The sequence below is a fragment of the Nitrosococcus wardiae genome, assembly GCF_004421105.1.
GTDB classification, from domain to species: Bacteria; Pseudomonadota; Gammaproteobacteria; order Nitrosococcales; family Nitrosococcaceae; genus Nitrosococcus; species Nitrosococcus wardiae.
In genome coordinates this window covers 742,622-799,496 of the sequence record NZ_CP038033.1, presented here as the reverse complement: position 1 = coordinate 799,496, position 56,875 = coordinate 742,622, and the positions used below count along the sequence as shown (strand labels likewise).

General features: G+C 50.4%; 58 protein-coding genes, 1 tRNA gene and 2 pseudogenes (1 of these 61 only partly in view). 29 read left to right on the top strand and 32 right to left on the bottom strand.

Features of this window, described 5'->3' with window-relative positions:
• Positions 1-4: 4 nt before the first annotated feature.
• Positions 5-1,261, top strand: a complete 1,257-nt coding sequence (locus E3U44_RS03905) for a cation:proton antiporter (RefSeq protein WP_134356761.1) — start codon at positions 5-7, stop codon at positions 1,259-1,261.
• A 62-nt stretch (positions 1,262-1,323) separates the two neighbouring features.
• On the opposite strand, the gene E3U44_RS19830 is transcribed toward E3U44_RS03905, so the two are convergent.
• The 6 genes from E3U44_RS19830 to E3U44_RS03880 form a co-directional block, all read right to left on the bottom strand.
• Entirely contained in the window at positions 1,324-1,680 is a 357-nt protein-coding gene (locus E3U44_RS19830) for a site-specific integrase (RefSeq protein WP_240761725.1), read from the bottom strand.
• Positions 1,658-1,987: a tyrosine-type recombinase/integrase gene (locus tag E3U44_RS19825; protein ID WP_240761724.1), complete on the bottom strand. Its 330-nt coding sequence runs from the start codon at positions 1,985-1,987 to the stop codon at positions 1,658-1,660. Before E3U44_RS19825 ends, E3U44_RS19830 begins: the two co-directional genes overlap by 23 nt.
• Before the next feature lie 446 nt (positions 1,988-2,433).
• Complete coding sequence (locus tag E3U44_RS03895) at positions 2,434-4,131, bottom strand: cation:proton antiporter domain-containing protein (protein ID WP_134356760.1); 1,698 nt, start codon at positions 4,129-4,131, stop codon at positions 2,434-2,436.
• Positions 4,132-4,565: 434 nt separating this feature from the next.
• Positions 4,566-5,972 carry an amino acid permease gene (locus tag E3U44_RS03890; protein WP_134356759.1) on the bottom strand — a complete coding sequence of 469 codons (1,407 nt, stop codon included), beginning with the start codon at positions 5,970-5,972 and terminating at the stop codon, positions 4,566-4,568.
• Positions 5,973-6,041: 69 nt separating this feature from the next.
• Positions 6,042-6,350, bottom strand: a complete 309-nt coding sequence (locus E3U44_RS03885; RefSeq protein WP_206054880.1) for a hypothetical protein — start codon at positions 6,348-6,350, stop codon at positions 6,042-6,044.
• Positions 6,351-7,186: 836 nt separating this feature from the next.
• Entirely contained in the window at positions 7,187-7,399 is a 213-nt protein-coding gene (locus tag E3U44_RS03880) for an acetyltransferase (RefSeq protein WP_134356758.1), read from the bottom strand.
• Positions 7,400-7,581: 182 nt separating this feature from the next.
• On the opposite strand from E3U44_RS03880, the gene E3U44_RS03875 reads away from it, so the two are divergent.
• Complete coding sequence (locus E3U44_RS03875) at positions 7,582-7,929, top strand: pentapeptide repeat-containing protein (RefSeq protein ID WP_134356757.1); 348 nt, start codon at positions 7,582-7,584, stop codon at positions 7,927-7,929.
• On the opposite strand, the gene tatC is transcribed toward E3U44_RS03875, so the two are convergent.
• The 11 genes from tatC to E3U44_RS03820 all read right to left on the bottom strand — a co-directional run bounded on the left by tatC (position 7,926) and on the right by E3U44_RS03820 (position 13,611).
• The gene (gene tatC / locus E3U44_RS03870; protein WP_134356756.1) at positions 7,926-8,678 is read right to left on the bottom strand and encodes a twin-arginine translocase subunit TatC; all 753 of its coding nucleotides are present in this window, start codon (positions 8,676-8,678) and stop codon (positions 7,926-7,928) included. The two genes, E3U44_RS03875 and tatC, sit on opposite strands and share 4 nt — an antisense overlap.
• The gene (gene tatB / locus E3U44_RS03865) at positions 8,665-8,937 is read right to left on the bottom strand and encodes a Sec-independent protein translocase protein TatB (protein WP_240761722.1); all 273 of its coding nucleotides are present in this window, start codon (positions 8,935-8,937) and stop codon (positions 8,665-8,667) included. Before tatB ends, tatC begins: the two co-directional genes overlap by 14 nt.
• A 60-nt stretch (positions 8,938-8,997) precedes the next feature.
• The gene (gene tatA, locus E3U44_RS03860; protein ID WP_134356754.1) at positions 8,998-9,273 is read right to left on the bottom strand and encodes a twin-arginine translocase TatA/TatE family subunit; all 276 of its coding nucleotides are present in this window, start codon (positions 9,271-9,273) and stop codon (positions 8,998-9,000) included.
• Between the two features lie 81 nt (positions 9,274-9,354).
• Complete coding sequence (locus E3U44_RS03855; protein WP_240761721.1) at positions 9,355-9,696, bottom strand: histidine triad nucleotide-binding protein; 342 nt, start codon at positions 9,694-9,696, stop codon at positions 9,355-9,357.
• Complete coding sequence (locus tag E3U44_RS03850) at positions 9,689-10,021, bottom strand: phosphoribosyl-ATP diphosphatase (protein ID WP_134356752.1); 333 nt, start codon at positions 10,019-10,021, stop codon at positions 9,689-9,691. Before E3U44_RS03850 ends, E3U44_RS03855 begins: the two co-directional genes overlap by 8 nt.
• Positions 10,018-10,410, bottom strand: coding sequence for a phosphoribosyl-AMP cyclohydrolase (gene hisI / locus E3U44_RS03845; RefSeq protein WP_134356751.1), 393 nt, complete (start codon positions 10,408-10,410; stop codon positions 10,018-10,020). The genes E3U44_RS03850 and hisI overlap by 4 nt, the downstream gene beginning before the upstream one ends.
• A gap of 2 nt (positions 10,411-10,412) precedes the next feature.
• Positions 10,413-11,186, bottom strand: a complete 774-nt coding sequence (gene hisF / locus E3U44_RS03840; RefSeq protein WP_134356750.1) for an imidazole glycerol phosphate synthase subunit HisF — start codon at positions 11,184-11,186, stop codon at positions 10,413-10,415.
• Between the two features lie 9 nt (positions 11,187-11,195).
• The gene (gene hisA, locus E3U44_RS03835; protein ID WP_134356749.1) at positions 11,196-11,936 is read right to left on the bottom strand and encodes a 1-(5-phosphoribosyl)-5-[(5-phosphoribosylamino)methylideneamino]imidazole-4-carboxamide isomerase; all 741 of its coding nucleotides are present in this window, start codon (positions 11,934-11,936) and stop codon (positions 11,196-11,198) included.
• 55 nt (positions 11,937-11,991) lie between these two features.
• Entirely contained in the window at positions 11,992-12,621 is a 630-nt protein-coding gene (gene hisH, locus E3U44_RS03830) for an imidazole glycerol phosphate synthase subunit HisH (RefSeq protein ID WP_134356748.1), read from the bottom strand.
• Positions 12,622-12,642: 21 nt separating this feature from the next.
• Complete coding sequence (hisB, locus tag E3U44_RS03825) at positions 12,643-13,236, bottom strand: imidazoleglycerol-phosphate dehydratase HisB (RefSeq protein WP_134356747.1); 594 nt, start codon at positions 13,234-13,236, stop codon at positions 12,643-12,645.
• A gap of 162 nt (positions 13,237-13,398) precedes the next feature.
• On the bottom strand, positions 13,399-13,611 hold the full coding sequence (locus tag E3U44_RS03820; protein ID WP_134356746.1) for a DUF2970 domain-containing protein: 213 nt from the start codon (positions 13,609-13,611) through the stop codon (positions 13,399-13,401).
• Between the two features lie 295 nt (positions 13,612-13,906).
• Between E3U44_RS03820 and E3U44_RS03815 the strand changes: the two genes are divergently transcribed.
• From E3U44_RS03815 to E3U44_RS03785, 7 genes are all read left to right on the top strand, one after another.
• Positions 13,907-14,227: a c-type cytochrome gene (locus E3U44_RS03815; RefSeq protein ID WP_134356745.1), complete on the top strand. Its 321-nt coding sequence runs from the start codon at positions 13,907-13,909 to the stop codon at positions 14,225-14,227.
• 56 nt (positions 14,228-14,283) lie between these two features.
• A complete protein-coding gene (locus E3U44_RS03810) occupies positions 14,284-14,622 on the top strand; it encodes a c-type cytochrome (protein ID WP_134356744.1) in 339 nt (112 codons plus the stop codon).
• A 194-nt stretch (positions 14,623-14,816) separates the two neighbouring features.
• Complete coding sequence (locus E3U44_RS03805; RefSeq protein ID WP_134356743.1) at positions 14,817-15,293, top strand: DUF2244 domain-containing protein; 477 nt, start codon at positions 14,817-14,819, stop codon at positions 15,291-15,293.
• 752 nt (positions 15,294-16,045) lie between these two features.
• Positions 16,046-16,879 (top strand): cytochrome c oxidase subunit II, encoded by an 834-nt coding sequence (gene coxB, locus E3U44_RS03800; RefSeq protein WP_134356742.1) that lies wholly within the window; start codon positions 16,046-16,048, stop codon positions 16,877-16,879.
• 162 nt (positions 16,880-17,041) lie between these two features.
• Positions 17,042-18,631 carry a cytochrome c oxidase subunit I gene (ctaD, locus tag E3U44_RS03795; RefSeq protein WP_134356741.1) on the top strand — a complete coding sequence of 530 codons (1,590 nt, stop codon included), beginning with the start codon at positions 17,042-17,044 and terminating at the stop codon, positions 18,629-18,631.
• Positions 18,632-18,729: 98 nt separating this feature from the next.
• Positions 18,730-19,359 carry a cytochrome c oxidase assembly protein gene (locus E3U44_RS03790; RefSeq protein WP_134356740.1) on the top strand — a complete coding sequence of 210 codons (630 nt, stop codon included), beginning with the start codon at positions 18,730-18,732 and terminating at the stop codon, positions 19,357-19,359.
• 82 nt (positions 19,360-19,441) lie between these two features.
• Positions 19,442-20,308 carry a cytochrome c oxidase subunit 3 gene (locus E3U44_RS03785; protein ID WP_134356739.1) on the top strand — a complete coding sequence of 289 codons (867 nt, stop codon included), beginning with the start codon at positions 19,442-19,444 and terminating at the stop codon, positions 20,306-20,308.
• Positions 20,309-20,405: 97 nt separating this feature from the next.
• Here E3U44_RS03785 and E3U44_RS03780 read toward each other — a convergent pair whose 3' ends face one another.
• Entirely contained in the window at positions 20,406-20,654 is a 249-nt protein-coding gene (locus E3U44_RS03780; protein ID WP_134356738.1) for a twin transmembrane helix small protein, read from the bottom strand.
• Between the two features lie 257 nt (positions 20,655-20,911).
• Between E3U44_RS03780 and E3U44_RS03775 the strand changes: the two genes are divergently transcribed.
• Genes E3U44_RS03775 through cyoE form a run of 4 tightly spaced genes read left to right on the top strand, consistent with a single transcriptional unit; the run spans position 20,912 to position 24,194 of the window.
• Entirely contained in the window at positions 20,912-21,619 is a 708-nt protein-coding gene (locus E3U44_RS03775) for an SURF1 family protein (protein WP_134356737.1), read from the top strand.
• Between the two features lie 17 nt (positions 21,620-21,636).
• Entirely contained in the window at positions 21,637-22,260 is a 624-nt protein-coding gene (locus E3U44_RS03770; protein ID WP_134356736.1) for an SCO family protein, read from the top strand.
• Positions 22,261-22,269: 9 nt separating this feature from the next.
• A complete protein-coding gene (locus E3U44_RS03765; protein ID WP_134356735.1) occupies positions 22,270-23,298 on the top strand; it encodes a COX15/CtaA family protein in 1,029 nt (342 codons plus the stop codon).
• The gene (gene cyoE, locus E3U44_RS03760; protein WP_134356734.1) at positions 23,295-24,194 is read left to right on the top strand and encodes a heme o synthase; all 900 of its coding nucleotides are present in this window, start codon (positions 23,295-23,297) and stop codon (positions 24,192-24,194) included. The genes E3U44_RS03765 and cyoE overlap by 4 nt, the downstream gene beginning before the upstream one ends.
• Before the next feature lie 152 nt (positions 24,195-24,346).
• Here cyoE and murJ read toward each other — a convergent pair whose 3' ends face one another.
• Positions 24,347-25,882, bottom strand: a complete 1,536-nt coding sequence (gene murJ / locus E3U44_RS03755; RefSeq protein ID WP_206054878.1) for a murein biosynthesis integral membrane protein MurJ — start codon at positions 25,880-25,882, stop codon at positions 24,347-24,349.
• Between the two features lie 137 nt (positions 25,883-26,019).
• Here murJ and rpsT point away from each other — a divergent pair, with 137 nt between their 5' ends.
• A complete protein-coding gene (rpsT, locus tag E3U44_RS03750; protein ID WP_134356732.1) occupies positions 26,020-26,283 on the top strand; it encodes a 30S ribosomal protein S20 in 264 nt (87 codons plus the stop codon).
• A 343-nt stretch (positions 26,284-26,626) separates the two neighbouring features.
• On the opposite strand, the pseudogene E3U44_RS03740 reads toward rpsT, so the two are convergent.
• From E3U44_RS03740 to rplU, 5 genes and pseudogenes are all read right to left on the bottom strand, one after another.
• Positions 26,627-26,725: pseudogene (locus E3U44_RS03740) on the bottom strand (helix-turn-helix domain-containing protein); the annotation flags it as partial.
• A gap of 272 nt (positions 26,726-26,997) precedes the next feature.
• Positions 26,998-28,125, bottom strand: coding sequence for a glutamate 5-kinase (gene proB / locus E3U44_RS03730; RefSeq protein WP_134356729.1), 1,128 nt, complete (start codon positions 28,123-28,125; stop codon positions 26,998-27,000).
• Positions 28,126-28,142: 17 nt separating this feature from the next.
• Positions 28,143-29,168, bottom strand: a complete 1,026-nt coding sequence (gene cgtA, locus E3U44_RS03725) for an Obg family GTPase CgtA (protein WP_134356728.1) — start codon at positions 29,166-29,168, stop codon at positions 28,143-28,145.
• 109 nt (positions 29,169-29,277) lie between these two features.
• Entirely contained in the window at positions 29,278-29,535 is a 258-nt protein-coding gene (gene rpmA / locus E3U44_RS03720) for a 50S ribosomal protein L27 (protein WP_134356727.1), read from the bottom strand.
• Between the two features lie 19 nt (positions 29,536-29,554).
• On the bottom strand, positions 29,555-29,869 hold the full coding sequence (rplU, locus tag E3U44_RS03715) for a 50S ribosomal protein L21 (protein WP_134356726.1): 315 nt from the start codon (positions 29,867-29,869) through the stop codon (positions 29,555-29,557).
• 264 nt (positions 29,870-30,133) lie between these two features.
• On the opposite strand from rplU, the gene ispB reads away from it, so the two are divergent.
• The 7 genes from ispB (at position 30,134) to E3U44_RS03680 (ending at position 36,284) form a co-directional block, all read left to right on the top strand.
• Positions 30,134-31,102: an octaprenyl diphosphate synthase gene (ispB, locus tag E3U44_RS03710; protein WP_134356725.1), complete on the top strand. Its 969-nt coding sequence runs from the start codon at positions 30,134-30,136 to the stop codon at positions 31,100-31,102.
• A gap of 5 nt (positions 31,103-31,107) precedes the next feature.
• Positions 31,108-31,184 (top strand) — tRNA-Pro (locus E3U44_RS03705).
• Between the two features lie 331 nt (positions 31,185-31,515).
• Positions 31,516-31,941, top strand: coding sequence for an EVE domain-containing protein (locus tag E3U44_RS03700; protein WP_134356724.1), 426 nt, complete (start codon positions 31,516-31,518; stop codon positions 31,939-31,941).
• A gap of 394 nt (positions 31,942-32,335) precedes the next feature.
• A complete protein-coding gene (locus tag E3U44_RS03695; protein WP_134356723.1) occupies positions 32,336-33,442 on the top strand; it encodes a DUF2235 domain-containing protein in 1,107 nt (368 codons plus the stop codon).
• Between the two features lie 934 nt (positions 33,443-34,376).
• On the top strand, positions 34,377-34,775 hold the full coding sequence (locus E3U44_RS03690) for an HIT family protein (RefSeq protein ID WP_240761718.1): 399 nt from the start codon (positions 34,377-34,379) through the stop codon (positions 34,773-34,775).
• The gene (locus E3U44_RS03685) at positions 34,772-35,866 is read left to right on the top strand and encodes an HNH endonuclease domain-containing protein (protein WP_134356722.1); all 1,095 of its coding nucleotides are present in this window, start codon (positions 34,772-34,774) and stop codon (positions 35,864-35,866) included. Before E3U44_RS03690 ends, E3U44_RS03685 begins: the two co-directional genes overlap by 4 nt.
• Before the next feature lie 58 nt (positions 35,867-35,924).
• The gene (locus E3U44_RS03680; RefSeq protein ID WP_206054877.1) at positions 35,925-36,284 is read left to right on the top strand and encodes a hypothetical protein; all 360 of its coding nucleotides are present in this window, start codon (positions 35,925-35,927) and stop codon (positions 36,282-36,284) included.
• A gap of 179 nt (positions 36,285-36,463) precedes the next feature.
• Here E3U44_RS03680 and E3U44_RS03675 read toward each other — a convergent pair whose 3' ends face one another.
• Positions 36,464-37,360, bottom strand: a complete 897-nt coding sequence (locus E3U44_RS03675) for a hypothetical protein (protein ID WP_134356721.1) — start codon at positions 37,358-37,360, stop codon at positions 36,464-36,466.
• Between the two features lie 389 nt (positions 37,361-37,749).
• Between E3U44_RS03675 and E3U44_RS03670 the strand changes: the two genes are divergently transcribed.
• From E3U44_RS03670 to E3U44_RS03655, 4 genes are all read left to right on the top strand, one after another.
• Complete coding sequence (locus tag E3U44_RS03670; RefSeq protein ID WP_134356720.1) at positions 37,750-38,394, top strand: TetR/AcrR family transcriptional regulator; 645 nt, start codon at positions 37,750-37,752, stop codon at positions 38,392-38,394.
• Positions 38,395-38,472: 78 nt separating this feature from the next.
• Positions 38,473-39,570, top strand: a complete 1,098-nt coding sequence (locus E3U44_RS03665; RefSeq protein ID WP_134356719.1) for an efflux RND transporter periplasmic adaptor subunit — start codon at positions 38,473-38,475, stop codon at positions 39,568-39,570.
• Positions 39,571-39,641: 71 nt separating this feature from the next.
• Positions 39,642-42,746: an efflux RND transporter permease subunit gene (locus E3U44_RS03660; RefSeq protein ID WP_134356718.1), complete on the top strand. Its 3,105-nt coding sequence runs from the start codon at positions 39,642-39,644 to the stop codon at positions 42,744-42,746.
• 111 nt (positions 42,747-42,857) lie between these two features.
• Positions 42,858-44,330, top strand: a complete 1,473-nt coding sequence (locus E3U44_RS03655) for a glycosyl hydrolase family 57 (protein ID WP_134356717.1) — start codon at positions 42,858-42,860, stop codon at positions 44,328-44,330.
• Positions 44,331-44,552: 222 nt separating this feature from the next.
• On the opposite strand, the gene E3U44_RS03650 is transcribed toward E3U44_RS03655, so the two are convergent.
• From E3U44_RS03650 to E3U44_RS03640, 4 genes and pseudogenes are all read right to left on the bottom strand, one after another.
• A complete protein-coding gene (locus tag E3U44_RS03650) occupies positions 44,553-46,016 on the bottom strand; it encodes a glycogen synthase (protein ID WP_134356716.1) in 1,464 nt (487 codons plus the stop codon).
• On the bottom strand, positions 46,001-46,456 hold the full coding sequence (locus E3U44_RS19820) for a 1,4-alpha-glucan branching protein domain-containing protein (protein ID WP_276321979.1): 456 nt from the start codon (positions 46,454-46,456) through the stop codon (positions 46,001-46,003). The genes E3U44_RS03650 and E3U44_RS19820 overlap by 16 nt, the downstream gene beginning before the upstream one ends.
• Before the next feature lie 12 nt (positions 46,457-46,468).
• A pseudogene (locus tag E3U44_RS03645) lies at positions 46,469-47,635 on the bottom strand (glycoside hydrolase family 57 protein); the annotation flags it as partial.
• A 5-nt stretch (positions 47,636-47,640) separates the two neighbouring features.
• A complete protein-coding gene (locus E3U44_RS03640; RefSeq protein WP_134356715.1) occupies positions 47,641-48,303 on the bottom strand; it encodes a DUF4912 domain-containing protein in 663 nt (220 codons plus the stop codon).
• Positions 48,304-48,721: 418 nt separating this feature from the next.
• Here E3U44_RS03640 and E3U44_RS03635 point away from each other — a divergent pair, with 418 nt between their 5' ends.
• The 3 genes from E3U44_RS03635 to lpdA are packed head-to-tail and all read left to right on the top strand — an operon-like array spanning position 48,722 to position 54,331.
• Entirely contained in the window at positions 48,722-51,553 is a 2,832-nt protein-coding gene (locus tag E3U44_RS03635; protein WP_134356714.1) for a 2-oxoglutarate dehydrogenase E1 component, read from the top strand.
• 15 nt (positions 51,554-51,568) lie between these two features.
• Positions 51,569-52,864: a 2-oxoglutarate dehydrogenase complex dihydrolipoyllysine-residue succinyltransferase gene (gene odhB, locus E3U44_RS03630; RefSeq protein ID WP_134356713.1), complete on the top strand. Its 1,296-nt coding sequence runs from the start codon at positions 51,569-51,571 to the stop codon at positions 52,862-52,864.
• A 21-nt stretch (positions 52,865-52,885) separates the two neighbouring features.
• Positions 52,886-54,331 carry a dihydrolipoyl dehydrogenase gene (gene lpdA, locus E3U44_RS03625; protein ID WP_134356712.1) on the top strand — a complete coding sequence of 482 codons (1,446 nt, stop codon included), beginning with the start codon at positions 52,886-52,888 and terminating at the stop codon, positions 54,329-54,331.
• 1 nt (position 54,332) lies between these two features.
• Here lpdA and E3U44_RS03620 read toward each other — a convergent pair whose 3' ends face one another.
• Entirely contained in the window at positions 54,333-54,938 is a 606-nt protein-coding gene (locus tag E3U44_RS03620; protein ID WP_134356711.1) for a pyridoxamine 5'-phosphate oxidase family protein, read from the bottom strand.
• Positions 54,939-55,012: 74 nt separating this feature from the next.
• Here E3U44_RS03620 and E3U44_RS20260 point away from each other — a divergent pair, with 74 nt between their 5' ends.
• Complete coding sequence (locus E3U44_RS20260; RefSeq protein ID WP_276321955.1) at positions 55,013-55,138, top strand: hypothetical protein; 126 nt, start codon at positions 55,013-55,015, stop codon at positions 55,136-55,138.
• Between the two features lie 17 nt (positions 55,139-55,155).
• Here E3U44_RS20260 and E3U44_RS03615 read toward each other — a convergent pair whose 3' ends face one another.
• Positions 55,156-56,475, bottom strand: a complete 1,320-nt coding sequence (locus tag E3U44_RS03615) for a hemolysin family protein (protein WP_134356710.1) — start codon at positions 56,473-56,475, stop codon at positions 55,156-55,158.
• Between the two features lie 3 nt (positions 56,476-56,478).
• On the bottom strand, positions 56,479-56,875 hold the 3' portion of the coding sequence (locus E3U44_RS03610; RefSeq protein WP_134356709.1) for a hemolysin family protein. It continues 932 nt past the right edge of the window; the window shows 397 of its 1,329 coding nt (coding positions 933-1,329); its start codon lies off the right edge, out of view; the stop codon is at positions 56,479-56,481.

The following is a 56,875-nucleotide window of genomic DNA, read 5'->3' as shown; positions in this document are numbered from 1 at the left end:
TATAATGGAAGAGAAAACCCTCTTCGAGTTCTCCCCCTATCACGTGCTGATGGCCGCCGCGGGCGCGGCTATCTTTTTGGCGCACTGGCTGCCACGGCTATTATCGCTGCGTGCTGCCTCGTCGTCTGCGCTCCTCATGGTGCTCGGGCTCGCCGCCTACCTTGTGGTGCCGGGCATGCCGGCGGCCTTCGATCCAACGGCGTCGCCGCGGCTCTGGGAGGTGACGAGCGAGATCGTGCTGATCGTGGTGCTCTTCTCCACCGGGCTCCGGATCGATAACGTCCGCGACTATCGACTCTGGCGGCCGACGATCCGCCTGCTCGCCATCGCCTTGCCCGCGACCATCTTTGTGATCGCGGTGATGGGCTGGAGTCTGGCGGGCATGACGATCGCGGGCGCGGTACTCCTCGGCGCGGCGCTCGCTCCGACTGACCCGGTGCTCGCGGGCGATGTGCAGGTGGGCCCGCCGCTTGAAGGGCGCGAGCACCCGCTCCGCTTCGCACTCACATCCGAGGCGGGACTCAACGACGGGCTCGCGTTCCCCTTTGTGTATCTGGGGCTGTGGTTCGCCTCCGAAGGCACGCAGCCCAGCGACTGGCTCTCGATCTGGCTGCTTCGCGACGTGCTCTACCGCATCGCAGTAGGCGTCGTCATGGGAGCGGCCGTCGGATGGCTCCTCGGCAAGAGCCTGTTTCACGCCCCGGGAGCGACGGGCCTCGCCCAGACCGGCCCGGGTGTGGTGGCGCTGGCCGCGGTGCTGCTCTGCTACGGCGTGGTCGAGCTGGCGGAGGGGTATGGTTTTATCGGATCGTTCGTCGCCGGCGTCATCTGCCGGCGCGTCGAGGAGAAGCACGAATTCCACCGCCGCCTGCATGCGTTCAGCGAGCCGATCGAGCACGCGGTGACGGCCATCTTGCTGGTCCTCCTCGGCAGCACGCTCCCCGATCTCTGGCCCGCGCTCAACTGGCGGCACGCGTTGATCGGCCTGGGCCTGCTCCTGGTAGTCCGCCCGCTGCTGGGCTGGCTCTCGCTCGCGCGTACCGAGCTCACGTCGCGCGAGCGCTGGCTCGTGGGCCTCTTCGGTGTGCGCGGTGTCGGCTCGATCTACTACTTGGCCTACGCCTCGAGCCACATTGAGTTCATCAACGAGAAGGAGCTCTGGGCGCTCGTCGTTTTCACGATCTTCGCCTCGGCGGTGATCCACGGCGCGACGGGGTTCCTGGTGGAGCGGGCGGCCGATAGGGTGAACTGCCAAAAGTGACATAAACCCCTTTTGTCAATTTTGGCAGTGACCCGTTATAGGTATTTATAAAAAAAAACTGCCTAGCCACTAACTGCCCCCAGTTCCACCACCTTAGCTCCCTCACGCACGCCGCCAGCTTTCAGCATGAAGTCAGTGATCTTCTGCATCGGTCCCCGTAGCCGCTCCACATCCACCACGATATAACCGGCGGTCACGTCATTGCCGTTTTTGTGGTTCAGTAGGGCCTTGACGGCATAGCCCGGAATGTCCAGGGCATCGGCCACAGTAGCGAAAGTGCGCCTTAAGTCATGGATACAAAACGACACCCCCGATTTACTTTCCACTTCTGCGATAGCGTAGCGCAGGTTCGATAAACGCCCCCTGGGGGTTTCAAACACATAGGAGCCAATCGTTTCAGTCCTGCGCCTGGAGAGCATATCCGCCAGGTAATCGGAGAGGGGGGAGGGTATGGGCTTGGCGATTCTTGGTGTCGTGGACCGTGAGAGTCTGCCACTTCAAGTCCACATCCTGCCAGCGTAACTCTAGGGCCTCAGTACGTCTAAGCCCCGTCAATAGCACCAGCATCAAATAGTCACGGGCAGCGGTGTTCTCAAGCTTTTGGACTGTCTGCATCCAGGGATTAAGTTCATGGGGCTTGATGACCGTGCGCCGCCGCTCTACCCAGTACCAGGTTCTCGCCTCGGATAGACGGTTGACAGGGTTATCCGTAAGGCCGGGTCCCAATAAAAAGCTTGCTAGCCACTCTTTGGCTTGGGTAGCCGGTCAATGACCGTCTTGGTGGGTTTTATATTCAGCCCCTTTTTAACCCTGTAAGTGCTCTGTAAGCACTCTATACAAAACTAAATAAAACTCAGTAAGGCTGAATATAAACTATAAGCAGCTGATAGTGAAAGGTATTAAAAGAGGATAAAACAAGGTGAGAACAGGTGGAAAGGTTTGTTTTAGGACTCATAATACGGGGGTCGTAGGTTCGAGTCCTACTGGGCCCACCAAAAAGAATTAGCGGCTTATGCAAAAAGCCGCGGCCGGCGCGATGGCGCCTGATACCGGGTTTTTCATCGTGAACGTATCGTTAGCCCGGCCTCTTCGGCTGCCAGTACCGAATCTGTGGCCATCGTGCCTGCCTCATTTGCCCTCACCTGACTTTCCTAATGTTGCCGCCATTCCTTTTAAAGTTTGCCTTTTCCTAGTCGCTCCAGCACATGCCGGGCCATGCCCGTGGCCAGTTCATTCTCTCCAAGAAAGATTTTCCCAGCATCCTCTTGCTTTAGCAGCCTGGCTTCTTCTTCGCTATGAGTGCGGACAACTGTCTCAATACCCGGATTGAGTGTACGCGCTATCTTAATCATTTGCCGTACATTCAGAGTGTCAGGAGTGGCTACCACCAACATCCTGGCTCGTGCAATATGGGCTTGAATGAGTACGGCTGGATCCGAGGCGTCTCCCGAAACGGCGGGTAACCCCTGTTCCCGTAATGCCTCGACTAGCTCACGGTTCTGTTCTGCAACTACATAGGGGATCCCTTTTTTAGTTAGCATATCCCCAATCCGTCGACCTACTCGACCATAACCCACCAAGACCACCTGCTTGGAGAGATACTTCTGCTCGGTCGACAGGGGGAGTTCGGCTAAGGGATCATCGGGCCGCTCAAGTATCCGGGCTAGGGCCGATCGGGATCGAATCCATCTCTGCAATGGCTCAATCGCCTTGAATACCATTGGGTTGAGAGCAATTGAGATTAAGGCACCGGCCAAAATTAAGCTTTGAGCTTCAACGGAGAGCAGCCCCAAACTTACGCCAAACCCAGCTAAAATGAAAGAAAATTCACCGATTTGAGCAAGACTAGCCGAGACGGTGAGTGCGGTATTCAAAGGGTAACGGAAGGTGAGAACTAGGGCTGCCGCCGCCAGTGATTTTCCCACAATAATGATGATCACGACGGCAAGTACTTGCAGTGGTTGTTCCATAAGAACAGCCGGGTTGAAAAGCATGCCTACCGAGACAAAGAACAGCACGGCAAAGGCATCCCGCAGCGGTAGAGATTCGGCAGCAGCCCGATGGCTGAGCTCAGATTCTCTCAACACCATGCCGGCGAAAAACGCACCTAGGGCAAAGGATACCCCAAATAGGGCCGTAGCCCCGTAAGCGATACTCACGGCTGCTGCCACCACGCATAGGGTGAAGAGCTCGCGCGAGCCTGTATCTGCTATTTGCCACAAAAGCCAAGGGAAAAAGCGGCGTCCCACGATGAGCATCAGCGCAACGAATGCTGTTACCTTCCCTAGAGTGACCACCAGTGTCCACCATAGTCCCGTGTCTCCAGCATAGGGTGTATTCCCTCCAAGCCATCCTGCTAGTGGCGGAAGAAGGACTAGCACGAGCACCATGGCAATATCCTCCACCACCAGCCAGCCGACAGTGATTCGCCCATTGACGGATTCCAAAACACCATGGGTCTCAAGCGCCTTCAACAGGACCACAGTACTTGCTACCGATAATGCCAAGCCGAAAACCACAGCCCCTCCCAGCTCCCATCCCCATGCGGTCGCTACGCCCATGCCCAGCCCAGTGGCCACAGCCATCTGTAATATGGCTCCAGGCAGGGCAATCTTGCGAACTGCTAACAGTTCCTCCAAAGACAAGTGCAGTCCTACGCCGAACATCAGCAACATCACGCCAATCTCAGCCAATTGCGCCGCGATTTCCACATTAGCTACAAAACCAGGAGTAAAAGGGCCGATGAGAATGCCGGCCAATAGATATCCTACCAATGCTGGCAGTTTGATTCGTTCAGTGAGAAAACCCAGTGCGAGAGCGAGACCAAGCGCTACAGCGAGGGTCGTAATCAAGGGAACGCTATGGGGCACCGGCTTTTTTCTCCTAATTTCCAAGGGTGGGAGTACGGCGGAATTATCAGTGTTTTATTTCGTCTGAGGTGCAGGGGCTGCTGATATAAGTGTCCCTATGAATAAAATATGAGGTGTTTTAGGAGCGAGCTGGTGGTGTTCCGCAAACCCGTTTTTCTTCCTTGAAAAAAGGTTTGATGCGCGCCCTGAGGGGCCTCCTGCGGATGTCCCGATTCGCTCCCGGCGAAGCGGTGTGGGGACTTCCCTGTCCCCTGGCTCCACGCCACCGGCTCGCTCCAGAAATACTTCAAAACTTTCACTGAGCCACTTAGCCATTCCCGTTTAAATTCAACCCAAGACGCTTAGGTCATGCCTCCCCAATCCCATCGGGTTGCAAACAGTGTTTAAGAGACTAAAAAGGTCAAATTCTGGTATGGGTAATGAAGACAAAATTCTTATTCAAGTGGGGCATGGGCGGGCTCGCTTTTCTCCGGGGCAGCGAGTTTGCTATGGCGGTAGGAATAAGTGAAATAAATGATTAGCCCTGCGGTTAGCCAGAGCGAGAATCGGGTCCAGGTCTCCGCGCCCAAGTTGGTCATCAAGTATACGCAGAAGGCAATGCCCAGCACCGGGACGAAGGGGCTAAAAGGGGTTCGGAATGGTCGATGTAAATCGGGTTTAGTATAGCGCAACACGGTGACGCCAGCGCAAACCACGACAAAGGCACCCAGTGTGCCGATATTGGTAAGCTCAACAATATCATTGAGGGGCGCTAAGCCTGCAATGGTTGCCATTGCCACTCCAGCCAATAGGATCACTCGCACTGGGCTACCGGTCTTCTCGTTGATATAGGAGAAAAAGGGAGGTAGCAGGCCGTCCCTCGAGATAGCAAAGAGAATCCGGGTCAGACCGAAATAGAGCACCAACATGACGGTGGTGAGGCCGGCAATGGCACCAATGGCGATCATGCCAGAGGCCCATTTTTCGCCTACCTGGAGCAGAGCATCGGAGACGGGTGAAGGGACGTCCAGGGAGGGATAGGGGACAATACCTGTCAGCAGTGCGGCAACCAGCATATAAAGCAGGGTGCAGATGGCAAGGGAGCCGAGAATGCCGATAGGGAGGTCTTTTTGCGGATTTCGGGTTTCTTCGGCTGCTGTGGACACCGCATCAAAACCGATATAGGCAAAAAAAATGCTGGCTGCGCCTGTCATGACCCCTTCCCAGCCAAAGGGCATGAACGGAGTCCAGTGGTTGATATCCACATGGAAGAAGGCAACCCCGATAAATAACAATATGGTGGCCACCTTCACGAAGACCATAATAGCGTTGAATTGGGCACTGACCTTGGCGCCGGTTGCTAGGAGGGTACCTAGAGCAAGGATAATGAGCATTGCCGGCAGGTTGACCCAGCCACCCTGGGAAGGTGTTTTGGTGAGTATCTCGGGAAGGTGGATCTCCATCGCCGCTAGCACGTTGTCCACATAACCTGCCCAGCCGGCCGATACGGCCGAAATGGCAACAGAATATTCCAGGATTAGCATCCAGCCAATGACCCAGGCAATGAATTCCCCCAGGCCTGCGTAGCCATATCCGTAGGCACTGCCAGCACCGCCGATGGAAGCGGCAAGCTCTGCATAAGATAAGGCGGCGAAAGTTACTGCCATTCCGGCTACCACGAAGGACAGCACGACTGCGGGCCCTGCGTGATTGGCTGCAGCGATACCTGTCAGTACGAAAATACCCGCGCCGATAATCGCACCCATGCCAAGCAAGACCAAATCAAATGCACTCAGTACTTTTTTGAGGCCGGTATCTTTGGCAAGGTCCGTTTCGATAGGTTTGGTTCGAAACAGTTTCATAACTTTTTACTAATTTAATTTTCTAAAAACTTAAGGTTGACTTTAGATGGAGCCAACATCCCCTTTCTCCTAGGAGGGAGGCCTAATGGGAGTTTTTCCCACAGGGTTCAAGATGGGCGACTTCAGGGTAATAGATCCCGTCTCCGCCAAGGCCCGTTCAGCCAGGCGTTCGCCGGCTTCATTGAAAGGGTGGAAGATCAAATTAACCCCATTTTCGTAAATTTTGGCGTCTTCTTCCGGATAAAAATTCATCGCTGCCAGCATGCCTTGAAAACCATTTTGGCGCAAGTCCTTGGAAAGGCGTAGCTTGGCTTCGAGATCGGGTATTCCTAAGATAGGCCCTACCAGTTGTTTGTGGTTGAGGCCTTGGGAGCGCAAACAGGTTGAAAAAGAGTTAATTCAGTTTGCTTCCCTTAAGAATTGCAATACCTAAATAACTTTGGGTCGATCTTGCCCAAATCCTTAGAAAAAAACTATTTAATAACCTAGATCAAAAATAATTTTTATATGAATGGGTTGACAGAAGCGGCAAACGAATGCTTACTAGTAGGCTCAGGCGCTCATAACATTCTATATTAGAAAGCCGCATTCATAGCTTTGGAGCTTTCTAGGCCTGCATCGTCGCATATCAAGGGGTATGATGACAGGCACCAGTGGCAATCAACAATAATTAAAAATATATAAATATAAGAAAAAACTAAAAAGAAAAAAGAGAACTAAAGGAATACCACTGGTTTTTTTACCGTTATGAGCGCCTGATTATTGAAAGTTTTATACCTGAAGTTAGACCTTCGGTTGGCATATTTAGTTTCTTTAATATCTAAATAAAGTTACGCAAAATACACCTTTTTGACCCTAATATGCGGTCAGCTTTACCCGTGAGGGCGAGGAAGGGCAGCGGTGCTTCTGCTGCTAGTTGGATAATCTCGATAGGTGTACCGCCACAGCTATCGGCGAGGTAAGAAGACAACCACAGCGTTTTACCCCATAGCCCTTGGCGGATTATGGGGTTAGAGTTAGAGATGCCCGCTTAGTCTGGGAAGCCGTAGTAGTGAGGTCATGTGTTGCTAGCAGCAGGAACTCACCGAAGCAGCTTAGGGGAAGCTAAATGCCACCCCTAAGTGTCTTGGGAATCCCCCAATTTTAGGTAGGGGGAGATGTTAATTTTGCTATGGATAGAAAATTCCGTCCAATTTGTTAAGTTGGCTACAGCATTACACTTTTTGTTTATAGTCTGGGTCAATCCAGCATTGGGGAAGTGCTTCTCCCGAGGGAAAGATAAGATTTGCCTTCTGGAAAGAGGCGGGCTCTTGCATTTCTTCCCCCACATGAAAACGGCCGGTAATGTTTTCCCTACACGGATCCACTAATTCCTTGATATCAAGAATTTCTACTAAGTCAGAAGAAGGCTTATGTTTTAGATACATTTTTGGGCTCCTAAGTTAAGACTTGCCTCTTTTCATTAGCGAGGCAAGCTATTGAATGTTTTATGTTATCTTTTAAGCATAACCTGGCTTAGGCATTCGGTAAACGTCAGCCGCGATTAGGTAGATGAATTTCTGCTTGAAGTCGATGACCTTGCTCACTAATAAATGCTGGAGATTAAACAATGACTGAGCCCCAAATTAAGTCTGATCCCTTATATTTATTACTTAGAAATGGTGAGATTGAGGAGTTCAACCGCCGGGTGGCAAGTGGGGAAACTTGTGATCTTACCTATTGCGATTTCCGCAGAGTAGATCTGCGCGGATTGGTGGCGGATGGCCTAGATTTCAGTGGTGGTTATTTCCGCCAAGCGGACCTAAGAGGTATTGATTTTTCTAGGAGTCGGCTTGAAGGAGTGAGTATACATGGTGCTCATATTGCAGGGGTTTATTTTCCTTCGGAGTTGAAACCTGAAGAGATAAGTTTATCCTTGCTGTATGGAACTCGGATGCGTTATTTAAAGACGGATTAGCTTTCCTCTACAGAATTTTTTGGCAGGAACAGCCGAGAGAACCACAATCCTGCTTCGAATAAAAGCCACATGGGGAGGGCTAGCAAGGTTTGTGAGATGATATCGGGGGGCGTCAGTAGCATACCTAAAACGAAGGCCGCAACAATGATATAAGGGCGCTTTTCCCGGAGGCGTTCCACATCGGTAACCCCGGTCCATACCAGTAATACAGTGGCTACAGGCACTTCAAAGGCAATCCCAAAAGCAAAAAACATTGTTAGCACAAAATCTAAATATTTGCTGATGTCAGTCATGACAGCAATATCTTCAGGTGCTGCCTGAGTGAAAAAGCCAAACATTAAAGGGAAAGCCACAAAGTAAGCAAAAGCGACTCCTAGGAAAAACAGGACAGTACTAGAGGCTAATAGGGGTAAAATAATCCGGCGCTCATTTTTGTAGAGGCCGGGGGCAACAAAAGCCCAGATTTGGTATAAAAGCATAGGGACAGAGAGCATAATCGCTGTCACTAAGGTCAGTTTAAAAGGGGTGAGGAAAGGCGCTGCTACCTCAGTAGCAATCATTGAATTGGTCTCGGGTAAATGAGCCATGAGAGGGCGCGCCAGTAAACGGTAGAGGTCATTGGCAAAGGGCATGAGCACGACAGCAAGGACCAATACGGCGGCAATACCGCGAAGTAAACGATTCCGCAGCTCGAGCAAGTGCGAGACTAGGGGTTGTTCTTCGTTGCCGGAAGATTCAGGCGTCGTCATTGGACGCCTTGGGGGAGGAGTGTTTGTCCTGGTCCACGGGCGGACTCGGTTTTCGAGGAGGGGCTTCGCCCATAGTTTTTTTCAGATCGAGAAAATCGCTCTTTTCTTTAAGCGATTGGCGAAATTCTTCGGCCCTTAACTCTTCTTCCACTTCTTGCTTGATTTGGGAGACGAAGCGGCGTCCTTTCCGTATCCATAGTGCCGTAGTACGAGCAACAGTGGGCAACCGCTCTGGACCCACTACGACCAGTAGTATCACCAGAATTACTAGGATTTCCCAGAAGCCAATGTCAAACACGGGGTTTAGGAGTATAAAAAATTACTTGAGGTCGTTATCGGGCTTTGCTTTGAAGTCAGCATCACGCTGAATTTTCTGAGAAAAATCTTCCGTTTTCTTGGCTTGTCCTTGTTTATCCTCTATAGTTTGAACCTCTTCGGTGTCAGGAGATTCTTCATCGCGCAAAGAATTACGAAAACCCTTTACCGCGCTGCCCAGATCAGTGCCGATGGAGCGTAACTTTTTGGTACCAAATAGCAGCAATATAATCGCTAATATAATAAGAAGCTGCCAAATACTAATTCCACTTGCTCCCATAATTTTATTCCGCGTCCTTAAATATTAGGGGTTATCTATTCGATATAGCTTGGCGAGAGTTGATTAACCTCTAGGCGCTAACTAGAAACCTGGCAGTCGGTTACCACCTAATAGATGGATATGAAGATGATCCACTTCCTGGCCACCTCCCGGCCCCGTATTAATTATAGTCCGAAAACCTGTCGGGAGGCCCTGGCGATGGGCTAGGTGGGGCAGTAGCAGTAGCATATGACTAATCAGCCCTTCATGTTTGACTTCTAGTTCATTTAAGCTGGGGATATGAGTACGAGGTACCAGGAGCAGATGCACCTCCGCTTTGGGGCGAATATCTTTAAAAGCAATCACTTGGTCGTCTTCATAAACTCGCGTAGCTGGAATTTTACCGTCCACAATTTTACAAAAGATGCAATCTGTATTATCCATCGTCATTGTCCTTACTCCGATTAGCTTTCTCTTCTAACCCGGATAAACCAAAACGCCGGTCTAGTTCCTTAAGTACCTGTTCGGGTCGAAGCCCACAGTCGGCTAGCATCACTAAGCTATGGAACCATAAATCAGCAGTTTCATGGATAATCGCATCCTGTTGCTTGCTTTTAGCAGCGAGGATTGTTTCTATCGCCTCTTCCCCTAGCTTCTTTAGGATTTTGTCTTGTCCTGCTTGATAAAGATTAGCCACGTAAGAGTGTTCCGGGTCTGCATTTTTGCGCTCCTCGAATACTGTAGCGAGGCGTTCAAAGATATCATTCATCCGGATTTCCCGTAGATGCTGTTAGGATGTTTCAATACGGGTTCAACGCTGGTCCAGTTGCCCTTCTCCAGACGCTTGAAAAAGCAACGGTGACGGCCGGTATGGCAAGCAATATCGCCCTTTTGTTCAACTAATAAAAGCACTGCGTCGTGGTCACAGTCAAGGTGAATGGCTTTCACAACTTGTTCATGGCCCGATTGCTCGCCCTTATGCCACAAACGCTGCCTGGATCGAGACCAATAAACTGCATGGCCAGATTGTAGAGTCGTTTCCAGGGCTTCTCGATTCATCCAAGCAAGCATAAGCACTTGGCCCGTATGAACTTCCTGGGCTATTGCGGGAACTAATCCTTCTTCGTTCCAAGCAACTTCTTCTAACCAGGCGGACATTGTTACAGCCTCACCTCAATGCCGTGGGCCAATAAATGCCGTTTGGCTTCCTCTATGGTATGCTCACCGAAGTGGAAGATGCTAGCAGCCAGTACTGCGTCCGCTTTTCCTTCCAATATCCCTGCAGCTAGATGATCGAGGGTCCCTACCCCACCAGAGGCAATCACGGGTACTGGAACGGCCTCGCTAATGGTGCGAGTAAGCAAGAGGTCAAAGCCTTCTCGAGTTCCGTCCCGGTCCATGCTGGTCAGCAAGATTTCTCCGGCGCCAAGTTCCACCATCCGACGAGCCCAGGCTACGGCGTCGAGCCCGGTTTCGTTGCGGCCACCATGGGTAAAGACTTCCCACCGTGGCGGCTCATCAGTGCGGGAAACCTGCTTAGCATCCATGGCAACCACAATACACTGAGAGCCAAAGCGTTCAGCCGCTTCGCGAACAAACTCAGGGCGTTGTACCGCAGCAGTATTAATGCCCACTTTATCGGCACCGGCGATTAACATGCGCCGGATATCTTCAAGGTTCCGGATGCCCCCCCCCACGGTCAGGGGAATGAATACCTGAGCGGCAATTGCCTCAACGACGTGCACCATCGTGTTCCGATTATCGCTGCTGGCGGTAATATCCAGAAAGGTAATTTCATCCGCGCCCTGCTCCTCATAGCGGTGGGCAATTTCTACCGGGTCACCCGCATCGCGAATATCGACAAAGCGGACCCCTTTCACCACCCGGCCATTATCCACGTCAAGACAAGGAATGATGCGTTTGGCTAAGCCCATTCGCTCTGCTCATTCTGAGAATAAACGCTTTACCAAAGCTAAGGCTTCAGTAAATTTGATTTGGCCCTCGTAGAGGGCCCGGCCGATGATAGCGCCCGCAATGCCCTCTTGCTCATGCCGGCATAAAGCCTCTATATCTGCCAATGAAGAGACCCCACCTGAGGCAATGACAGGAATATTAACCGCTTCGGCCAGTTCGCTAGTCGCCTCGATATTGACTCCCTTCATCATGCCGTCACGCTGAATATCAGTATAAATGATGGCTTCAACCCCGTCCTTTTCAAAATGCTGAGCAATATCGACCACATTATGACGGGAAAGTTTAGACCAGCCGTTAATTGCAATTTTACCTTCTCGCGCATCAAGGCCCAGGATGACGTGGCCAGGAAATTCTAAGCAGGCATCGGCGACAAAATGGGGAGTGTTGATGGCCTTAGTGCCAATGATGACATAACGAACTCCCGCATCTAAATAGGTCTGGATGGTATCCCCGTCACGAATTCCCCCCCCTACCTGAATATCCATATCAGGTAGGGCTTGGGCAATGTTATAAATAATATCGGCATTGACGGGCTGCCCTGCAAATGCCCCGTCTAGGTCAACTAAGTGAAGTCGCTCTGCACCAGCTTCGGCCCAATGTAGGGCCATAGCTACTGGATCATCAGAGAATACCGTATCGTCTTCCATGCGCCCCTGACGCAGGCGAACACATTTCCCCCCCTTGAGATCAATGGCAGGTATTAATAACATGGTAGTTTCCTTCCGGTTTGCAAGCAATTTGGCTCGAATTGCAGTGGATAATGTTTTAACTTACCCCATTCCATGTCAGAAAGTTGGCAAGTAATTGCAGTCCATATTTTTGGCTCTTTTCTGGGTGAAATTGGACTGCGAAAATATTGTCTTGGGCTAGCGCCGAGGCAAAGGAAGTGGAATAGTCTGTGCAACCAGCGATCAAGGATGGTTCACCCGGTACCGTATAGTAGCTGTGGACAAAATAGAAACGGCAGTCCTGGGGAATATCGCGCCACAGGGGGTGGGTATGAGTCTGATGAACTTGATTCCATCCCATGTGGGGAACTTTTAAATGTTTCTCGGCCACATCAAAATGTCTTACTTGACCAGGCAATACGCCAAGGCAGGAAGTTCCCTGGTTTTCCTCACTAAGATCGAGTAAGGCCTGCATGCCAAGACAGATACCTAGAAATGGCCGATCAGCAGCACATTGCGTGACGATGGTATCCAAATTTAGGTGCCGTAGTTCATTCATACAGTCCCGGATAGCGCCTACACCGGGAAAAACTACCCGGTCAGCTGCGCGGATCCGCTGGGGAGCACTGGTGACTTCTACGCGAACCTTGTCGGCAACCTGTTCTAATGCTTTAGAGACTGAGCGCAAGTTGCCCATCCCATAATCAATCACCGCTATGCTGGACATGAGTTTAAGCCTAAATTATAACTATAATGCCCCTTTGGTGGAGGCGAGTTGTCCTTTCCGGCGTGAGTCTTGTTCTACGGCAACCCGCAGGGCGCGACCAAAAGCTTTGAATATGGTTTCAGCAATATGATGGGCATTTCGCCCTTGCAGGTTATCAATATGCAAGGTCATCGCAGCGTGATTGACGAGTCCTTGAAAAAACTCCTGGAAAAGATCCACATCGAAATTACCAATACGGGCCCGCGGGTAATTCACTCGGTAGTGTAAACTCGGCCTCCCGGAAAGATCTAGCACCACCCTAGAAAGAGCCTCATCCAAGGGCACATAGGCATGACCATAGCGCTGAATTCCTGTTTTATCGCCAAGCGCTTGTTTCAAAGCCTGTCCCAGGGTAATGCCAATATCTTCCACGGTGTGGTGAGCATCGATGTGCAAATCGCCAGAGGCTTTTACCGTAAGATCGAATAATCCATGTCGAGCCACTTGGTCCATCATGTGCTCAAGAAAAGGCACTCCTGTTTCGGCGGTAAAATGTCCTTCTCCGGCCAAGTTGAGGGCAACTTCGACGCGGGTTTCTAACGTCTCACGGTAGACGGTCGCTGTATGGCTCGACATGGTTTTCTCCGATACAAGGCTTGCAAGAGCGTTGTGCTTTCTCGAGAAAGGCGAATATTACCTGAATTCGCTCGTCACTGCCTGATCTACAAGCACTTGATCGTAGCTATCTCTGCTGTCAATTAGGTTAGTTTGCTGTAATTTTTGTCTTAACTAGGTGTATTAATTGCCGGTTAAATGCAGAATTAATTGCACTACCCCCACTAAAGTTAAGACAAAGAGAGTAACCGCGATAATACCAGCAAAAATAAAGGGTGTTGGCCGACCATGATTGAAATCGCGCTCATGATTACGGCGGCTCTGTACTCCTATCATTGCGGAAAAAACGCTTTTAAATACTTGCACTAAGCTTGGGTGAGTATCTTTGCCTTGCATTATAAATCGTTGCCTGTTAATCGGGTTACGTGTATGGTTGCACCCCAATAATATACCGTGCTATCCAGCCCGGCACCAAGAAGAAAAACCCATCGAGGTCAAGCGGCCTATTGCGCTGCGACTGTTAAGAGATATATAAAATATAGGTTACTGAAGAAATTTGTGGTTGTTAATATCCATCCATGCTTAAGCGCCCCTCTGCAAAGAGATCTGCTGAGTACGGAGATAAAGGCACTGACATTAATTTTAAAATCAAAGGCTTAGATGAATTATCCACTAAAGGGGAGTAATTAATATGGGTAAGAAAAACCTTTTTATTCTCTTGAGCGCCGGTGTAGCGTTACTGGGCAGTTTAACTGTTCAGGCTGCGGGTGATCCTGAGGCAGGTCGCCAAAAATCAGAACTTTGCGCAGGCTGCCACGGTATTCCTAACTACCGCAATGCTTATCCCTCCTACCGAGTGCCAAAATTGGGGGGACAGCATGCAGAGTATCTCGTTGCTGCGCTTAAAGCCTATAAATCTGGCGATCGGAACCATCCGCCAATGCAGGGTTCGGCCGCTAGTTTGACTGAGCAGGATATGCTTGACATCGCCGCTTTCCTTTCCGGTCAATAAGAAAATAGCAAATCTAACAGTTAAAGCAAGAATAGTATGATTAAGGAGAATTTTCGATGCTGAGACGGTGGTTACTCTTATTTGTTTCGGTGCTTGCGGTGCTAATGTCTGGTTCTCTTTTAGCGGCCGGCGATCCAGAGGCAGGAAAACAAAAATCTCAGGCTTGCGCGGCTTGTCATGGGCCGGATGGAAATAGCCCCGCGCCACAATTTCCTAAACTAGCTGGGCAGTATCCTGATTATCTGGTGCATGCCTTGACTGCCTATCAGAATGGAGAGCGGAAGAATCCGATGATGCAGCAAATGGCAGCTCCGCTATCCGAGCAGGATAAAGAAGATTTGGCTGCCTATTATTCGAGCCAGAAGGGTCTTAGTCTGCGCTGGAATCTGAAATAAGGGATACCCATAGGTCTGAGGGGGTAGGGTTAGCCTCCTTCCAAGACAGCTGCCCTGCCCACAGTCCTTCTTTCTTTGAGGTACAATTTGGTTAAGGAAGGATATTCTTGCCTGTAGTCCTTAGCTCAAAATTTTGATCTGAATCGTCTTAACACGTACAATTCCGCAGGGCTTACGCGGGCCCAGGGTGTAATGTGATTTCCAAGCGGATCGAGCCCCATAAAAATACGCTTCAATTTATCCTTCAGCCTAACAGTTCCCTGAGTTGGCAAAAAATGAAGCTGGTTTTTTATGCTGTGGCAGGAGTTCTGGGGATCATTTCAGGAGCATTTAGCCTTTTGGGATTATGGCTAATTTTCCCTTTTGCGGGATTGGAGTTAGTCGTTCTGGGATCTGCGTTTTATATTTGTGCTCGCCGTGCTCAGCGCTGCGAAGTGATCACCATCGACCAGAACGGAGTTGAGGTATTCCGCGGTCGTAAAGCTAATGGTAAAACATGGAGATTTCACCGCCACTGGGTGCGTGTCCGGATTGAGGCCGCGCCCCATGCCTGGTACATGAGTCATCTCATGATAGGTTCACATGGGCATGAGGTGGAGATCGGGATTTTCCTCACTGAGGAAGAACGACTCTACTTGGCGAAGGAGTTACGGAAGATTTGTAACTCATAGTGGTTTCATTTTCATTATGAGTATATAAATATTGGCATCTATAAAACATGTATGGTATATATAGGTTTGGTACCACCGTTTGGATCGCCCATAGGATCTATGAGCTTCGCAAGACCCAACCTTAAAATGGAACCAGAACTGGCAGCGGGAAGTCGGAGCCAAAATCGTAAGGCGCTGTGGTACCAATCCCTCCAGCAGCTTAGCGGTTTAGACTTGAGCAATGGATGGAAGCCTAGGATACCGCCGATTAGCTCCTGCTCATTGAGCACACCCCATGGGCTTCGTGGTGTCTGTCGTTACCGGCAAACTCGAGGTTATTGGTGAATGCTTATACTACTACACCAGTCCTCCGAATTATCTTGGACTGGGTCAGTAAAAGTGACATTGCGCGAAGAGGATGCATGGTGCCAAAGGTGTTAGCAAATTTTTCGGTGGCTCCACACTACACTACCCGGACGTCCTTAATTTTGGTCAAAGACAGAGACTGCATTTCATTTGGACCTAAATCATTGTGAAGGGCAATGAGTATTCAGTTTCAAAGGTGCAGACGCTTGCGGGCGAGTTAGCTACTAACCAAATAATGGTTTACCAATTACATTGTTTGTTTTTTGTACCTTGTTTAAACCAGCGATTGGCTAGGTGCAGACCTTGCGCACAAAGCAAAAGGCTGGTCATGTATTCAAGGATGCAATCAAAATTGTTTGAAACACTACGAGAACCATCACATTAATTGACAGTTGAAGGGGAGATGAATGGGCGTGTCTGATAAAAGAAGCTTGTTCACGGTTATTGCGGGAGCCATAGGCCTGTTCCTGATAGGTGGAAATGCTAATGCCGAATTGGCCGTGAATTTGACTGAAGGAATTACTCCTTCCTCAAAAGAGATATACGGCCTCCATATGCTGATTTTTTGGGTTTGCGTCGGTATCGGTCTTTTAGTTTACGGTGTCATGGCGTGGAGTATTTACCATCACCGTAAGTCCAAGGGCGTGGTAGCGAGTCAGTTCCATGAAAATACTACCCTTGAAATCGTATGGACGGTTATTCCGTTTGTAATCTTACTATCCATTGCGGTGCCGGCAACCTCTGCCATGATCCGCTTGTATGATGCTTCTGACTCGGAACTCACCATTAAAGTTACGGGTTACCAGTGGCGCTGGCGTTATGACTATGTGGACCATGGATTTGGCTTTATGAGCAATTTGTCCACACCTTTTGATCAGATAGCAAACAAATCACCTAAGGGTGAAAATTATCTGCTTGAGGTGGACAATCCACTGGTGCTTCCAATCAATAAAAAGGTCCGTTTTGTCATTACCGCCGATGATGTTATCCATGCCTGGTGGGTGCCGGCGCTTGGTTTCAAGCAAGATGCGGTACCAGGTTTTATTAATGAGGCCTGGGCAGTCATTGAAGAGCCAGGGACTTATCGGGGCCAATGTACGGAACTTTGTGGCCGCGGGCATGGGTATATGCCTATTGTCGTAGAAGCGAAAACTCAGGAAGAGTTTGATAAATGGGTATCTTCGCAAAAAGCTGCCCAGCCTAATGACACCAATGGTGATTCAACTGAGAGTTCAAGTTAAAGAAGCGCTCTAATTCTAGCCGAAGGATATCGTACTTAGGTTCCTGGACTTTTCTCGGCTGTCATGGGTTCAAGCAGGCGAGAAAAACAGGAAGGCAAGCATAGGGAATAACCTTGGTAAGGTATTTTTCATGATGAGGATTAATTTTGTAGGAGAAATGGCATGAGCACAGCAGTAGCACATGATGACCACGCGCATCATCCAACAGGGATTGCGCGCTGGCTATTCACCACTAATCATAAGGACATTGGAACGCTGTATCTATGGTTCAGCCTTATCATGTTCTTCGTTGGTGGCGCAATGGCGCTGATATTCCGGGCTGAACTCTTCTCCCCGGGAATGCAAATTGTAGATCCCCAAAAATTTAATGAATTAGTTACATTACACGGGCTGGTGATGATCTTTGGTGCCCTTATGCCAGCTTTAGCGGGTTTGGCTAACTGGCAAATACCGCTCATGATCGGCGCACCCGATATGGCCCTGCCGCGGATGAACAATTGGAGTTTCTGGCTTCTGCCTTTTGCCGGGGCCTTACTCCTGGGTAGCATGTTGATGCCAGGTGGTGGCCCTGCAGGAGGATGGACTATGTACCCGCCCTTGTTCGCTCAGGGGGGTGCGGGCATTGATATGACCATCTTTTCTGTCCACTTGCTGGGTATTTCCTCCATATTAGCTTCAATCAATATTATTGCCACTATCCTGAATATGCGGGCACCGGGCATGACGCTGATGAGAATGCCGATGTTTGTCTGGGGATGGTTAATCACTTCCTTCTTGCTGATTGCCGTAGTTCCCGTACTTGCGGGTGCTGTAACCATGGTTCTAACCGATCGCCATTTTGGCACCAGCTTCTTTAATGCGGCAGGTGGTGGTGATCCGGTGATGTTCCAGCATATTTTCTGGTTCTTTGGTCATCCCGAGGTTTATGTTCTCGTGTTGCCCATTTTTGGGGTAATTTCGGAGATTATTCCAACCTTTTCTCGTAAGCCCCTATTTGGCTATAGCTCCATGGTTTATGCCATGGCGTCGATTGCCTTTCTTTCTTTCATCGTGTGGGCACATCACATGTTTACCGTGGGAATGCCGGTTTCGGGAGAGCTGTATTTCATGTACGCTACCATCCTGATTTCTGTTCCCACTGGCGTTAAAATCTTTAACTGGCTTACCACCATGTGGCGTGGCTCCATGACCTTTGAGGTACCCATGTTGTGGGCCCAAGCTTTCATCGCATTATTCACCATTGGTGGTTTGACTGGTTTGATGATGGGCGTGGCCCCAGTGGATTTCCAGTATCATGATACTTATTTCATCGTTTCTCACTTCCACTATGTGGTGTTGCCAGTGACAGTGTTTGGTACCTTTGGCGCTGTTTTTTATTGGATACCCAAGTGGACGGGTAATATGTATGATGAGGTCTTGGCAAAATGGCATTTCTGGCTGTCCGTGATTTCCATGAACATCATTTTCCTTCCTCAAGCATTCCTTGGCCTGGCGGGGATGCCTCGACGGATCCCGGATTATGCCTTGCAATTTATTGAGTTTAATACCGTTTCCACTGTGGGTGCTTTTATCTTTGGTATCTCCCAGCTGCTCTTCGTGTATGTGATTGTGAAGACTATTCGCGGAGGGGTCGGGGTAAAAGTGAGCGATCAAGTCTGGGAAGGAGCAAAGGGCCTTGAGTGGACCCTCAGTTCGCCACCGCCCTATCATAGTTTTACAACTCCGCCCCAGGTGAGTTCAAGGCCCTATTGATTAGTGGGCGGGTTATTTTAGGATTTGATGTAAATTATGACTGACAGACTTGGGTCTAAGTCTCCGAGTCGGCGCCGGGCGAAAGCCCGGCGTACGGCATGGATCCTTTTTGGGATTGTATTGGCCATTTATTTCTTATTTATCTACCTAACTGCGACAAGGTAAGCACGGTTATGAGAGAAGCCAATAAGCGCAGGTTAGTGCTGAAACTAACCCTCGTGGTGGTGGCCATGTTCGGCTTCGGTTATGCCATGATACCGCTCTACAATGTGTTCTGTGATATTACTGGTCTAAACGGTAAGCCAGAGAACGTGGCGGTGTCAGCAGCTAAAGCTGATACGGTAGATACTAGCCGGACGATCACCGTTGAATTGCTAGCGAATGTAAACAGCCAGCTTTCCTGGGAGATTAAACCGGAAGTGAGCAAGATTCGCATTCATCCTGGTGAAGTCACAAAGGTGAACTACTATGCTAGTAATTTGGCTGATCGCTCTGTAACAGGTCAAGCAATCCCTAGTGTAAGCCCAGGGCTGGCAGCCAAGCATTTACATAAGACCGAGTGCTTCTGCTTTAACGAGCAAGTTCTTCAAGCAGGTGAGAAAAAGGAGATGCCGGTGGTCTTTTTTATCGATCCTAAGATACCCGACGATTACTCCGTAGTGACTTTGTCATATACATTTTTTGATGTGGGTGCTAGCGCTCAAGCGCAACCAACACCGGCTGGGTAGCGGGGTTGGTTGGTGCCCATTTTGAGTAAGCAAAGATAACGGTCATTATTACGATTAAAATAACGCGGGAGGATATCTTACTATGGCCCATGCGCATGGGGAATATTACCAGCCCCAACCTAGTTATTGGCCAATTATTGGCTCTATTGGGCTCTTTACTGGAGTCGCTGGTTTGGCCGCTTTTCTCAATGGAGTGGAAATAGGCAAATATATCATGTTTACCGGCATAGGGATTGTGCTGTTCATGATGTTTGGTTGGTTTGGAACCGTTATCCGCGAAAGCGAAGCGGGTCTTTATAACGATCAAGTTGATCGCTCCTTTCGTTGGGGCATGATCTGGTTTATCGTCTCAGAAGTCTTCTTTTTTGCAGCGTTCTTTGGGGCGCTTTGGTACGCACGTGATTATTCATTGCCGTGGCTTTTGGGGGAGGGGGCGAAAGGAGCTGCCCATACTTGGCTATGGCCGGATTTCACCGAGGCATGGCCCAGCAATGGACCACAAAGTATCGGCGGAGAATTCCAGTCCATGGGGGCCTGGGGAGTGCCAGCCCTTAACACGCTGATTCTTCTAACTAGTGGTGTTACCGTGACCTGGGCTCATTGGGGTCTGAAGCAGGATAATCGGCAGAAGCTAATTATTGGATTATTTCTTACGGTTGCTCTGGGTTGGACTTTTATTGGATTACAGGCCTGGGAATATAGCCATGCCATGAGCGAACTGAATCTGACTTTAGGGTCTGGAATTTATGGTTCGTTATTTTATATGTTGACTGGCTTTCATGGATTCCATGTCACTGTGGGTTCCATTATGCTGCTTGTGGTTTTAATTCGCAGCATGGCTGGTCATTTTACCCCCAAGCGGCATTTTGCCTTTGAGGCGGTTGCTTGGTATTGGCACTTTGTTGACGTGGTGTGGCTAGGCCTATTTGTGTTTGTTTATTGGCTGTAGCGGTTGCTGCTTGTCAGCGGTGCAATGAGTTCCTGTTTTGTCCTTATTACCTAGCTAGGAAACCTAGCTAGGTAATAAGCGGCAGCAATGCCTGCATTCATTGTTGGCTAGATTGAATTTCTTCCATTTTCTCGGCAGGAACTATGGTATTGGGGGTGATAAGCCCGGTAGCATAGCCAAGCATAAGCAGGATAAATAATCCTAAAGAGAGGGCAATACGAAAAGTCAAGGCTTTGACCATTCGGTCATCCGAGCTACCGCCACTTCGTATGAGGGCAAAGAGTGCGCTCCCTAGGGCGTAAAGAATTGAAATTAAAAGAGCGATAACGAGTAATTTAAAAATCATGAAGTGCTCCGTTTAGCTTAAGGTCAGAAACTGTGGAGTTGGGTTATTACAGCGTAAAAGTTGCGACTCTGCCCTCAGGGCGAAGGTGTAACCCTTGTTCGAGAAATAAATATCGGTTCGCCAATTACCCCTCTCTCAGAAAATTTCATGTAACCGCATTGTAATATTAACCATAGTTTAACCTTCATTAATTGAACAACCCAAGCGTGCCATCTCCATTAAAGGGCAAAAAGCCCTGCTCCAAAATACGTTTCATAATGGTTTCTCTGCTCGTCACCGCCATCCTGGCCTCATTAGGCATTTGGCAATTGCAGCGGGCTGATGAGAAGCGTGCAATTGAAGTTGCCCTTAGAGAACGTAGCGCTAGCGAACCTCTTTGGGTGGGGCGGGATAGGTTATCATTGCCGGATAGTGAGTATCGCCAGGGTATCGCTCAGGGTCGATTTGATAGCGCGCATATTGTGTTTTTGGATAACCAAATCCAGGAGAGCCAGGCGGGTTATCACGTGCTAGTGCCGTTACGGTTAACTAGCGCAAGTGGAAGTGCAATACTTGTTAATTTAGGTTGGGTTCCCATGGGCTTAGACCGACAACAACTTCCCCAGGTAGATATCCCCCATTCACAGGTGACAGTACATGGTACTTTACGGCGCCCCCCCCAAGCACCTTTTTTTTTAGGGGATGAGGGAACTCGGGAAACAACAGGCTGGCCAAAACGAGTTCAATATGTCAACACAGAGCAACTGCAGCCTAACCTAGGCTATTCTTTGCAGCCCTTGGTTCTCCAATTGGCTCCTGATGAGCCTTATGGTTTTGTGCGCCAGTGGCCCGGGCTTCCCACGAGTGTGCAGCAACATATTGCTTATGCGGTTCAATGGTTTGCTATGGCATTAGTCGCAGTGGTCGTATTCGTTGTTTTATATCGGCGCAGTTTTGATGGCAGCGAGCAACGCAACAGAAGTTAAAAGGGTAAGAGTAGGTGGTGGATAACGGAAAATCGAAGACGAAACGGGGACGACCGGGTTGGGTGAGTTTTGCTATTTTTGCCATATGTGCACTCCCCGTGATAGCGGCCTGGTGGTTTTTGAAAGCATTAGAGCAAGAAGGGGAGTTTGCAACCCGCAATTACGGTGAGCTTATCAGGCCTGCAAGGCCCCTAGAGGAGACCACCCTCAAGACCCTGGAAGGAAAGGATTTTACCCTTTCTGAACTTAAGGGGAAGTGGACTCTGGTTGTTTTTGGGCCCGCAGCGTGTGATGACATTTGTCAAGAAAATCTTTATGAGACACGCCAGATACGCTTAGCTGTGGGTAAGGAGATGCAGCGTGTCCAACGTTTGTGGGTTGTCAATGATGTGGGCTCTCTTAGTGAATCAGATTGGCTTGAAGAACAACACCCTGATCTTCTCATAGCATCCGAAGGAGAAAAAAAGAAAGGGTTTATAGACCAGTTCGTGCTGCCAAAGGTCCCTGACCCGTTAGCAGCGCAACGTGTGTATATCGTCGACCCTATTGGTAATATTGTGATTACTTACCCGCCTGAAGAAGCTCCTGAGCATATTCTTAAGGACCTTAAACGCTTGTTATTTGTTTCTCAAATAGGGTAATAGATAAATATGAGTCACCGGTTTCACGCCTTTGCTTTGACGGCCAGTTTATTAGCATTGGTGGTTGTGGTATTTGGAGCCTATGTGCGCCTTTCTGATGCTGGACTCAGTTGCCCGGATTGGCCAGGTTGCTATGAGCAGTTGCTAGCACCGACTACCGAGCAGCAAGTTGACCAGGCCAATCTTCTTTACCCTGATCGTCCGGTGGAGACGGATAAAGCTTGGAAGGAGATGATCCACCGCTATCTCGCAGGTATATTAGGCTTTTTAATCTTAGGGCTTGCCATCGCTGCTTGGCGCAATCGTTCTGATCCCAGGCAGAGAGTTGCTTTGCCTATTTTTTTAGTGGGATTAGTAGGATTTCAAGCTGCATTGGGAATGTGGACCGTTACCCTCCTAGTGCAACCAGCCATTGTAACACTACACCTCCTAGGGGGGCTGGCAGTGTTATCCTTGGTTTGGTGGCTGGCACTACGACAGCGGCAAGCCCACTATCCTATGCAGCGGATCTGGTACTCGCCGGCTTTCAAAACGTGGTCCCTAATAGGATTGTTTCTCCTAGTATTCCAGATCATCCTAGGAGGCTGGACCAGCACCAACTATGCGGGTTTCTTTTGCCCGGATTTTCCCACTTGCCAGGGACAATGGTGGCCGAATATGCATTTCCGCGAGGCTTTCACATTTTGGCAGCCGCTAGGAGAAAATTACGAAGGTGGACGGCTAGCGCCTGAGGCAGCAACGGCAATCCATGTGGTTCATCGAATTGGTGCCATGATAGTTTTGGTCGTGGTGGGTGCTATCGGGTTACGGGCGGGATTAGGCCGAGGTACTCCAGTATTGCGCGGTGTTGGGTGGATCGTCGTGGCGTTGCTCCTTATCCAGGTGGCGTTAGGAATTGCCACTGCCATGGGCGGAATACCTTTAGCGCTGGCGGTAGCCCATAACGCTGTGGCTGCATTATTGTTGCTTGCCATCGTTACTTTAAATCACCTGCTCCATCCCACAGGGTACCAATTGCGAGGAGCTACAAGACTATGACAACGATTACCTTAATTCGTGGGGCTTTAACCAACTGGCGGGAATATCTCGTATTATGCAAGCCCCGTATTGTTTCCCTTATTGTTTTTACCGCTATTGTCGGTATGTTTTTGTCTGTTCCAGAACTGGCGCCATGGCAGGTATTTTTGCTAGGCAGTCTTGGAATTGGTTTAGGGGCGGCTTCTGCCGCGGCGATTAACCACTTGATTGATGAAAAAGCCGATGCCTTAATGGCCAGAACGCAAGGCCGTCCCTTGCCTAGCGGCAAGATTGACCGGGAGCAGGCTCTGGCCTTTGCGATTATGTTGGGCCTGCTGTCAATGGCGATCTTGTATTTTCTGGTTAATCCTTTGACGGCCTGGCTAACTTTGGCTTCCATGTTTGGCTATGGAATTATTTATACAGCTTTTCTCAAGCGTGCCACTCCGCAGAATATTGTATTGGGAGGGGCGGCAGGGGCAATGCCGCCGGTGCTAGGTTGGACTGCTGTCACGGGGGAGTTGCATGTGCACGCCTTTCTCCTATTCTTGATTATCTTCGTGTGGACACCGCCTCATTTCTGGGCTTTGGCTTTAGCGCGCCGGGAAGAATATAGCCGTGCTAATTTTCCCATGTTACCGGTTACCCATGGTATTGATTTCACCAAGCAGCAGGTCGTCCTTTATACCTTTTTATTATTTGCGGTCAGTCTGCTGCCTTTTGTCAGCCAAATGAGTGGATTAGTTTATCTGGTCGGTGCCGTAGTGCTGGGGGGGCGCTTCCTGTATCTTGCGCTTGCGCTTTATCGCCATACCAGTAATGAACTAGCAATGAAGACCTTTGGCTATTCTATATTTTATCTGGCAGCGTTATTTGCATTTTTATTAGTAGATCATTACCTGCCAAAATTTTTATAACGTTAGCGCTGGATAACTAGAACGGTTTGTTAACACAGAAGATAGTCTTCTCTTATCCAGGTGCAGGTTTTATAAATAACAGCTACAGTGATAAGACTCATCCCACAGGCGTGATACCTTTGAACTTATAGTGTCACGCCTATTTTCTTTTCTTAGGTGAGCGCTAGCATGCGTGGGCGAATACCGATGATGAGTAGGGTGCCAAAGTAAATGATCACCGCGGCGCCAATCAGCAATGTGATTTCAGCGATGCGAGTCATTACCTCCCAATTTAGCCAGCTTACTAGCGGCGGCATTAGCCAAAGTATGCTGATCGCCATGAGCTCAGTAGCAATAAGGATACGCAAACTGAGCCACAGCCACCCGGGTTGGGGCCGGTAGATCCCTTGCCGCTTTAGGGTAAAAAATAGCAAGATTGCATTGAGCCAGGCGGAAAGGGAAGTGGCGAGGGCAAGACCCGCGTGGGCGAGGGGAAAGATGAGCATTGCGTTTAATACCATATTAGCAAACATGGCAATAATGGCGATGCGCACGGGTGTTCGAGTGTCTTGCCGGGCATAAAATCCAGGCGCTAGGACTTTAATCAGGATAAAAGGGAGTAGACCAAAGCTATAGGCGATGAGACTACGGGAGGCCATGGCCACATCATGGTTGCTGAATTCGCCATATTGAAAGAGGGTGGTGAGAATGGGGCCGGCAAGTAGGACAAGTCCTACGGCCGCTGGCGCGCCGATAAGAAAGACCCAGCGTAGGGCCCAATCAAGGGTGCGGGAAAAGGACTCACTTGATGCCTGGGCGTGCTTTTCTGAAAGGCTGGGAAGGATGACTGTGGCCAGGGCGATTCCGAAAACCCCTAGAGGAAACTCCACCAACCGATCCGAATAATAGAGCCAAGAGACGCTGCCAGTGACCAAAAATGAGGCAAGAAGGGTATCGATAAGAAGGTTAATTTGGGCAACTGAGCTGCCCACAATGGCTGGCAGCATAAGTTTAAAGATTTGCTGTACCCCGGGATCTTTCCAGCGAGGGCGAGGTCTTGGCAACAGGTTCAGGTGGGCGAGAAATGGAAGCTGAAATAATAGCTGCGCTAGGCCTGCGAAAAACACTCCCCAGGCTAGGGCAGTGACCGGGATTTCCAACTGGGGAGCAAGCCATAGGGTGGCGGCGATAAGAGCCAAATTAAGAAAGATAGGCGTAATAGCGGGTACCCCAAAGCGCTTATAGGTGTTGAGAATACCAGCAGCGAGAGCCGTCAGGGAAATAAACAATAAATAGGGAAAAGTAATTCGTAATAAGCTGACGGTGAGTTCATATTTGCTTTGCTCTTCTATAAAGCCAGGGGCAAATATCATCACTAATAGGGGGGCGCCTATCACCCCAATGAGGGTCACCACCAGCAGGACCAATCCCAAAGTTCCTGCGACTCGGTTGACGAGTTGCTGGACTTCGCCGAGATTGCCACGCACCTGAGAGGCTGAAAGTACTGGCACAAAGGCTTGGGAGAAAGCTCCTTCTGCGAATAAGCGCCGCAGGAAATTAGGAATTTTAAAGGCCACAAAAAAAGCATCCGCTGCCAGTCCAGCGCCAAAAGCCTGAGCGATCACCACATCGCGGATGAAGCCTAGAATTCTTGAGAGGAGGGTAGCGCTGCCGACGACAGCGGTCGATTTAAGTAAGCGGGCACTCATAATAATAGACCAGGAAATCGCTCGTTTTTTTTTAGGAAAAGTGCGCCATTTTACCTAGGGGCGTTTACAACTGCCATGGAAATTGGCATCATTATTTGTTTTTAATTTTTTAATATTAAACCTTCGGAGGTGAAATTTTGGCCAATTCGTTACAAGCCCGTAAGCGTGCCCGTCAGGCGGAAAAACGCCGGCTCCATAATGCAAGCCAGCGTTCTATGATGCGGACTTATATGAAGAAAGTCATAAAAGCCATCGCCTCGGGTGATAAGGAGCAGGCGACTGTGGCTTATGGGGTAGCTATTCCGGTGCTCGATCGCTTGGCGCGCAAGGGGCTGATTCATCCTAACAAAGCCGCTCGGCATAAGAGCCGGTTGAGCGCCAGAATCCGCTCGATGTCTTGATTTTGGAGTTTCGCCATGACTAGCTTCGGTTTGGTCCCTCCTCACCTGGCTAGTCTGGGAAATTCGCGTTTCTTAGCAGTCCTCAGGTGGTAGCTAGGACCACGGCCCTTGGGGTCTCTACCGCTCCACGCGCTTTATCGGTTCCGGCGTTCCCCGCCGTACCCGACCTCAAAACATTTTTGGCCGCGTTAATACCCCTATCGTGGAAAGCTTTATCGCGGTAAGTGTATTTGGGAGCGCCTGACTTATAGCCGCTAGAGGTAATCACCACATCCTTAAGTCTCCTATTGTTCAGAGACTCGCCATTTTCTTTATACGGCTTAATTCGGATTTCCAATGCTCAATTCCACACAAAACGCGCATGGCCAAATTCAATGGCCAATTGCCGCTTTTGTGTGGATGTGGGGTAAAACCTGAACTTGTAGGCCCATTGTGTTATAATAGACACATAGTAACACAATGAATACGAGCCAACAATGGCAAAGGAAACCCTGAATATCCGTATAGACCCAGAGTTAAGAGCCAAGTTAGTAAAGATGGCAAAGAAACAGAATCGACCCCTCTCCAATTTGGCAGAGACTCTTCTCTGGGAGGCGGTGAAACGCGAATCCATGGCGAAAGGCAAGTAATGCGGCTCTCACGCTCGCAGCAAAGCTACGTTTCCCACTCTCGCTGGGGGGGGTGCACTCCTTCGAGATAGAGGCTTAAATAGCCTTAGAGTAGCACTAGATTATCCCTGTGAATGAGTTCTTCTTCGTCCACATAACCCAATATTTGTTCAATCTGATTGCTGGCATGGCCGAGGATGCGTCGTGTTTCCTCGGCATTGTAATTCACTAGGCCGCGGGCTACTTCGCGGGCCTCCGGGTCCAAGCAACTGACCACCTCGCCACGGGCAAAGTGACCTTCGCAAGCGATAACCCCCACTGGGAGTAAACTCCGTCCCGCCTCGCGGACCACTTTGGCTGCACCGGCATCCAGCCACAAGCGCCCCTTAGTTTGCAATTGTCCCGCTAACCACTGCTTGCGGGCGGCAAGGGGCTCCGTATCAGGCCATAGCAGGGTACCAATGGCCTCCCCTGCGGCGAGCCGTTGGAGGATGTTGGGTTCCTGACCAGAGGCGATAATAGTGATAGCGCCAGAGCGCGCAGCCCGCCTTGCTGCTCTAACTTTGGTAATCATGCCGCCGCGTCCCAAGGCGCCCGTTCCAGGGCTGGCCATAGTATCGAGTTCGGCGTTATTAGCCGCTGCCTCGGGGATGAGTCGAGCATTGGGGTAGTGCCGAGGGTCGGCATCGAATAGACCTGGTTGATCCGTGAGAATCACCAAAAGTTCCGCTTCTACCAAGTTAGCCACCAGGGCCGATAAGGTATCGTTATCTCCGAAGCGGATTTCTTCTGTAGCGACAGTATCGTTTTCGTTGACAATGGGCACAACGCCCAGTTGTAAAAGGGTGCGCAAGGTGCTGCGAGCATTAAGATAACGGCTACGGTCAGCTAAATCCTCATGGGTCAGTAATACTTGTGCGGTGTGCTGGCCATGATGCTGAAATTGGCTCTCGTAGGCTTGAATAAGCCCCATTTGGCCCACTGCAGCGGCGGCTTGTAGCTCATATAAGGCCCGGGGGCGCCGTTGCCAACCAAGCCGCTGCATGCCAGCGGCCACCGAACCTGAGGAGACCAGTACCACCGCATATCCCTGATTGCGGAGGTTGGCAATGTGGTTGGCCAGCGCTCGAATACACTCGCTATCTAGACCGCGGCCATTGGCGGTGAGTAAAGCGCTGCCCACCTTAACTACCCAGCAGCGGGCAGCTATCAAACGGTTACGATGGTCGCTCATGGTCTGGCTCGGTATTCTTAAATTTTGCCTGGACTAGATTGCTCTAAGTATTCCATGACTGCCTGGATAAGCGGCTGGCAGCCTTCCCCGGTCAGCGCCGAAATCTGATAGACAGGTCCTTGCCAGGCAAGGCGGTTGAGGATTTCCTGACAGCGCTCTGCTTGCTCCGAGGGAGGGATTAAATCGATTTTGTTGAGTACCAGCCATTGTGGACGCTTGGCAAGTTCTGGACTGAATTGCTGCAGCTCCCCTTGGATAGTGCGCACGTTTGCCACAGGGTCCATGGCGGGTTCCATAGGCGCCACATCAACCAAATGGAGGAGCAAGCGGGTGCGACTCAGGTGTTTGAGAAAACGAATTCCCAATCCCGCGCCCTGAGCGGCACCCTCAATAACCCCGGGAATATCGGCCATGACAAAGCTGCGGTTAGAATCAATGCTCACCACCCCAAGGTGGGGATAGAGGGTGGTAAAAGGGTAGTCGGCCACCTTGGGGGTGGCCGCCGATGTTTGACGAATAAAAGTCGACTTGCCTGCATTGGGTAGACCGAGCAAACCCACGTCGGCAAGTAATTTAAGCTCTAGCCGTAAGGTTCGTTCTTCCCCCGGTTTACCTTCTGTGGTCTTGCGGGGTGCCCGATTGGTGCTGCTCTTAAAATGGGCATTGCCCAGACCCCGGGTCCCGCCCTTGGCTATCAGCAAAGTTTGCTGGGGCCGAGTCAGATCACCCAATAACTCTTCCGTGTCGGCCTCCCAGACCTCGGTACCCACAGGCACGTGGATATAAAGATCTTCGCCACTCTTACCTGTCTGCAACCGTCCGCGCCCATTTTCGCCCCGCTGGGCACGATAATGGCGCTGATGGCGAAAATCTACCAAAGTATTGATGTTTTCATCCGCGATAAGGTAGATGCTGCCGCCATTGCCGCCATTTCCCCCATCCGGTCCACCAAAGGGGATGAATTTTTCTCGCCGAAAGCTGAGGCAGCCGTTACCCCCTGCCCCAGCCTGGACCTTGATAATGGCTTCATCTATGAATTTCATGGTTACAGAAACGCTAAGTCCAAGGAGAGCAGGACGAAAAAACCCCGCACCTGCGGGGCTTTCTCATAGCATGCATGGGAGATGTTGCCCATCACCGTGGGCATAGCTTTTATTCTGCGATAATGTCCACGTAGGTGCGATTATTCGGACCTCTTTTAGCGAATTGGACTTTGCCTGTCGCTTTGGCGAACAAGGTATGATCACGGCCAGTCCCTACGTTAACTCCTGCTAGGAAGCGAGTGCCCCGCTGCCGAACCAGGATGTTTCCGGCCAATACCTGTTGGCCGCCATATCGTTTGACTCCAAGACGTTTAGATTCGGAATCGCGACCGTTTCTGGAACTGCCGCCTGCTTTTTTGTGTGCCATATCTTATCCTTACCTCGCCTCAACCTGCAGAGATGTTATCAATTTGCAACTCCGTAAAGTACTGACGATGTCCCATCTGTTTACGGTGATGTTTGCGGCGACGGAGCTTAATGATCTTGATTTTTTCACCGCGACCTTGGTTTTTGACGGTAGCACTCACCTTCCCACCCTCAATATAGGGGGTGCCGATCTGAATATTATCGCCATCAGCTACCAGGAGCACCTGATCGAGTGTAATATTGGCGCCTTCATCGGCGTCGATTTTTTCCACCCGGAGGGTGTCTCCTTCTTGGACACGGTATTGCTTTCCGCCAGTTTTAATGACTGCGTACATTATGGTGCTTTCCTGAAAATTGGGTTATCCCACTCGGTGGAAAGAAAGGGAGTAAAAGTTCAGCACTTTCATGCTAAGTGCATGGTTCGATAATTTAAGCGCCCAATTTTAAAATTACTCATTCAAGTGGTCAAGGGAAATAGTGTAATATATGCCAGCCTAAAATGCTTAAGCATTAAGCATAGTCAGGATATTGTCACTTGACACCGAACGCGGCGCTTTCTAGCATGCGCAAGTTTTGCCCTATTTAATTTTGAGATACCCTTGGATATACAGTCCACCTACGATCTAATTGCTGATGATATGCAGGCCGTTAATGCCTTGATCCAGAAACGGCTGCATTCTGATGTGGTGCTCATCAATCAGCTAGGACATTATATTATCAACAGCGGCGGCAAGCGTTTGCGCCCGGTGGTGGTCCTATTGAGTGCCCGCGCCTTTGATTATCAAGGCTCATGCCATATTGATATCGCTACCATTATTGAGTTCATTCACACGGCGACTTTGCTCCATGACGATGTGGTGGATTCTTCGGAGTTGCGGCGGGGGCAAAAAACAGCCAATAGCATCTGGGGTAGTGAAGCGAGCGTACTGGTAGGCGATTTCCTCTACTCCCGCGCCTTCGAGATGATGGTGGATGTCAATAGCATGCGGGTCATGGAGATTCTCGCCCGAACCACTAATACCATCGCTGAAGGTGAGGTGATGCAGCTCCTCAACTGTCATGACCCGGAGACCACCGAAGAGCGGTATTTGGATGTTATCCGCAGCAAGACCGCCAAGTTGTTTGAGGCGGCTACCCAACTCGGGGCGGTTTTGTCCTGCCGGCCAGCCGCTGAGGAAGAAGCAATGGCCGTCTATGGTATGCATTTGGGAACGGCTTTTCAGCTCACCGATGATGTGCTGGATTATAGTGCTTCCAGTGACGATTTAGGCAAGAATATTGGCGATGATTTGGCCGAAGGCAAGCCGACGCTGCCGCTTATCTATGCTATGCGCAACGGTATTCCCTCCCACGCTAAGGTTATCCGCAATGCAATTGAGGGCGGGGGCCGTGATAACTTAGCTGAAGTGATCGAGGCCATTGAATCGAGCGGCGCTATCGCGTACACTGCGGAAGCGGCTCGCCGCGAGGCTGAAAAGGCGATACAAGCAATTAAAAAAATTCCCGCTTCGCCCTATCAAGAGGCCTTATTGAATTTAGCGAAGTTTGCGGTCTATCGGACCTACTGATACATCGGGGTGTAGCTCAGCTTGGTAGAGCACTGTCTTCGGGAGGCAGGGGCCGGAGGTTCAAATCCTCTCACCCCGACCAAGCTATAAATCCTTGCCTTTTATCTATATTTCCAGTCCAGTATTTCGAGAGCGCCCTAGCGTTTAGCCCGAGCCTGGATAATTCATGAGATCACCACAAAGGCACTAAGATCACAAATAAATCAAACAGTTAAATAGCTTGAAATAATTTGCTCCGTTAGCAATGAGCCAATCCATCAATTTCTCCAAACTGACTGAGATTCCCCCACCTTTGTGTCTTGGTGGTAAAAAAATCAGGCTAGCACTAAATGAATATAAATACGATAGTAGGTTAGTAGGCTGAGTTTGCTGCTCCAAATCCGTCCCTGAACTTAAAGCCCGAAGAAAGTCCTGTGTCCTACTGGCTGTTTAAATCCGAGCCCTCCAAATGGTCCTGGGAGGATCAGAAGAAAAAGGGTGCCGCCGGAGAGGAATGGGATGGCGTGCGCAATTACCAAGCCCGCAACAACATGCGCGCCATGAAGCTTAGTGACAAAGGCTTCTTCTACCATTCTAACAAGGGACTAGAGGTGGTGGGCATTATTGAGGTCTGCAAGCCGGCCCATCCGGATTCAACCACCGAGGACCCCCGCTGGGAATGTGTGGATGTCCGGGCGCTGTATGATATGCCAAAGCCGGTCTCCTTGAGGGAGATCAAGGCCAATCCAAAGCTTGCCAAGATGGCCCTCGTCACCTCCGTGCGGCTTTCCGTGCAGCCCGTCACCGAAGATGAATGGCGGGAAGTTTGCCGTATGGGAGGTCTCGATCCTGCACCTTGAAATTACTGGGAATTCTGAACGAAAGCCGCGGACTGGATAAGAATATCCATTTAGATAGAACTCAGTTGGCCATGGGGCCGGTGAGACTAGACCGTTAGCGGCAAGGGTGAGCCGGGAGCGTGGGTCCAGTGGATTCACTTAGCCCAGTGAGCGCCCGTCCCAGGAAGGGGCGGGCTGGACTGACTTGCTCGCCAGGCAGGAAAGCCTGGCGTGGCAAGCCGACGTCGAGCTTCCAGGGATGGATTGACAGCCTCTCTTATCACGCTGACCCCAAGCTCCTTAGACTTCATTTAAACGGGAAATGCTATAGGTTACACTCAGCGTTCCACGCCCATGACCGTTGGAATCGATTCCAGGCTGGGCAAATTAAAAAAGAAGAACAGGAGACCCTACCATGTCTAAGCATCTCGTTATTTGCTTTGATGGCACATGGAATTCTGCTGAGAAGGGGAATGGCACCAATGTATTTCAACTTTATCAGTCCATTTCGGAACAAACGCCCGGCGGTACGATTCAGCAAAAATGGTACGATGTGGGGGTAGGGGCCGACAGATATGAGCGAATTAGGGGTGCCTTTGGTTTTGGTCTTAGCAGGAATATCCAGCAAGGGTATGCCTACTTGACCTCGACCTATGAGGAGGGGGATCGCATTTTCCTTTTTGGATTCAGTCGCGGCGCATATACGGCGCGGAGTCTTGCCGGCCTGATACGAAAATGCGGACTACTTAAAAAAGGAATTCTGCCCACGCTGAATATTCAGGGAAAAACACCGGAACAAATCGAAAGGGAGTTGGATCAACTGATTAAACACGATCTGGTCCAGCAAGCCTATGAGATCTACCGAGCACGTGATCCCTCACCGGATTCGCCGGCAGCGATCTCCTTTCGTGAGAAGAACTCACGGCCGGGCACTTGGGAGAAGCCGACCATCTTTCTTGGAGTTTGGGATACGGTCGGAAGGCTCGGTATTCCGCTGATCTCGATGCAGCTCGTGGCCAATTTCAATAACGAGCGATATTCATTCCACGATACAAAACTGAGTAGAGTCGTTTCCCATGCGTACCACGCGGTGGCGGTTGACGAGCACCGACTGGATTACGAACCAACGCTCTGGACACCCGAAGCGGAGCCTCGCCAGAAGATGGAGCAGCGATGGTTCCCTGGGGCGCATTCGGATGTCGGCGGCGGTTATACAAATCAGCCCCTCGCTGAGATTAGCTCGGCCTGGATAATGCAAAAAGCGCAAGAGGCAGGGCTTGCCTTTAAGAGCCTGCCGTCGCCACCTGCTACAGCCATCCTCTCGCCGATTACCGATTCCTATCGCCAGTTCTTGCTGGGAATCTATCGATTTTTTCCCCGCCGGCGCACGCGGTTTTATCGTCCCCTAGGGCAGCTCAAGTTTGGGAATGAATGGACCGATGGGTCCTTCCATGATAAACAGCTGGAGGATCCACAATATCGTCCTCCCAATGAAATGGGGACATACCTCAGTAAAGGTTAGATCTTTGCAAAAAAATAGTCCCCCCCTATTTATTTCCTTGTAACGAGCATTCATACCAATTTGCATTACAAGAAGTAGTTTTCATATAAGGAAAGCCTGTACGCAAACACCCTTGGCTTTTTTATTCTACCTTATAAACTGCAAATTGGTATCAGGCATAAGCTTCGATAACTTGCCATAGGAGACCGGGGCTGAGAGCACAATGGAATAGAAGGTTGGGTTAAAGTCATCTCCAAACCAATTTCATGCGTTAACCCTGGATCAATTTGTCCAGTAAAGTAACGCCCCAACACCAGCTTGGGCCATAGCAATTCCGGGTAGATGGTGATCCAGCACTCAATCAGTTTCTCTTCGTTGATTAACCTGCGCTCCCGCTTGCCCATAGCCAGTGACGGTCAACCTTTTTGCCTATTGTCTGGATAAAATCTTATTCCTAGTATACTTGGTAGGTTGTTTCGCCACCTGCAGACTACTTTACGGGCAATGAGCGACGGCTCTTGCAAAAAATAAGGTCTTGTTTTGGGTCTTTTACAGGTGTGTATGCTTTTGGAGGCATATTGATATCTATGTGTTCATGCATCAGGTAAGTCCACTGCAATGAGATTGATTGGGTAATTTCTTAAAAAAATAACAGCGGGGGTATGCAGCTCTCTTAGAGGGGTTGCCTAGTGGATTAGTCACTAAAGAGTCGCAAATTATGTACGTAATAATACTTTTAGATACAAATTAATTCTAGATATCGTCACCGACTCTTAAAATAAGTTATGAATTTCCGAAAGCTGCGGATAGTAAGAAATAGACTGGATCTCGATTGATATTAGGGCCATCGGATAAATACAATTTAAAAAATTTATCGACTTCTTAAATAAGTATGAAAAAATTCATGTCTACTCTGAAGAAATTTTCAGAAATGGCTGGATTAAAGTAGACTTTGGTGGAAATAAAAGGAATAGAGACAGGTTGTCCATTCTGTAGCTTGCCGGCGATCCGTATCGTCCATGAGATCACGCACGTGCTTGTCATCCGGGATCTCTATCCGGTTTCACCAGGCCATACCCTGATTATTCCGCGTCGTCATCTATCTTATCTGGCTGAACTCTCAGAGTCAGAATGGGCCGATATGCAACGGGCGTTACAGCTTGCTAAGATAAAGCTCGATACTGAATTAGCCCCAGATGGTTACAACCTTGGCATCAATGATGGAGCAGCAGCGGGGCAGACTGTGCTACATCTGCACATGCACCTGATTCCCCGCTATAAGGGTGACCAGAAAGATCCACGAGGGGGGGTCCGTTGGATCTTTCCCGGTAAAGCAGATTATTGGTCGAAATGAGTGCCCACCTACTACCATCGGAACGTGATCTCGATATTTCAGCATTATGTAGGCTGTTCAGGGATGCGACCAATTCATACAAGTTCCTATTCTTCCAAGGCGCTATTCATTCTCTCATTGCTTCCAATTTCGAAAGGGCATCTATTCAGCTCAATGAAGTTGGAGTGGAAATGCTCCGCATCGCATGGTATCCACACGCCTTCTTCAGGCTCTCGTTCGGCTCTCAGGATCGTATTTCTTGCTTTCTTGATGCACTCCGCATCCCTAGAGAAGAGGGTAAGAACGCGGAACAGTTGCGAACTCGCATCAGCGAGGAAAATCCCGCCGGTTCTGATTGGATGCTTTTGCGCTATGTACCTTACCGATTGCTTGCCCCTTTCTTTGAGAGGGAGTTGAAGGGGGTTTCAGATACGAAAAAGAATGCCTTGATAGAACAGCTTGCGGAAGAATATTTTGATGAAATCCGGCCGCTGTATCGTTTTCGTGATGAGGAGACAATAGAATTTCATCCTGATTGGTTGGCTTACTTGAAGACAAACATTGGCGTCATCCAGGGCTGGATGCATTGGGAGTGGCTTTGCTATCTTCAGCGACGTAATCCAAACGTACCAGCCATATCCAGCAAGCTATCACCACCTCCGGCGCGGCAGGATATGCGAAAACAAAGAGAGTTCTGGCGGGTTGTGATAGAAACAAAGCATTTGAATTGTATCTACACTGACAAGCCTCTTAATTCTCGGGGTTTTGCTCTAGACCATTTTTTACCGTGGTCCTTTGTAGCCCACAATCAACTCTGGAACTTGGTGCCGGTTACTCCAGAAGTGAACTCGACAAAAGGTGATCGCATCCCCTCTGATGAGTATCTGGATCGATTGATCCATATCCAACACCAAGGATTAGTCACTACGCATGTTCTGCTGACCAAGCGAAGTTGGACTGCTTTCGCGGAAGGATATATCTCGGATCTTAGGATTAGTGACATTGAGGGTGTGCTGGATTTGGGTATTTTACGCCAAGCTTATGAAACGACTGTTCCACCCCTCATGCTGCTTGCAGAGAGTATTGGCTTCCCAAGAGGATGGAGAGCATAAGTTCACACTCTGTGGCTTAACAATTTAGATTCTGGATCCTGGCATCGATTACTTTGGCATGATTCGCCTAACCTATGGGTTTTGTTCACCGGCTCTGGCGAAAAAGATCCCCGGGCGCATTTCCCCTCAGCGAGACCAACATGCGGCTTGCGAATTGAATCGGCGAGGGAAACCCATTTGCAATCGACTAGGCGCTGCCGTGGATTTTATAGTCGATGATGAAAGTATGCTCGAAGTGGCTCAATGGGTAGTTGCCAATACACCCTTTGATCGGTTGTACTTCTACGGTGATGACAAGCCCATCCATGTGAGCTTTGGGCCTGACAATAGCAAGCAGATCGTCTGGATGGTTTTAGGTAAGTCTGGAAAGCTCCTTCCGCGGGTTATGCCAATGGAAGCATTTTTATCTCTAGAATAGATAAAAAAGGTGACTGCTATAAATTTATTTAGGTGGGAGACCTGCCCGGTCTCCCACCTAAAATATCATCAGGCATTCCTTCGCCTTGTTATTGAATCCAAACTTCCCTTTCTTATCACTCAGCGATAAATTATTTTCTTGGTGTAATTTCAACCCCAGTGGGCTTTGTTACCCCTTGATCAACCATCCTCGTCACAGGAGCCATCATCTCTGTCGCCATCACCATCCTCGTCTCTGTCATCGCCATCATCAAATGAGGCAAGATCATTACTGAGAAAGGCGGTCATGAATACCTTGTCACCCTGGGCGATTTTGATAATCTGATTGAGAGGATCAAAATCGAGTAATTCCCAATTGCAGGTTTCTGGGCTTCGGAAAAAGAGTGTGTTCTGGCCTTGCCCGCGCGCGTTGATAACGCCGACTATTTCATTTCCCACTAAAAGCTCATATTGGTCCGCTGGTAGATCTTTAACCCAGATCTTAAACTTGGCGTGGTTGCGGTTCTGCTCAAATTTCATCCGGGCTGTGGCCTGAGGAATGACGCCGGTATTGTCAAAATCCACCCGAATGATTTTGGCATCTGTGCTGGGTGGTGTATTATCGGATAGACCACCGCTACATTCATCCCCCAAGCTTTTGGTCAATCGAGTGATTTTAAATTGGCCATCGCTGATCTGGGGGTCAAGGGCTTCATAGCGGGCCGTGCCGTGATTGCAATCTTCGAATTGGAGGACCAGATGTCCCCAAGGTTGCAATGTGATCCGAGCCGGATCAAAACCGTTGAGATCTAAGATTCCGCCTTCTACCGAGTGCATGGTGAAGTCGACTTGAGCCCCTTTGACAGGTGCTTGTCCTAGGAGCCAATTCTGGTTACCGAAGGCATTGAAGGTGAACCAATAAACAATAGCGGTGTCGGTGCCCTTCCTATCGACGACCTGTAATAGGAATCCTTGTCCGGGGGCGTCCTTATCAAACCAAGCACCCGTAAATGCACCGGTCACCATCACCGCCTGGGCACTAGTTACAAGCATGATGGTTGCCAATACGAAGCCGCAAGACATTAAACGAAGGCCCATTTATCTTCTCCTTAATTTTGCTGACCAGAACAGGGGCGAGTCATGCTAGCAGCTATTCATCTTTTGTAATGTGAGACGCTCCATGTGGATTTGAGGGCCGTAAGTACCAGCAGCCCTCTAATATAAGCAGCCTCTCAAAGCAAAAATAGCATTGGCTCCAGTGGTTTCCGTACGCTTCACGAGCCCCCATCGAATTCTCGGGCCTGGAGGGGTGGGTTCTTCAAAGCACTTCGCGACGGCGTTTGTTCTGTACTTCCTTGTGGCGGCGAATATGGCGATGATAAGATACAGGTTTAGAACTTTATAAAGGCATTAGTGTCCCTAAATTACTGACCGGTCGGTTGGTAGGTAATTTCTATGAAAGCTGATTCCAGCAGCAGGGAGGTGCAATGACTAAGAGGTTGGCAGGCCGGGATACTGAAGCTTCGGCACCCGCCCAGGGGCGGGAAGCCATCCTGGCTGTGGCGAAAAAGCAGTTTGCAGAATATGGCTATCATGGGGCGACTCTTAGCAAGATTGCGACCCGCGCTAAGGTATGCAAAGCCAATATTTTTCATCATTTTGGATCGAAAGAAGGTCTTTATCTGGCTGTCCTTAAGGATTATTGCGAGCAGCTGAGCCCTCTCCGGGGGAGCAGGCCGATTTCAGCACCGACTTGTCGAGAGCAGCTACGGCAGTTTGCCCAGGTTCATCTTGAGAACATGCTCAATGAGCAAAGTGCCGTACAACTTTTTCTCCGTGAGTTACTGGCTAAGGACTCCCTGCGCAAGGAAATTCTTGCCAAAGGGGTGCTCGAGGACAATTTTTCCAGCTTGGTGCAAATGGTCCGTGAGGGGCAGGAAGCAGGGGAAATTCGCCCTGACATTGATCCGGCAATCCTGGCGGTGATGTTGCTGGGGGCAGATGTTTTTTTCTTCATGGCGCGGGATGTATTCCAGCATTTCCGGGACGTTCATTTTGCTGCTTCGCCGGGAGACTATAGCGAAGCGTTAAGTGAGATCTTGTTAAGGGGATGTTTAGCTAAACGGGATTAAAACGCAGCGGAAATAAATAAGTAATATGACTAAAGCAAACTTATTCCATCTAAAAGTTTTCAAGCTTAAGGAGCAGCAATGATAAAACGTCTTATTGTTGTTCTTTTAGCCCTGGGTTTGTTTTTCGGTGGTATTTTCGGTTGGAAGTATTATCAGCAGCAGCAGCAGGCTGCCCAGGCCGCCATGCCGCCTCCACCAGCTACTGTAGCGGCCGCTGAAGTCCACCCAGAAACTTGGCAGTCTTCCCTGCAGGCGGTGGGTAGTCTGGTGGCGACCCAAGGCATTTATGTGACCAACGAGGTGGCAGGCCTCATTGAAGCCATTAACTTTGACTCCGGGCAACAGGTTGAAAAGGGCAAGCTCTTACTGCAACTTGAGGATAGTGTTGATCAAGCGGATCTCAAAGGGTTGCTTGCCGAACAGAAGTTAGGAGAGTTGCAATTCCAGCGTGCTGCCCGGTTGGTCAAGGAAAAGTCAATATCCCGTTCCACTTATGATGAAAGTGAAGCTCAGCTAGAAAACGCCCAGGCCAAAGTTGCGGCTAAGCGAGCCCTGATCCGAAAAAAGCAGATCCGGGCCCCTTTTTCCGGGTTATTAGGGATCCGCCAGGTTAATCTTGGCGAGTATTTAGCACCAGGTTCCCGCATTGTGCTGTTACAAGCACTTGATCCCATCTATGTGGATTATTCCTTGCCCGAACGCTATTTTTCATCTCTTTCCCGAGGGCAAACCGTTTTTATCACGGTACAGGCTTATCCTGCTCAGAATTTTGAAGGTCGTATTATTGCGATTAATCCAGGGGTTGATCCGGCAAGCCGCAATGTCCGCGTGCGGGCCATCTTTCCTAACCCCAACCTTCGTCTGCGGCCAGGGATGTTTGCCGAGGTGAAAACCCTGCTGCCGGAGCAGAAACACGTTTTAACGGTGCCCCAGACGGCTATTACCTACAATCCCTATGGCAATATGGTGTTTGTCATCCAAGAAAAGAATGGCAGCCTGGTGGTCCAGCAGCAACTGGTACAGACGGGGAAGGTGCGTGAGGGTCAGGTTGAGATTATCAAAGGATTGCAGGCTGGTGAGCGGGTGGTCAGCGCGGGTCAGATGAAATTACATAATGGCCAACAGGTCCAGATCAGCGATCAAGAGGTCCTAGACGGGGAAGTAGGAGACGCGTAAACGACTGGACAAAAAAATTATAGTGCAATTTCTCCCTCGACTGAAGTTGCGGGTTTCCTTGCGGAGGAGCTATGAAGTTCACCGATCTTTTCATTCGCCGCCCGGTATTGGCCAGCGTCGTTAGTCTGTTAATTCTGCTAGTTGGATTGCGTGCGCTGACACTGCTAGAGGTGCGCCAGTATCCCGAGACCCAGGACACGGTGGTGACGGTGACCACCCTTTATCCGGGAGCCAGCAGCGAATTGGTTAAAGGCTTTATCACCACTCCCTTGCAGCAGGCCATTGCCGAAGCGAAGGGCATTGATTATATGGTGGCTACCAGCACCCAGGGTCGCTCTGTCATCGAGGCCTACATGGAGCTTAATTACGATCCCAACGCCGCGGTTGCTGAGATTCAGGCTAAAGTGGCTAGCCAGCGCAACGTATTGCCCGAGGAATCTGAGGACCCGGTGATCGACTCCACCACGGGCGATCCTACCGCGTTGATGTACATGGCCTTCTACAGCAAGGGAATGTTACCGTCTCAGATCACGGACTATCTGCTGCGGGTGGTACGGCCCAAGATTCAGGCGGTACCGGGGGTGGCCAAGGCGGAGCTCATTGGTAACAAAACTTTTGCCATGCGCATCTGGCTTAATCCCCGCCGTATGGCGGCCCTGGGGGTGACCGCTGATGATGTCAGAGAAGTCCTGCTCGAGAATAATTATCTGACCGGGGTGGGGCAGACCAAGGGGGCTTATGTCTCCGTGGATCTCAGCGCTACTACCGATATTAGCGGGGAGGAGGATTTCCTTAATCTGGTAGTGCATGAGGCGGATGGAGCCCTGGTACGCCTTAGAGATATTGCCGAGCCCAAGCTGGGTGCCGAAGACTACGATTCCAGCAACTGGTATAACGGAAAAGCGGCCATCTTTATTGGCATCGAGCAGGCCCCGGGGGCCAATCCCCTGGATGTTGCCGAGCGCATCCATGAATTGGTGCCAGAGATCCGTCGCCAGCTCCCTTCTGGGCTTGATGGCTACATTGTTTATGATGCCAGCGCCTATATCGATGATGCCATTGATGAAGTATTTCGCACCCTTGCGGAAGCGGTACTCATCGTGCTTGCGGTGATCTTTTTATTCCTCGGTTCTTTGCGGGCAGCCTTGGTTCCCGCCATCGTGGTTCCCCTGTCCTTAATCGGCGGGGCTTTTCTGATGCTGCTTTTAGGTTTTTCCCTTAACTTGCTCACCCTGCTGGCCCTAGTGTTGGCCATTGGGCTGGTAGTCGATGACGCCATTATTGTGGTGGAAAATATCCATCGGCATCTGGAGAAGGGGGAGAGCCGTTTTCAGGCTGCGATCCAGGGGGCCAGGGAATTGGGACTGCCGATTATCGCTATGACCACCACCCTGGTGGCCGTTTATGCGCCCATTGGTTTTATGGGTGGCCTGGTGGGAACGCTATTTACCGAATTTGCCTTTACGCTGGCTGGCGCAGTGTTGGTATCAGGGGTTGTGGCTCTGACGCTCTCTCCCATGCTCTCCTCTAAAGTTTTGCGACCGGCAGGTGAGACGGGCCGCTTTGAGCAATGGGTAGAACACTTTTTTACCCGGCTTGCCGAACGTTATCAAAGGCTCCTGCACCACTCCCTAGATAGCCTACCAGTGATCATGGTTTTTGCTGTCGTCATACTGTGCAGCATCTATTTTATGTATGTGACCAGCCAAAATGAATTAGCCCCTACCGAAGATCAAAGTATTTTATTTTTTCAGGCCACGGCTCCCCAGACGGCCACCATTGATTACGACGAGGCTTACTCTCGCCAGATTATCGATGTCTTCGAGACTTTCCCCGAATATCATGAAAGTTTCCTGCTGCTAGGTCGAGGGGGCGATCCCAGTACCGTCTTCGGCGGCTTCAAGATGCCCGTGCCTTCTGAGCGGGAACGCTCCCAAATGGAAATCCACCCTGAGCTCCAGCAGCAACTTCAAGGAATCGCCGGCTTTGAGATCGCCACTTTTCCCCGGCCTAGCTTGCCGGCCGCGGGCCGCGGCTTGCCGCTCCAATTCGTGATCACTACGGATGCGGATTTCTTGCGTCTGGATCAGGTTGCTGAAGAGTTGATTCAACAGGCAATGGCCAGTGGCAAATTCGTTTTTCTGCAAAAATCCGTCAAATTTAGCCGACCTAAGACTACGCTTAAGATTAACCGAGATCTGGCCGGTGATCTTGGTATTCGTATGGAAGATATTGGACAAGATTTGTCAACCATGCTGGGCGGGGGTTATATCAACTGGTTCAATTTAGAAGGGCGCAGCTATAAGGTGATCCCGCAAGTCGCCCGCCGCTACCGCCTGGATCAGGAAATGCTGGAGAATTATTATATTCGCACGGGTGCTGGGGAACTCATCCCCCTAGCGGCACTGGTGTCCTTCGAGGATACGGTGGAGCCGAGTAAGCGAGTTCAGTTTCAACAGCTTAATTCAGTGACTGTTCAGGGAACGATGGCTGAGGGCGTAACGCTAGGAGAGGCGCTAGCTTACCTAGAAGAACAAGCCCAGGAGATTTTCCCCCGGGGCTTTAGCTGGGATTATGCTGGGGAATCGCGCCAGTACACCCAGCAGGGTAGTGCGCTGGTGGTGACCTTCTTCTTTTCATTGTTAGTGATCTACCTGGTTTTGGCGGCACAGTTTGAGAGTTGGCGTGACCCGGTCATTATTATGATGTCGGTTCCCATGTCTATCGCTGGGGCGTTGGTATTTCTTACCCTGGGTTTTGCAACAGTCAATATTTACACGCAGGTAGGGCTGATTACGTTGATTGGTCTGATTGCCAAAAACGGCATTCTCATTGTGGAGTTTGCCAATCAATTGCAGATCCAAGAAGGGCTTAGCAAACGGGAAGCCGTAGAGAAGGCGGCCAGTATTCGGTTACGTCCCATCCTGATGACCACGATTTCTATGATAGTGGCGATGGTGCCATTGCTCATGGCTAGCGGTCCTGGCGCGGTGAGCCGTTTTCATATTGGGCTGGTGATTGCCAGTGGATTGGGGATTGGGACTTTATTTACTCTATTTGTGGTTCCGGCGGTGTATTTGCTGCTTGCTCGCAAGCGCAGTGAAGAAAAGAAAGAGGAAGAAACCGAAAAAATCATGGAGCAAGAAACCCCGATTGACTCTAGAGAACTTACTTAGCTCTAAGGCTTTGCAAAAACGGCACAATATCCCTAGCCAAGGTTGCTAGACTTGGGAGCGGAATGTTTCTAATACTGTTCCGTGAATACTGTGCCGAAGAGGTTAGTAAATATGAACGATTTACCGGAATATGTCGACGATCTACCTAATCTTTGTGGTTCTGAAGAGTTAATTGCAAATGCCCGTGCCCAAGGTCCCGTTTATTTGTCCGAGAGCGGAATTGATTTTGGTAGTATCAACAGTGCCTTTGCCATTGCTCTGCACATGCAGCAGCCTTTAATTCCCGCCGGTGGGGAGGATTTACACACGGCTAAGATTATCAGTAATCTTAAACATATGATGGATCATCAGGATGTGGGCGATAATCACAATGCCCCCGTATTCCATTGGTGCTATAAGCGAATTGGTGAATTTGTGCCCAAGCTGGTGGATGAGGGTAAGAGCCCCCGGGTTATGCTGGATTATTCGGGGTGTTTATTGCATGGCCTGCGGGATATGGGGTTAGATGATGTCTTCGACGCCCTTAAACGCGTCACCTGCGACCCCCATTATCGGCATTGCGTGGAGTGGCTAGGATGTACTTGGAGTCATGCGGTTGCCCCTTCTACCCCTGTCCAAGACTACCGTTTGCATGTCCAGGCCTGGCGCCACCATTTTGCTGCTATTTTTGGCTTAGAGGCCTTGAGTCGGGTAAAAGGGTTTTCCCCGGCGGAGATGGCCCTGCCCAATCATCCTGATGTATGTTACGAATTCGTCAAAACCCTTAAGGATAATGGCTATCAATGGGTGCTAGTTCAAGAGCATTCGGTGGAGCAGCCCGAAGATGGCGGGCATCCTCAACGGCCCCATATTCCCCACCGGCTGGTGGCGAAAAACTCCAAGGGGGAAAGCGCAAGTATCATTGCCATTATCAAGACTCAGGGCTCGGATACCAAATTGGTGGCCCAGATGCAGCCTTATTACGAGGCTGAGGGTCTCTCCCGCCAAGAGCTAAAAGGCCAGTCTATTCCACCCCTGGTCACCCAGATCGGCGACGGTGAAAATGGTGGCGTGATGATGAATGAGTTTCCAGGTAAATTTATGGAGGTGATGGGGGAAGCCACCGGCTCCCATACCCCTCCTGTCAATGTCAGCGAATACCTGGAATATCTAGAAACTTTGGGTTTTAAGGAAGCCGATTTTCCGGCTATTCAGCCGGTACAGCAGAAAAAGATTTGGGATAATTTTGAAGCGGGAGGCGGCCCCGAGAAGCTGGAAGAACTCATTGAGGAACTTCAACACAGCGACCATCAATTTCACATGGAAGGGGGCAGTTGGACCAATAACATTTCCTGGGTCCAGGGCTATGAAAACGTGATCGGTCCCATTGAAAAGGTCAGTGCTTTATTTTCAGAAAAAGTGTTGGACAAGCCAGGAATTTCTACCTCGGAATACCGCTATCGAAATGCCCTCTATTACCTGTTGATGATCCAGACCAGTTGTTACCGCTACTGGGGCCAGGGGGTCTGGACCGATTATGCGCGGGAGTTATGTCGGCGCCTCGAGGCCATTCTAAACCACGATTTCAAGGACGCTGCGGCTTGAGATCCAGGAGAACTTAAGTTCCCTGTTTAACTGATTTTTCATCTGTATTTGCAAATTTTAAGCGCAGGGGCTATTTCCCCCCGCCCAGTAAATAGAGGTACGCTGGGGGTATTTAGCTCCTGATTCTATGCCAACCGGTTAAATAGTCGGGATAATGGGCGGGGCGGGTAGAACGGGAGAGCCCCATCTTGCCCTGCTCGCTATCCACTCTGGGATTATCTTTCATTCTTCTTGGATATGGTGGTAGATATTCAGGTAATGCTGCCCTGGATGATTCCAAGAAAAGTCATAATGCATCCCGTTTTCCATTAATTCCCGGAAATATTGGGGGTATTGGTACCACAGGCCAATAGCCCGATGGAGGGCTGATTCCAGCCCCTCATGATTAAAATTGTTGAAAACGAAACCGTTGCGCTCATGGTAAGGTTTATGGGCGTAGTTGGCGTCGAATACCGTATCCGCCAATCCTCCAGTATTGCGCACTACGGGGACCGTACCGTATTTCATGGCAATCATTTGGGTGAGGCCACAAGGCTCATAGGCACTAGGAATGAGGAGCATATCGGCGCCTGCATAGATCTGGTGGGCCAAGTCTTCATCATAGCCAATTTCCAGGTGGCAATCCGGATGGTCGTTAAGATGGTGCCTGAGGTGCCAGAAATCAGCATTGATGCTGTCGTTGGCACTTGCACCCAGTAAAACAAATTGGCAACCGTTGGCGAGACAATAGAAGATCGCATGGCGAATAAGCCCGACTCCCTTTTGGGCATCTAGTCGGCTGATGACGCCAATAATGGGTTTATATTCCTCTCGCAGCCATAAACGATGGCGTAGGGCAGTTTTGTTCTCGTATTTTTTGTCCAGGGTTTCCAGGTTATAACGGGTCGGAATATGGGGGTCAAATTCAGGATTCCATACATTATAATCCACGCCATTGAGGATTCCGCCTAGCTTTTGCTCATGAACGTAAAGGGTGTGTTGTAAGCCATAGCCCTGGTCTGTATAGCGAATTTCATCCAGGTAGTGAGAAGAAACGGTGGTGACAAAGTTGGAAAAAACGATTCCACCTTTCATCAGATTGACCGCATGGGGGTGGGTATGGTCGAGCAACCGTTCAGGGGTCATATAAGCTGCAGGATCTAATCCTACCTGCTGGATGATATGTCCACCAGTAACCCCCTGGTGCTGCATGTTATGCAGGGTATAGCAGACACGGGGGTGGGTCATCCCCAGATATTTATATTGTTCGAAGAGCAATACCGGCACCAGACCCGTTTGCCAGTCGTGGCAGTGAATGATCTCCGGGTGTTTATTGCTTTTGAGCATGAACTCCAGTGCTGCCTTGCAAAAAAAGGCGAAACGTTGGGGATCATCGTGCTGACCGTAGTAGGTGCCCCGGTCAAAAAAGCCATTATGGGCTTCAATGAAAAAGCATTTCAGTCCATCCGCAAAACCAAAATAAACGTCACAGTGAATCCATTGGTTGTGGTAAGGTACCCACAAACCACTGTAGGTTTTCACCAAACCCCGGATACGGTCATAGCGCATACAATCATATTTAGGGAGGATGATCTCAACGGCATTACCCCGTATCGAAAGTTCGTTAGACAATCCTGGAACAACATCTCCCAGACCCCCTACCTTGGCTATTGGAGCACACTCGGGTGTGATCATAACGATATACATCGCGCAGCTTCTCCGTTGTTCCCTGGGGGATACCTATAGTAGATGCGATAATCAAGGTCCGGGAAGATGTTATCAAGGATTTCTAAGGCCTGTAACCGGCGTTCATCAAAGATTCCCTTTTCCAAAGACATTTCCAAGTAATGGAAACGGGACAAATGATCCCGTAGACGGCGAGTAGCGTACTCCACTGTGATTCCATTTTGAATAATAAAGGGCCAATCCGAGGCTTGCGCTAACAGCAGTGAGCGGGCAGCCTGCCGCAAGGCACGGTCGGCAAGTGTCCCTTTAGGTTCGTGGCAATAGGCGAGCGCCAATTCCCTCATGCGCTGGGCAGCTCGGTGCAGCAGGGGGTATATCCAATCAGTTTTTTTATTGAGCCAAAAATCACTGTAGCCCCGATCACCCCAGCTGGATAGATTTGGGGTTGCTTTTTGCAGCACCGGGTGCTGGGTCAAATACTGGGAAGGGGTGATAAGCTCAATCGGTCCTTTTGTGGAGCCAAAGTGGCGCAATAAACTCTCGAGCCATTGGGGCCCTTCAAACCACCAATGACCAAACAGTTCAGCATCATAGGGAGCAAGGAGGAGCGGTGGACGGTCCATCCTTTTGGCATGGTCTGCTACCTGCTGTAGGCAATGACGGTAAAAATGATCCGCATGGCAAGCTACCCTTGCCCGGGCTTTGGCCGGTGGATAAGGGGCTTTGTGCTCGGTTTTATCCGTCACCCGGTAATATTTAATCCCCGTATCGACGCGGATCTGGCCGCCAGGAAGATAAGGTTGGAGATAGCTCAGTTCCCGCTCGAAACCTACATCTCGGTAGAATTCTCGGTAATCCCTGTCTCCAGGGTAGCCTTCCTCGGCGCTCCAAACTTGCCGTGAAACCGCCGGATCACGTCCAAAGGCCGCCACCCCATTAGGGCAGGCAATAGGTGCCAGGTGGCCATAACGAGGTCGCCTGTTGGCGTAAAGAAGGGCCTCGGTTTCGACGAAGAAGTAACTAAAGCCGACCGCTTTTAATGCTTTTTCTAGGCCAGGGTAATAGGCGCATTCGGGAAGCCAAATGCCTTTAGGAGCGATGCCGAAACATTGCCGGTAGTAATCAGCGGCGATTTGGAGTTGGACATAGACGGCGGTGGGTTCCGGTTGCAGTAAGGGTAAGAAGCCATGGGTGGCGGCACAGGTAATGATTTCAAGCAGACCTTGCTTGTTGTAGCCGAGCAAAAGCAGGCACCAAATGGCGTTGATAACGTTCCTCAAAATCAGAAAGTGTTTGCAGAAACCAACGCCGATAAAGGCGTGCTAATCGATTAAGGGGGGCTGACCTTGGGTTCGTTGGACCTCCTTCTCAGCCAAAGCAATCAGCTTCTCCATATGGAAAACATAGCGTTGTAGCAACAAGGGGTCCTGAAGCATGGTGAGCAAGGTCGGTGATAAGGATAAGGTTAAATGAAACCGAGTCCCCTCATGGGCTAGCCGTTCAAAAGCATTCAGTAGAGGAAGATAACATTCGGTCATGGCTTCAAACAGCCACCGTTCCTCAAGCGCTTCTTCCTGTTCGGGATGACGCACGTAAGGCAAATGAGCGTGCAAAATGAAGCTTAGATAACCACAAGCCATGGAGGTTAGGGTGATCTCTTGGGGAGGCTTGCAGACCATGTGGAGAAAGGGACTGACGTTGAAGTCAGATTCTCCTGGGGCTGTGTTTGGGGCGATTCTAGCAGGCAGGGAAAATGGTGGGTGATAAATTCTTGAGTCCGGGTAGCCCGCTCCTCAAGAGAAATAGAAAATTCTAGAGGAAAGGTTTTAACCGGGAGAGGAGGTTGGGTATTGTGGCGCACAAAAACTACCGGAGCGATAGGATCGGCAGGACTAGCGCGGGGGGTTTCGATGATATTAGAGCCTGCCAGGGGGACAAATTCGCTCTTAGCATTCGCTAGCCCAAGTTCTACCCGATAACGTTTATCGTCTGCCCAAAGATCCACATACCGGTGATCGGCTTTCCTAGGGACAGTCACATCAAAGCTAGCGGGAGCGGCAAGATTCCCGGCTGTTAAGTCATAAAACCGCAGCACAAGTTGAGTATGTTTCTTTATCCTGAGCTTCTTTCGAGCGCGAACTAGATCTTGCTTCAGCACTGACCAATGGGCATAAATACAATAGGGGTTTACCACCATTAATACCACTTTGGTCCTATCTGCGGGAGGGGGCAGAAAAAATCGATCCCTTGTTTCTTGGCTGATTTGGAGCAGTCCTTGCTGGGAAAAAGGTCTATTTTCTTTATTCATAGTTCTTCCACAGCAGACGATGAATCCAAGATTGAGGTTCCAAAGCGGCAAGTTGCCCTTTGGAGGGATACCGTCGGTAGGTAACTTTGCATTGGCTCATATTTTTAGTATACAAGAGATTTATATCATTGCATTTTTTCGGCTTCAATATGATTGGGTTACGGACGAGCGCTGAGTTGATGGTCGACCGCTCGGGTGTAATACTTGGGCTAGTTAGCCAGTCATCGCTGCCATCAAGTTAAGCAATACAACACGCACCGCCAATGAAAATCGGCTATAGAAATATAAGAATAATGTCAGAAATAGTGTGCAACAAATTGTCTATAAGAAAGGGCCTACTTATCTTAGAGAGCAACTCTCAGTAGTGTCGACTAGGCCGCTTGTCATCGAAAAATGAGGAGCTGAGTAACTTTAAGCAATGAATGCTATTGTCGAGAAACGAGACAGCACTTCCCCCCTATATGCGGCCAACGCCCCTTATCTGGAAGAGTTATATGAAAATTATCTAAAGGATCCTAACAGCGTACCGATCCATTGGCGGAAATGGTTCGAGCGCCTCCAGGCGGGTGTTCCGGAACAGCCTATTCCCGAGCCTCCTTCCCGCCCCCTCGGGCCAGGAGTACGGCCATCGGTGCCCCCCGTATCAGCAGAAGCCGTAGCCGGAGGATTAACGGCTGAAGCGGCTGAAAAACAAACTGCCGTGCTTCAGCTGATCAATGCTTACCGCTTCCGTGGTCATCAAAAAGCCAATATCGATCCCTTGCGCCTCCATGAACGCCCCTTGGTTCCAGAGCTCGATCCTGCTTTCCATGGCCTGACAGAAGAGGACCTGGATAAGGTCTTTAGTACCGGATCCCTTATTGGACTTGCTCAAGCCCCTCTGCGGCAGATCCTTGCTCTAGTAAAGCAAATCTATTGCCATACCCTCGGCGCTGAATATATGCACATCACTGAAACCGCCGAGAAACGCTGGATCCAAAATTACGTGGAAGGAGCACAGGGTAATCTGAGCCCGTCGGCAGAATTGCGGCGCCATATTCTGGAGCGGCTTACAGCAGCCGAAGGGCTAGAGCGTTATTTGCATACCAAGTATGTGGGTCAGAAACGCTTTTCCCTGGAGGGAGGGGATAGTTTGATTCCCCTCTTGGATAGCCTTATTCTCCATGCAGGCAGTAAAGGAATGGAGGAAATTGTTATTGGCATGGCTCACCGGGGGCGGTTGAATGTACTGGTGAATACCCTAGGTAAATTGCCCCGGGATTTATTTATGGAATTTGAAGGCCGTCACGAGGTGGATGACCGGCGCTCGGGAGATGTCAAATATCACTTAGGCTTCTCGGCAGACGCTGATACTCCAGGAGGCCCGGTTCATATTGCCCTGGCCTTTAACCCCTCCCATTTAGAGATCATTGACCCGGTGGTGGAGGGTTCAGTGCGGGCGCGTCAGCAGCGACGCAAGGATTGGTTAGGGGATGAGGTAATACCCGTGCTGATCCATGGGGATTCTGCCTTTGCCGGTCAGGGTGTGGTCATGGAAAACTTCAACATGTCCCAATCACGGGGGTTTTTCACCGGTGGCACTCTCCATATCGTAGTTAACAACCAGATCGGTTTTACCACCAGTAACCCCCTGGATACCCGGTCTACGGTTTACTGCACGGATGTGGCTAAGATGGTGCAAGCGCCGATTTTCCATGTCAACGGCGATGATCCGGAAGCCGTTATCTTCGCGACTCACTTAGCCTTTGATTACCGCATGACGTTTAAAAAGGATGTGGTGATCGATCTGATATGCTACCGGCGCCAAGGGCATAACGAGGCGGATGAGCCGGCGGTGACCCAGCCGCTGATGTATCGAAAGATCCGCTCCCATCCTACGATTCGCCGCCTTTATGCTGAGCGCTTAACAGCACAAAATATTGTTGCTCCCGAAGAGCCAGATCGGATCATGGAAAACTACCGGCAAGCCCTGGAACAAGGGACCAATGTAGCGCCCTATGCGACGGAGAGCGCCCATCCTTTTAAAGTAGACTGGAAGCCTTTCCTGGGGACTCCATGGGATCAGCCGGTGGAGACTGGAGTGCCTTTGCAGCGGCTGCAAGAGCTTGCGGCCCGTATCGAACAGCTCCCTAAAGGATTTGAACTCCACTCCCGTGTGAGCAATATTTTGGCTGACCGTCGCAAAATGGCGGCTGGGGCCTTGCCTATTGATTGGGGATTTGCCGAGACTTTGGCCTATGCCACGTTGCTGGATGAAGGGTACTCGGTTCGGCTAACGGGTCAAGACAGTGGCCGCGGCACTTTCTTCCATCGCCATGCCGTCATTTATAATCAAAAAGACGGCTGCGCCTATGTTCCTCTGGAGCAGGTGAATCCAGAGCAAGTTGATTTTAGTATTATTGATTCCCTCCTGTCGGAAGAGGCGGTAGTGGCGTTTGAATATGGCTATGCCGCCACCGAGCCCAATGCTCTAGTGATCTGGGAAGCTCAGTTTGGAGATTTTGTTAATGGCGCCCAGGTGGTGGTTGATCAATTTATTAGTTCTGGAGAAGCAAAATGGTCACGACTGTGTGGGCTGGTATTATTTTTGCCTCATGGTTACGAAGGTCAAGGGCCAGAGCATTCCTCCGCCCGGCTGGAGCGTTTTCTACAGCTATGTGCGGAAGATAATATCCAAGTCTGTGTGCCGACCACACCGGCTCAGATGTTTCATATGCTGCGGCGGCAAATACTGCGACCTTATCGTAAACCCCTTATCGTGATGTCCCCTAAGAGTTTGCTGCGCCATCGGCTCTCGGTGTCCTCCCTGGATGAATTTTGCAGCGGAGCTTTCCAGCTAGTGATTGGCGAAATAGATGATATTAAGCCTGCTATGGTGGAGCGGGTAATCCTATGTTCTGGAAAAGTGTACTACGATTTGCTTCAGGCGCGGCGGGATCAGGAACAGCATGATGTGGCTATTCTCCGCCTAGAGCAGCTCTATCCGTTTCCGCGGCAACAATTGGAAGAAGAACTAAAGCGCTACCGTAGGGCGAAGGAGATCATCTGGTGCCAGGAAGAACCTCAAAACCAGGGGGCTTGGGATCAGATTCGGCGCCGCTTGCAAGAATGTCTGCGTCGCAACCAAACCTTGCGCTACGCGGGTCGGGCTTCGTCGGCAGCACCTGCAGTCGGCTACTTCAACTTGCATCTTAAACAGCAGCGTGCCTTGGTTAAAGAAGCGCTCAGTCCGTGGGAAAAAAATGAATAAAAGGAGAAAATATTCATGGGGATAGAGGTGCGGGTACCGAGATTGCCTGAATCGGTGACAGAGGCTATCGTCGGGGATTGGCATAAAAAACCCGGCGACCGTGTACAGCGGGATGAAACGTTGTTGGATCTTGAAACTGAGAAGGTGGTGCTAGATGTGCCTGCTCCCAGCGATGGGATTTTGCAGGAGGTGACAAAAGAAAAAGGTGCTACGGTAGGCAGTGAAGAAGTGCTCGGAATCATTGAACCTGCCGAGGTAGCTGAGAAAGAAACCCCAGAAGCCCCGGCAGGTGATACTAAAGCTGCCGGCGAAGAAAAAGCAGAGGCTGAAGCTAGGGCCCCGGCCCCTTCCTTGGAAGTGGGTGCACCTCCGGTCCGTCCTAGAGAGACAGAAGGGGAGGAAATGCCGCCCCTCAGTCCAGCCGTTCGCCGTTTGATTAGAGAGTATCAATTAGATCCGCGGGAAATCCCGGCTACAGGCAAGGATGGCCGTTTGACTAAAACCGATGTGGTCCGGTTTCTCCAATCAGAAGAGCTGGTGGCTGCCCCCACCGCACCGGAGCAAGCCCCGCCACCTGAAGCTAAGCCTGCGGCGGTTCCAAAAGGAGAGGACTATGGTGTTCGGCGGGAGGCTATGAGCCGGTTACGGCAACGGATTGCTGAACGGATGCTTGAATCCCAGCAGGCCACAGCGACCTTGACCACCTTTAATGAAGTGAACATGCAAGAGGTGATGAAACTGCGCCACCGCTACCAGGACGTCTTTGAAAAACGTTATAGGGTACGGCTTGGTCTGATGTCTTTTTTTATTAAAGCTTGTATCGAAGCTTTAAAGCGCTACCCCATCGTTAATGCCACTATCCATGGCAACGATATTTTGTATTATCAGTATTATCATATTGGTATTGCTGTAGCAACGCCTCGCGGCTTAGTGGTTCCCGTACTTCGGGATGCGGATCATCTTAATTTTGCCGATATTGAAACCCAAATTACAGACTTTGCCCAGCGGGCCCGCAATGGCCAGTTGACCATTGAAGAATTGACCGGGGGAACTTTTACCATCACTAATGGTGGGGTGTTCGGTTCCCTGTTATCGACCCCCATACTGAATCCGCCCCAGAGCGCCATTCTGGGGATGCATAAGGTTGAAGATCGGCCTGTGGCGGAAAATGGCGAAGTTAAGATTCGGCCAATGATGTATGTAGCGCTTTCCTATGATCACCGCCTTATCGATGGTAAGGAGGCAGTCCAATTTTTGGTGGCAGTCAAAGAAGCCCTAGAAGATCCCGTACGGTTATTGCTTGAAGTGTGATCGGTATAGAATGCTTATCTTATGTCTGAACGCTACGATGTTGTAATCATTGGTGCCGGGCCGGCAGGTTATGTGGCGGCTATCCGGTGTGCCCAACTTGGCCTGCGGACTGCTTGTATCGACAAGTGGCTCTCCCCGGAGGGAAAACCGTCTTTAGGTGGTACCTGTCTTAATGCGGGCTGTGTTTCCTCCAAGGCCTTGTTGGATTCTTCGGAGCTCTACCAACGGGCCCAAACGGAACTTACTGAACATGGCATCCAAGTTGCCCAAGTCAGTGTAGACCTTGCAGCAATGCAGGCCCGCAAGAGCCGCTTAGTCCACCGCCTTACGGCCAATATCGCCACCCTCTTTGAGGATTATCAGATTAAATGGCTCCCGGGGCATGGCCGGCTATTGGAAAATAATCGAGTGGAGTTTACGTCCCATGAAGCTGATGGTTCGCAGATATTAGAGGCGAAGAATGTCATTCTAGCCAGCGGTTCTCGGCCCATGGAGTTGGAAGCCGCCCCCATTGATGGAGAGCGGATCGTTGACTCCACGGGGGCTTTGTCATTCCAGGAGGTTCCGCGGCGTTTAGGCATTATCGGTGCTGGAGTTATTGGGGTAGAGCTGGGCAGTATTTGGTCCCGGTTAGGGGCAAAGGTGACTCTGCTTGAGGCCCGGGATGAGTTTTTGCCCATGGTGGACAAGACCATTTCCCAGGAGGCCCATAAGCGATTCCAACAGCAAGGGCTAGAGGTTCGTTTAGGGGCCCGGGTTATTTCTACCCGGGTGACCTCTAAACAGGTGACGGTGCATTATCAAAGCGGGGAAGAGGAGCACGAGCTTAAGGTAGATAAACTGATTGTGGCCGTAGGGCGTCAACCCTATTCGGAACACCTTTTTGCCTTAGAAACGGGTTTGCTGTTAGACGAAAGGGGATTCATCCATGTGGATGAATATGGCGTCACTAATTTGCCTGGGGTCTATGCCATAGGAGATGTGGTGCGGGGTCCCATGCTAGCCCATAAAGGATCCCAGGAAGGAATCGCCGTGGCAGAGGCGATAGCCCAGGGCAAGGAAACGGCAGTGAAGCGGGATAACATTCCTTGGGTGATCTACACGGAACCGGAAATTGCCTGGACCGGGCGCACTGAGGAGGCCTTACGGGATGCGGGTATTAAAGTCCGGGTGGGGACCTTCCCCTTTGCAGCCTCTGCCCGCGCGAATGCAATGGATGGCACGGCGGGTTTGGTCAAAGTGGTGGCGGATGCCAACACTGATCAGCTCTTGGGTGTCCACATTATTGGGCCTTGGGCCTCAGAGTTGATTGCCGAAGCGGTGCTGGCCATGGAATTTGCGGCCAGCAGTGAAGATTTGGCACGGACTATTCATGCCTATCCCAGTTTAGCAGAAGCGTTACACGAAGCGGCCCTGGATGTAGACAACCGTGCTCTCCATGTGGTGAGGCAAAGGAAAAGGACTTGAGTTAGGGATATCGCCACGAGGCGTGCAGCAGGCCCTCCTTGTCCCAGGTAAAGCCAGCACGGCGGTGCCCCTGCTTGGAGAAATAAAGCCAATCCAAATGCTTTGCTATCGCTTCCAGCACTACGAAGTTTTCGTAGCCTGTGTGAATACTTTCATCCACAGATCCATGGGTTCTTTCTGGCATTGGGAAACCTGAGGTGGGCTGAGGCGCTGTTTCGCCTGGAGGTGCCGCGGTTTTATAAATTTTCCGGCCACTGGCCGGCAGCTCTTGCCAGGCTCGATGCGTGAGCTCGTTATGCTGATGAATTTGTATTTCGGTATAAATTCGGAGTTGTGTTTTCGTCTCCGGATCAAAAAAGACGAAAGTTCCCCTTGGATCAGCGAGAAGTTCGCAGTACTTGGGCGAGCGGCAATCAGTATTGATGAAAAGTTTTCTTTTTTCAGGTTCCACCCGGCGCAATACCACCGTTCTAGCGTTAGCTTGCCCATCTAGACCCGAGGTAGCAAGCACCGGGGTGCGTAGCCGTGATGAAGGATTCTGATATCCTCTTTGCAGGAGCCGCCAGGCTTCTTCAAGGATGAAATGTAAATTATCGGTGCGCTTCATGCCACAATTTATAGCCAAATTTAAGTGTTATAGCATTTCTCGTTTAAATGAGATCTTAGGCGCTTGGGACAGGCGTGACCAAACACGCTGTCAATCCGTCCCTGGAAGCTCGACGTTGGTTTGCCACACTAGGCTTTCCTATGCCTGGCAAGCAAGTCCAGCCGGTCCCTTCTGGGACGGGCGTTCACCGGTCTGCGTGAGTCCACCGGATCTACAGTTAGGAATCATCAGGAGTCCTCTCGGGATAGGGCGGGGCTAATACACACCATTTTATTCCATGGCCCTCCAAAGCCGTCACAGTAATATGAATGTCCTCGTAAATGACAGTATCGCCCACGGCGGGTTCGCGGCCAAGCAAGTGAAGTACCAGCCCCCCTAGGGTGTCCACTTCCTCATGGGAGAGTTCCACGCCTAATTGCTCACCAACTTCGTCCAGACGCCAGATACCGGGTACATGCAAGCTACCTTGAGCATCGACAAAGGCGGCCACCGAGGTGCCAGGTTCTTCTTCGATTTCACCCACCACTTCTTCGCAGAGATCCTCGATCGAGACGATCCCCGAGGTGCCGCCATACTCGTCGATGACCACTACCATGTGGGTGTGGCCCCGGCGCATCGCGGCTAGCACGGTGTCCACAAGGGCAGTTTCAGGGACGAAGGAAAGAGGCCGGAGGTCCTCTTGCTGTAAGGAGCGGTTGGCGACAAGCAGGCGCAGCACATCTTTGATATGGATCAGCCCGACGATCTGGTCTAGGGTCCCTTCGAACACTGGATAGCGGGTGTGATGGGTAGTGGTAATGGTAGCAGTTAATTCTTCGGGAGAGGCACCAAGAGGGATCCCTGTGATATGGACCCGCGGTACCATCACCTCCTCGGCTGTCCGATCCCGGAGTTCCAGTAACTCGCGTAGCATCTGTCCTGCCTCAGGGTTAAGAACGCCGCTTTCCTCACTTTCCTCTACAATCAGCTGCAATTCTTCTGCGGTATGGTAATGGCCGCTGGTGAGCCGGCGTTCAATGCCCATAGCCCGCAGAATGGCAGTGCCCAAGCTGTTTAGGGTGATGACCAAGGGATAAGTGGCGAACTTGGCCCAGCGCATGGGGCGGGTAATCCAGAGTGCGGTGCCTTCGGCATGCATCAGGGCAAGGGATTTGGGCACCATCTCACCTAGGACAATATGGAAGTAGGTCAGGATACCGATGGCCAGTACGCTGGCTACGGTATGGGCGGCAATCCAACGGGAGGTGCCCAGCTCTGCCAATCCTTCAGCAAGCCAATGGGCTAGGATGGGCTCGCCGTACATGCCTAGCCCTAAGCTGGCGAGGGTGATCCCAAGTTGGGCGGTAGCAATGTAGCGGTCTTGCTGTAGCGGGTTCCGGAGGATGGCTTGTACTAGGGCTGCACTAGGCTCTCCAGCAACCGCGCGGCGTTCGATGGCCGCCCGAGGTACCCCGATGATGGCAAATTCCGCTGCCACAAAGATGCCATTCAAGAGAATTAGCAAGATAATGATCATCACCGGTATCCACCACTCCATAAGCTAGTCCTCGTTCTCTGGCGCAGAAGGTTCGGCAGGTGGGTTAGCTTTGACCAGAACAGAGCGGATAACTGGGCCATTTAGCTCTTCGATCTCCACCTCTAGACCGTCAATCATGACTCGCTCTCCGGGCTCAGGAATTCGCTCCAGCACCGAGGTGATGTGACCTGCTACCGTGTTGGCTTGGCTGTGCCAAGGCAGGCCTGTCCAAAGCACAGTTTCCTCTACCCGGAGTAAGCCAGGTAATCGAACTCGCCCATCTGGAAGGTATTCCGGCTGGGCATGTTCTTCCTTAGACTCTTCTGCTACCCCCCCGGTGAGGGCAATGAGCATATCATCGAGAGTGACCAAGCCCTGCATCGTGCCATATTCATCCACAACAATGAGTTTGCGTGAGTGT

Coding starts and splice junctions, on each gene's coding strand:
- E3U44_RS03875 (WP_134356757.1), top strand. CDS start 7,582: ATGACTGAGCCCCAAATTAAGTCTGATCCCTTATATTTATTACTTAGA.
- E3U44_RS03620 (WP_134356711.1), bottom strand. CDS start 54,938: ATGAAGCGCACCGATAATTTACATTTCATCCTTGAAGAAGCCTGGCGG.
- E3U44_RS03640 (WP_134356715.1), bottom strand. CDS start 48,303: ATGAATAAAGAAAATAGACCTTTTTCCCAGCAAGGACTGCTCCAAATC.
- hisB (WP_134356747.1), bottom strand. CDS start 13,236: ATGTCGAGCCATACAGCGACCGTCTACCGTGAGACGTTAGAAACCCGC.
- E3U44_RS19830 (WP_240761725.1), bottom strand. CDS start 1,680: ATGCTCTCCAGGCGCAGGACTGAAACGATTGGCTCCTATGTGTTTGAA.
- E3U44_RS03905 (WP_134356761.1), top strand. CDS start 5: ATGGAAGAGAAAACCCTCTTCGAGTTCTCCCCCTATCACGTGCTGATG.
- E3U44_RS03855 (WP_240761721.1), bottom strand. CDS start 9,696: ATGGATAATACAGATTGCATCTTTTGTAAAATTGTGGACGGTAAAATT.
- hisF (WP_134356750.1), bottom strand. CDS start 11,186: ATGGGCTTAGCCAAACGCATCATTCCTTGTCTTGACGTGGATAATGGC.
- E3U44_RS03655 (WP_134356717.1), top strand. CDS start 42,858: ATGAACGATTTACCGGAATATGTCGACGATCTACCTAATCTTTGTGGT.
- E3U44_RS03695 (WP_134356723.1), top strand. CDS start 32,336: ATGTCTAAGCATCTCGTTATTTGCTTTGATGGCACATGGAATTCTGCT.
- E3U44_RS03785 (WP_134356739.1), top strand. CDS start 19,442: ATGGCCCATGCGCATGGGGAATATTACCAGCCCCAACCTAGTTATTGG.
- ctaD (WP_134356741.1), top strand. CDS start 17,042: ATGAGCACAGCAGTAGCACATGATGACCACGCGCATCATCCAACAGGG.
- E3U44_RS03635 (WP_134356714.1), top strand. CDS start 48,722: ATGAATGCTATTGTCGAGAAACGAGACAGCACTTCCCCCCTATATGCG.
- E3U44_RS03775 (WP_134356737.1), top strand. CDS start 20,912: ATGGTTTCTCTGCTCGTCACCGCCATCCTGGCCTCATTAGGCATTTGG.
- proB (WP_134356729.1), bottom strand. CDS start 28,125: ATGAGCGACCATCGTAACCGTTTGATAGCTGCCCGCTGCTGGGTAGTT.
- E3U44_RS03685 (WP_134356722.1), top strand. CDS start 34,772: ATGAGTGCCCACCTACTACCATCGGAACGTGATCTCGATATTTCAGCA.
- lpdA (WP_134356712.1), top strand. CDS start 52,886: ATGTCTGAACGCTACGATGTTGTAATCATTGGTGCCGGGCCGGCAGGT.
- hisH (WP_134356748.1), bottom strand. CDS start 12,621: ATGTCCAGCATAGCGGTGATTGATTATGGGATGGGCAACTTGCGCTCA.
- E3U44_RS03670 (WP_134356720.1), top strand. CDS start 37,750: ATGACTAAGAGGTTGGCAGGCCGGGATACTGAAGCTTCGGCACCCGCC.
- E3U44_RS03850 (WP_134356752.1), bottom strand. CDS start 10,021: ATGAATGATATCTTTGAACGCCTCGCTACAGTATTCGAGGAGCGCAAA.
- rpmA (WP_134356727.1), bottom strand. CDS start 29,535: ATGGCACACAAAAAAGCAGGCGGCAGTTCCAGAAACGGTCGCGATTCC.
- E3U44_RS03890 (WP_134356759.1), bottom strand. CDS start 5,972: ATGAAACTGTTTCGAACCAAACCTATCGAAACGGACCTTGCCAAAGAT.
- E3U44_RS03820 (WP_134356746.1), bottom strand. CDS start 13,611: ATGCAAGGCAAAGATACTCACCCAAGCTTAGTGCAAGTATTTAAAAGC.
- E3U44_RS03880 (WP_134356758.1), bottom strand. CDS start 7,399: ATGTATCTAAAACATAAGCCTTCTTCTGACTTAGTAGAAATTCTTGAT.
- cyoE (WP_134356734.1), top strand. CDS start 23,295: ATGACAACGATTACCTTAATTCGTGGGGCTTTAACCAACTGGCGGGAA.
- E3U44_RS03675 (WP_134356721.1), bottom strand. CDS start 37,360: ATGGGCCTTCGTTTAATGTCTTGCGGCTTCGTATTGGCAACCATCATG.
- E3U44_RS03810 (WP_134356744.1), top strand. CDS start 14,284: ATGCTGAGACGGTGGTTACTCTTATTTGTTTCGGTGCTTGCGGTGCTA.
- tatC (WP_134356756.1), bottom strand. CDS start 8,678: ATGACGACGCCTGAATCTTCCGGCAACGAAGAACAACCCCTAGTCTCG.
- rplU (WP_134356726.1), bottom strand. CDS start 29,869: ATGTACGCAGTCATTAAAACTGGCGGAAAGCAATACCGTGTCCAAGAA.
- E3U44_RS03665 (WP_134356719.1), top strand. CDS start 38,473: ATGATAAAACGTCTTATTGTTGTTCTTTTAGCCCTGGGTTTGTTTTTC.
- coxB (WP_134356742.1), top strand. CDS start 16,046: ATGGGCGTGTCTGATAAAAGAAGCTTGTTCACGGTTATTGCGGGAGCC.
- E3U44_RS03765 (WP_134356735.1), top strand. CDS start 22,270: ATGAGTCACCGGTTTCACGCCTTTGCTTTGACGGCCAGTTTATTAGCA.
- E3U44_RS03615 (WP_134356710.1), bottom strand. CDS start 56,475: ATGGAGTGGTGGATACCGGTGATGATCATTATCTTGCTAATTCTCTTG.
- hisA (WP_134356749.1), bottom strand. CDS start 11,936: ATGTTATTAATACCTGCCATTGATCTCAAGGGGGGGAAATGTGTTCGC.
- odhB (WP_134356713.1), top strand. CDS start 51,569: ATGGGGATAGAGGTGCGGGTACCGAGATTGCCTGAATCGGTGACAGAG.
- hisI (WP_134356751.1), bottom strand. CDS start 10,410: ATGTCCGCCTGGTTAGAAGAAGTTGCTTGGAACGAAGAAGGATTAGTT.
- murJ (WP_206054878.1), bottom strand. CDS start 25,882: ATGAGTGCCCGCTTACTTAAATCGACCGCTGTCGTCGGCAGCGCTACC.
- E3U44_RS03790 (WP_134356740.1), top strand. CDS start 18,730: ATGGATCCTTTTTGGGATTGTATTGGCCATTTATTTCTTATTTATCTA.
- cgtA (WP_134356728.1), bottom strand. CDS start 29,168: ATGAAATTCATAGATGAAGCCATTATCAAGGTCCAGGCTGGGGCAGGG.
- E3U44_RS03680 (WP_206054877.1), top strand. CDS start 35,925: ATGATTCGCCTAACCTATGGGTTTTGTTCACCGGCTCTGGCGAAAAAG.
- E3U44_RS03815 (WP_134356745.1), top strand. CDS start 13,907: ATGGGTAAGAAAAACCTTTTTATTCTCTTGAGCGCCGGTGTAGCGTTA.
- tatA (WP_134356754.1), bottom strand. CDS start 9,273: ATGGGAGCAAGTGGAATTAGTATTTGGCAGCTTCTTATTATATTAGCG.
- E3U44_RS03780 (WP_134356738.1), bottom strand. CDS start 20,654: ATGATTTTTAAATTACTCGTTATCGCTCTTTTAATTTCAATTCTTTAC.
- E3U44_RS03660 (WP_134356718.1), top strand. CDS start 39,642: ATGAAGTTCACCGATCTTTTCATTCGCCGCCCGGTATTGGCCAGCGTC.
- E3U44_RS03650 (WP_134356716.1), bottom strand. CDS start 46,016: ATGTATATCGTTATGATCACACCCGAGTGTGCTCCAATAGCCAAGGTA.